Below are 57,539 nucleotides of genomic sequence, written 5' to 3'. Positions count from 1 at the left end.
TTCGACAGCGAATTGCGAAAGTACCCTGCCGTCAGCGCCCATTCCGGCGCAATCCAGCACTCAACGCCGATGCCCGGATTGAATTCCTCGAAATCCTTGTCGGGATGAATGTGATGCGAGCCGATCATCGCGTCGATCCATAGGCCGTTGCCGCACCAGTCACCGGCGCGGGCATCGGGCACCGCCGCAAGCATTGTGCAAGCCGCAAGCACGAGCCATGTCGCGCGTAACGCGCTGAGTCGGACCAACCATGAACGCATGTACTTTCCGCCATCGCATTTCGCGACGACGCCTTTTTCGAGACAGGTTTTTCGACCGGAACTCTACCTGAAGGCGCGTGTATCGTGTGGGACGTGATCCCGGCGCAACGCGCGTTGCGTCGCTTGGGCAACCGTCATTCGAGTGAAACACGATGAACAACCGACATGCATTGCACCGCGCGCGCGTCTGGGCAGCCTGCGGCGCCCTTCTCGCCTTGATGGCTTGCACACCATTGCAGGTCGTGACGCACCGGGTATCGCCGAGCGAGGCCAGCGTGCCGGCCGGGCGCTACGTGCTCGATCCGCATCACTGGAACGTGAGTTTCGATGTCGATCACTTCCACTATTCGCGCTTTGTCATCCGCTTCGACAAGGTCGCGGCCGAGCTGGACTGGAAAAGCGGCGGTATCGAGCAAAGCACAGTGTCCGCGACGATCGACGCCGCGAGCGTGAATACGAACGTCGCGCTGCTCGACCGGCTGGTGAAAGGCCCCGACATGTTCGACGCCGCGCGCTACCCGGAGATTCGCTTCGTGAGCACGCATTTCGTGCGCACCGGCGACGACAAGGGCACGCTGACCGGCGACCTGACCGTGCACGGCACGACCCGTCCGGTCACGCTGAACGTGACGTTCAACGGACACGCGCCCAACCCGCTGACGAAACAGGAAACGCTCGGTTTTTCCGCCGACGGGCATTTCAGCCGCGCGCAGTTCGGCCTGTCGAAGTGGTATCCGGCCGTCGGCGACGATGTGCACGTCGCCATTCAGGCCGAGTTCGTGAAAGCGCCTGCAGACGCGGCGCCCTGAGCGGAATCGATCGCGCGCGCGAAATCGCTCAGGCTGCGGTCCAGTCGAGCACGACCTTGCCGCTGTTGCCCGAGAGCATCGTGGCGAACGCGCGCTCGAAGTCGTCGACGGGATAGGTGTGCGTGAGAATCGGCGAGAGGTCGAGCCCGCTCTGCAACATCGCGACCATCTTGTACCAGGTCTCGAACATCTCACGTCCGTAGATGCCCTTGATTTCCAGTCCCTTGAAAATCACCTGGTTCCAGTCGATGGCGGTTTGCGCTGGCGGAATGCCGAGCAGCGCGACCTTGCCGCCGTGGTTCATCGCTTCGAGCAGCCCCGTGAACGCACTCGGCACGCCGGACATTTCCGTCCCGACGTCGAAGCCCTCGGTCATGCCGAGTTCGTTCATCACGTCGCGCAAATTTTCGTTCGCGACGTTCACGGCGCGCGTCGCACCCATCTTGCGCGCGAGTTCGAGCCGGTATTCGTTGACGTCTGTCACGACGACATTGCGCGCGCCAACGTGCCGGGCAATCGCGACGGCCATCACGCCGATCGGTCCGGCGCCGGTGATCAGCACGTCCTCGCCGACGAGATTGAACGACAGCGCCGTGTGTGTCGCGTTACCGAACGGATCGAAGATAGCGGCGAGGTCGTCGGAGATGTCGGCGGGAATCTTGAATGCGTTGAACGCGGGAATCACGAGATATTCCGCGAACGCGCCCTCCCGATTCACGCCCACACCGACCGTATTGCGGCACAGATGGCGGCGCCCTGCCCGGCAGTTGCGGCAAAATCCGCAGGTGATGTGCCCTTCGCCCGACACGCGGTCGCCTATTGAAAACCCACGCACCTCCTGCCCCATCTCGACGATTTCGCCGACGTACTCGTGCCCGACGTGCATCGGCACGGGAATCGTCTTTTGCGCCCACTCGTCCCACTTCCAGATATGGATGTCGGTGCCGCAAATGGCTGTCTTCCTGATGCGGATCAGGACGTCGTTATGGCCGACTTCCGGACGCTTCACGCGCGTCATCGTCAGGCCCGGCGCACGTTCGAGTTTGGCTAAAGCTTTCATGGGTGGCGATCCTCAGACGCGGTCGTTGCGCGGCTCGGTGATATGTCGTCGATGGTGAGGGTCGATGCGCGTTCATACGAGGCGAGTCGAGGCGAACTTTATGCGCATCAAGTTTTTGGGTGCTCGTCCGGAAGCCGCTCAGATCACACCGAGCGATCGTCCGACGCGCGCGAACGCGTCGATCGCGCGGTCGATCTGTTCGGGCGTGTGCGCGGCGCTCATCTGCGTGCGAATGCGCGCGCGCCCTTTCGGCACGACCGGATACGAAAAGCCGATCACGTAGACGCCTTCTTCGAGCAACGCGTCGGCCATCTTCGATGCAAGCTGCGCGTCGCCGAGCATGACGGGGATAATCGGATGGTCGCCGGGAACGAGCGTAAAGCCGAGCGCGCTCATCGCCGAACGAAACCGCGCGCCGTTCTCGCGGACACGCCGTCTGAGCGTATCGCCTTCCGCGCTCACGAGCAGTTCCAGCACTTTCAGCGATGCCGACGCGATGCTCGGCGCGAGCGTGTTAGAAAACAGATACGGCCGGCTGCGCTGGCGCAGCAATTCGATGATTTCCTTGTGCGCGGCCACGTATCCGCCCGACGCCCCGCCGAGCGCCTTGCCAAACGTGCCCGTGATGATGTCGACGCGATCGAGCACGCCGCAGTGTTCTGGCGTGCCGCGCCCGTTCGGGCCGATGAAGCCGACCGCGTGCGAATCGTCGACCATCACTAGCGCGCCGTAGCGGTCCGCGAGATCGCAGATGCCGGCAAGGTCCGCGATGATGCCGTCCATCGAGAAGACGCCGTCGGTCGCAATCAGCTTGAAGCGCGCGCCGGCCTGGTCGGCTTCCTGCAATTTCGCTTCGAGATCGGCCAGATCGTTGTTCCGGTAGCGCAGGCGCTTCGCCTTCGAAAGCCGCACGCCGTCGATGATGCTCGCGTGGTTCAGCTCGTCGCTGATGATTGCGTCCTCTTCGCCCAGCAGCGTCTCGAAAAGACCGCCGTTCGCATCGAAGCAGCTCGAATAGAGGATCGAGTCGTCGGTTAGCAGGAAATCGGCGAGCGCCTTTTCGAGCGTCTTGTGCACGCTTTGCGTTCCGCAAATGAAGCGCACCGACGCCATGCCAAAGCCGTCTGCATCGAGGCCCGCCTTGGCCGCGTCGATCAGACGCCGGTCGTCGGCGAGGCCGAGATAATTGTTCGCACAGAAGTTCAGCACTTCGTCGCCGTCGGCGAGCCGAATATCTGACGATTGCGGACTCGCGATCACCCGCTCGGTCTTGTAGAAACCCGCCGCGCGGATTTCATCGATCGTGTGCTGCACGTGAGACAGATAGCGCTCTTTCATCGTGGACTCGTGTGTGGTCGGTGGCTGGGCGGTTCGCCGCGTCGATAAACGCAGGGCCTCAAGCCTGTTATAGTCGATCCGTCCGACTGGACATATTCGATATTTCGAATAATTTTCCAATATACCGAACACTCTAAGGGATAGACGCTTCGATGGCAAGCTCGGGCACGAGGGAGAAAGCGGGCGCGCTGACGCCGCCAGCAGTGGCAGCGCCACCGCGCGTCGGCGAACAGATACAGCGGCTGCGCAACGAACGAAAATTGACGCTCGACGATTTGTCGCGCGCGGCGGGCGTATCCAAATCGATGTTGTCGGAAATCGAACGCGACAAGGCGAATCCCACCATCGCGGTGGCGTGGCGTCTGACGAACGCGCTTGGCATCAGTCTCGATCAGTTGTTCGCGCAACAGAAGCAGACGGAAGCGATTCGCGTCGCGGGTCCGCACGAGATTCCAACGTTGAGCGGCGACGAGGGCGCATACCAGTTGCGCGTGTGGGGGCCGATCGAGCTGGCCGGCAAATTCGAATGGTACGAACTGACGCTGCAGCCGGGCGGGGCGCTCGTCTCCAACGCGCACGAACCTGGCACGCGCGAACATCTCACGGTGCTCAACGGAACGGTCGAGGTGGACGCGTCGGGGGCGACGCGACGCGTGAAAGCAGCCGAGACCGCGCGCTATGCCGCCGACGAACCGCACGCGATCCGTAACGTCGGGCGGGCGGAGGCGAAAGCGCTTTTGGTCGTGATCCACGGTTAAGCGTCACGAATAGGGGCCTCGGGCGGGAGCGGCGAAAACTTGATGCGCATAAAGTTTTCGGGTCCATCGGCCCGCACGCGGCACGGCGCAAAAAAACGGGACACGCATTTAACGTGTCCCGCCTCTCAGGCCAAAGCTACGCGGCCAGACAACCCGTTACGAACCTTACGGGTTCTTCTTTACACTGTCCTTCAGGTCTTCGCGAGCATCGCCGACGCCTTTCTGCACCTTGCCGGCCGCTTGCTGCAAGTCGCCCTTGGCTTCCTGCGCCGGGTCATTGGTCACCTTGCCGACGACTTCGTTGACCTTGCCCTTCGCCTGCTTCAACACGCCATCCGTCTGATCCTTGTTCATCGTCGATCTCCTTGAAATGCATCGGGTTTTTGGCGCTTGGCGCAGTGCGCCCCGAAAGTCTCGCGCCTCGCCGGGAGCCGTCCCTGAGGACGTCGCCGAGCATGACTCTACGATGCGCTCCGTGGCCCGGCGCGCATAGCCGCGCATGTCTGATAAGCGCGTAGGCGGAATCGCACATACAGCCGGGGCGAGTAGAGCGACGCTAATCTCGTTGCTACAAATACTGTATGTATGTACAGTACACAAAGACGTGTAGAAGGGGAAGAAGATGGACTCGAACGGCGAAAATCTGAACAAAAAACAGTTTGCCCGGGCGGTGCGCGATCTTGAACGCATTACCCGCCAGATCGCGGCGCGCTACATCGAGCAGGGAGTGCCGCTCACGTGGCGACTGCTGCACGCGATCGAAGGGGAAGCGGTGGCGGACCTCGGATTCGCCGGCCGGCACGAAGCCGCCTTGCGCGAACTTTTCACGCGGCCGGACGAGTTCAAGTATCCGGAGACCGACGATGTCGTCGATTTCAGTTCATCGGATGCGTTGCCGGCGGTATTCGCGTTCGCCGTCGATGCCTACGAGCGCGCCGCGCAACACGGGAAGCCGAAGCTGGCACTGGCGGTGGGGCACTGAGACGAAGCGAACACGCGGCAACGCGTGTTCGGCGTTCAGGGCGCGAAGTCCGCGGCCATGTCGGCATCCGAGCGCGCCTCGAGCCGTCCGTCGCGACACGCCGCGCGAAACGCGTCGTAGTCTTTTTCGACCTGGTCCGCATACGCGCGGCCGTAGCGTACGAGCGCGTCCGCCATGCGCTGGCCGGAGCCGAGATACCCGGCGATTTCGAGCGCTCGCCCGCTCGCCTTCGCGTGCGCGCGGGCGAGCACCCATCCGCACAGTGCAGCGTAATCGCGAAACGCGTCCACGCCGAACGTCTCCAGTTCCGCCGAGATCTTCATGTCGCGCAACTGGCGCACATAGAGCGCGCGGCCAAGCGGCCCCGTCGACCAGCCGAGGAAAAGATCGGTTGCCGCCTGCATCAGCCGCTGGCCGTGAACGACGCGCCGGCCAGCATGGGACGGATCCGCAGGATCGTCCGGGGCACCTTTGAAAAACATCGATACGACCGACTTCGACGCTTCCTTCAACTGCAGGAAAAGCGGCTTTCCGTGCGGCTCGATGAGCAGGAGCACCATGCAACGCGTGCCGACACTGCCCACGCCGACCACCTTGAAAACCAGATCCTGAATCGTGAATTGCTTGAGCAGCGCCGCGCGTTCGACGGTCAACGACGAGAAGTATTCGCTCAGCACGGGCGCCAGAATGTCGTCGCGATGAGCGGTGAGGGACATCACGTCGTCGTCCGGATCGAACAGAGTGTTTTTTCCGCGGATATGGAAAATCGCCGGCGGGGCATCGCGGATCTGCCATTCGTTCTCCGTGCGGTCCGCGAGCTTTGGCAGCATCGTTTCGTGCGTGCGCCGCGTCGCGCGCTCGACGCCTCGCTTGATGCGACGGCGGGCATCGTCGGTCTGCACGGCGTCGTACATCCGGTCGAACGTGATGCGCTCGTACCAGAGATCGAGCACGCCCATGTCGGCGTACTCGCCCATGCGCGTGCGATAGCTTTCGGCCGCGCAAAATGCGAATTCGTCCGCGGCCGCGTCGCCGTGGCCGAGGTGCCGCCCCGCGATCGTGAAGCTCGCGACCAGCCGCTTCACGTCCCATTCCCACGGGCCGACCGCGGTTTCGTCGAAATCGTTCAGATCGAAGATCAGCGAGCGCTCGGGCGTCGCGAATCCACCGAAATTCGAAAGATGGCAATCGCCGCAGATTTGCATATGGATGCCGCTGTCGGGCGTGCCCGCCAGATCGTGCGCCTGGAGGATCGCGCTGCCGCGATAGAACGTGAATGGCGACACGAGCATACGGCCGTAACGCAGCGGCACGAGCGCCTCGACGCGCCCGGCGCTGCTTTGCTTCAACAGCTCGACGGGATCCCGATCGACATTGCCAATCGCATCGTGTGTGCTGCGTGGCGCCTGCTGACGTGCGGCCCGCCCGCGCGCCCTGCGTTCTTCACCCATCGGCAAATCGGACATGGCTCGCTCCTTTGTTTTGCTTATGTATTGGAAGGCAACCGTCGAATGGACAGTATCCGATTGGGTGCGGCGCACAAGGAAGAAATATCGTGCGCCATCTGGCACGCTTGACGAATAGAGACGGAACGCTGAAGCTTGGCGGAGCAACTAACGGTAATTCAATCGACCCCGGAAACGCATCCCGTGCCGAACAATCCGAACCCGACCGATTTCTTCGATCAGCAGCGCGACGACTGGCATACCGACCCGCAAATCGCCTTCGACGCATGGCTCGCGAAACAGGACTTCCGCGCATCGTCGGCGGATGTGTATCGCGCGCAATGGGGACTTTTTCTCGAATGGCTGAAGCTCAGGCGGACCACGTTGCGGACGGTGGAACGGCAGGTCATCGAGGAATTCGTCACGCAACTCGAGATCCGGCGGCCCCAGCGCGTGCGCTATTTGCGACTGATCGAACGCGTGCTCGACCACGTTCGCGAGATCGAGATGGCGTCGACGAACCCGGCGCGTTTCATCGCTCAGGATGGCGACGCACCGTGGCGCGACGCCCGCGAAAACGAGCCGACCGGCTTTCTCGCTCATGGCGAACGGGCGCGGCTGATCGCGCATCTTTTTGCGCCGCTCGGTGACTTGTCGAAGGGGCAGCGCTGGCGGGAGCGGCGGGATCGCGCGCTGGTCGCCGCATTTCTCGGCGGTGGCGTGAAGACCGGGGAAGCCGCTGCGTTGACGGTTAGTTGCTATGCATGGGGCCAGCCGTGGCTCACGATCGATGCCGAAAACCCCGCCTTCGTTCGTCAAACGCGTTTGGCGCCATTCGCCATCGCGCTATTTGACAACTGGATCAGCGAGCGCAAGACGGTGGGCATCGCGGGCAACCTCTTGTTCCCCGCCGCGCCCTCCGGCCGGCCGATGCACAAGGCGACGATGCTCCGCGCGATCGACGCGGTCATCGACGCGTCGGGGATCGCCGCGTCACGGACGGCGCGGGCCAGTCCACAGACGTTGCGCAATACGTTCGCGGCGGAATTGTTCGAGGGCGGCACGGACCCAGAACGCGTCGGTCAATGGCTCGGATTTCAGCAGCCGATCTCCTCGCATCGGCTGCACAGGGCCTGGCAAAACTGGATAGGTGAGGAAATACGGGAGCGTGATATCGCTCGTGCGCGGGAGCGCGGCGACGGGAAAAAGGCGTAGAGCCGCGCGCCATCGCGTTTGCGCGGCCGCTCCCGAAAACCCTCACCTTTCGCGTTTTGCCCGGTCGGTCAGGACGCTTCGGCACGCGCTGGCGCGCCGAAACCGGCCAACGCGGACAGTTTCGAGGACGACGCGCCGGACGTGTGCTCGCACTCCGGACAAGACAGTTCGAATTCGTCTTCGTGGCGCGCAAGCTCCGGCTCGCCGACCTCGCAAACCGGACAGCGAGCGGGAAGCTCGACGTGAGCGTCGGCGAGCGTACCGAGCGTCGCCAGTTCATCCATCGACAAGCGGCCCTGAGCGGCGAGCGCGCAAAGCGTGCCGCCGACTTCATCGGTCATGGCTTCCCGCGATTGCAAGACGTCACGCTCGCGGGCGAGCGCGTCGATTTCATCCGATTGCTTGCGCACCTGGATTTCCAGTCGGTCGGCACGACCTTTTGACGCGCTAAGTTGTTGAATGAACTCGAATTCTTTCTGGCTCGCGTCGCGCACTCCCGCTTGATAGGTCGCCGACATCGTGCGCAGCGAATCCAGTTCGACCAGCATCGGTTTGACGCGGCGTTCGGCCTCGCTGACCGCGTCCTTGATCTGTCGGGCGTAGTGTTCCGTGTTTTCGCGCAATTCGGTCTGCAATGCGTCGAGCCGGTCGCGCAACGCAGCGCTCGCCATCTGCTCCTGTTCGACGCGCTTCGAGAGCGACTCATTTTCGCGCTCAAGCCGCGCTATCAGCGTGTGCAGGCCGTCGTGCGCGTGCGTTTCCTGCCCGCGCAAGGTGCTCAGTTCGGCCTCGAGCGCGGCGATGCGGGAAGCTGCGGCTTCAGCTTTCGATTCGCTGCGCTGATAAGCCTCTTCGATCGCTGCGTGGCGCACGTCCGCATCGTGCAGACGGCTTTCGGTTGCTTCGACCATCGCCTCAATTTGCTGCTTCTCGACGGCGAGCGCAGCCCGCGCACAGTCCTGGGCTTCCGAGTAGAGCTGTCCGAGCAGTTCTCCGGCGCGTTCCTGTAGTGCTTCCGGGATCGCGCCGCTTTCGATGCGGACCCGCGACGCGGAACGGACCCTCGCCCAGAACGCTTCAATGTCCTTGGGGATATCGCTGGCGCTGCCGGTCTGCGTGAAGTCGCGGACTGAGGCAATGGACGGGCGGATTCCGAAGTCGAAGAACAGTCGCTCGCAGGTGTGAATAGAGAGTTCGCGCCGACGCGCACCATTTAGGCGCAAATCTTCGATTTCACGGCGTAATTTCTCGCGTTCTTCGATGTTCATCTGGATGCGTTCACGTTTCTGATGGAGCGATCCTAACGTTTTACGTAGTGTTCGTCACGGTTTCGGCTGCTGAAACGTTATACCCATCGGTGGTACAGCGCCGCCATACATTTTCCACGTTTTGCCATCGGGGAGAAGAGGCTTTCGTGAAACATAATCAAGTTTGGGTTCTAACCCCATGATTGTATGCGCAATTTCGTGATTTGCCAGCAACTTCTCCATGTTTCACGGATTTGCATCGTTTTTTCTGAGAAGCACAGCGCAGACTGCTTGAGAGTATTAGAAGTAAACACCCTTGAACCTTAGTTAAAACCGTTAACGCCAACGCAAACCCTTATGCGACAGGGCTTTGGGCGATGCAAGGTGAAGCTTTTCGGGACCCTCGGTGAGGATGTGCGGGACGCGCGGGTGAATGGGTTCAGGGATACATGTGAGGATATCCGGGACACATCGTGAGTGCGTTCGGGAGAGGCATTGAGCGCATCGGTGAGTTAGTACAGGAGCCGTCAGGGCGTTGGGCGCCGCCGCATAAGAGTCGACGCGGATCCCTTCGTTACCAAACGTGAGCTTCTTCGGGATGACCAAAGTTGGGTCCGGTCGGCTCTGTAATAGGACATTTTTACCGAAAGGTGAGACTTTACGGGCGGCCAGCGGCGGCCGTGGTGAGCTTAAACGGGACGCGACGGCCCTTTTCGGGCAGTTTCATGCCGGGTTCGCCGGTAAGGTGAGGAAATTCGGGAGCAGCACTGATACAAAGGTGCAGTCTAAAGTCGCCAAAACCAAAAAGCGGTCGTAAGAATCTATCAAACCGACCCACCCGGCGTCAAAGGTGAGCTTCTACGGGAGGGTTTGGCGCTTTCTTGCCCGTTCCTTTGCTTTCGAGCACGGATTCTCCCGGTGAGGATTTTCAGGAGACGCGCAGGGAGCGGTTTTTAATGCATTGCAAAACGTCTCTGAACGGAAACCCGGATATTTGAAAAAAAGACATATCAATCAATGCTCTACAGGCGAAAGCACGTGGGCTAATCTCGCAAAGGTGAGGCTTTTCGGGGAACACAACGGTGCATGAATACTCTCTACCTCCCGGGAGCCGAGGAATGAAGGTGAGGATCTACGGGAGCGCGTCGTGCGAGATTTCAAGACAGGTTTCGCGCATAAGCATCGGAAACATAGAGCTATTTTCGAACACTTGTCCGTGAGGTGAGCTTTTGCGGGAGTTCCCGTCGACAGCTTCCAGATCGCCCGAACCTACGTTCGTTAGCAAAGGTGAGGTTTTTCGGGATCCCATAAGCGCTCCGCGCCCACTAGCCCTATGCAGGAAGACGGCGCCGTTCGGCGTCTCGCTCAGGTAAAGGTGAGGGTTTGCGGGAGCCAAAAGCGCGACTGTCGTTCAGGTCGATGGGTGCTCTCCGTGGCTAAGACGAAATAATGGCGCGGATTCACTATGCGCGCCCCTGTTTGAGCCTGTGCGAGGGCCGCAACAGCAACACTGAGATCAAAAAAATTTTTCAGGTGAGGCTTTTCGGGAGAGGGATCGAGGGCGAGCTGAGAGGGTGAAATCGAGGGCAATCCGTTTACCCGCGTGGGCCTTGAGCATACGGGGAACGTGAGAATGGTGAGCGGTGAGCCTTTTCGGGAGCGCACCTCAGTGAGTCCACGCGGCAGGTGTCAGTTCACCGCAGGATGGTGAAAGCGCACCTCTAGACGGGCATCACCGCAATCAGTATCCTCATCGCAAAATCCATCTAGCCCGACGCATGGCAACCAAGCGCGCAAAGAAAACCGACGTAGTCAGCCCGAGTTCTGCGGAGTTGCGCAAGGCCGTCGAGGCAATCGCGATTCAACCGAAGAGCGGCAAAATTACGCTGCTCACGCGCAAGCTCTTCAACGTGCTTCTCGCGGTCGCGCAGCAGGCAGACGAATCGGGCGACACTTACCGCGCCTTATTGTCCGACATCGTCGCGAATTCCGCTTTCGATTCGAATGACACTGCGCTCGTGAAAGAGCATTTGCGGCGCATGGTGTCGGTTCAGGTCGAATGGAGTACCGGCACGTCGAGTCAAAAGCCCGGCCGCAAGTGGGGCATCTCCACGCTGATCGCCGATGCGGAAATTCTCGAAGATCCGGCGACGCGCCGCGTGTGGGTGGAGTTTTCGTTTGCGCCGAAAATCAAAAAGAAACTGCTGGATCCCGTTCAATATGCGCGCCTTAGCCTGCAGTTCCAGAGTCAATTGCGTAGCAGCGCCGGGTTGGCGTTGTACGAAATCTGCGTGCGCTATCTGACGAATCCAAGTCATCTTACGATGCGCGAGACGTGGGAATGGTGGCGGCCGATCCTGTCCGGTACGCCCGACACCGAAGCCGGAGACGAGGCGAAGCGTGAATACAAATACTTCAAGCGCGACTATCTGCGTCCCGCGATCGCCGAAGTGAACGCGGTCACGAATATCTTCGTCGAATTGATCGAACATCGCGAAGGGCGTCGGGTGGCCGAGATCCAGTTCCGTGTGACGGAGCGCAAGCAACCGATGCTCGCGCTCGACGAGCATCCGAACGTATTCGACAGCACGCTCGTCGATCGTATGGTCAAGATCGGCATCTCGCTGAAGGATGCGCAAACGCTCTACGCCGACAGCGAAGAAAATCGGATCCGTGCGGCGCTTCAGATGACCGAGCAGCGCATGCGGAGCACGTCGCTGCCACCGGTACGCAGTGCAGCTGCGCTCTTCAAGGATGCGTTGAAGAAGGGTTACGCGCCGCCGGTGGAGGCACTCCCGACCGCACCTGCCGCTGCCGCGCGTAACGGCGGTGCGCCTGCGGATGACCTGAAGGCTCGGCTGCTCAGTGAATATTCGGCCTATCGTCGCAAGGAGGCGCGCGCGCTCTACGACGAGCAAGGTGAGGAAGAACGGGAGCTCGCGCGTCGGACGTTCGAGGAAGATGTATTGCCCGAACTCGGGACCCATATGCGTGACGACTGGCGCAAGCGGGGCCTGGATTCGAAGCTGGTCGAAACGTCGTTCTTCGACTGGCTCGCGCGCAAGACGTGGGGAGAACCCACCGATGGAGATTTGCTGTCCTTCACGCTCAATCAGTCACGCGCCGCCTGACCGGCGGGCGTGATGTCTGAAATCTAAGTTTCTTTATTGCTTTGCTGCATCGGATTGCAGCATCCGCTCGATTTGCTCGAGCAGTTCATCGCGCTTTTGCTTCGACAAGCCGCGCAGCCGCAATTCGAGTCGGTCGTCCCCATAAGATTTCAGGTCTCCGACCGAGATGCCGTCGAGCTTGATCTCCAGTCGCTGCGCGTATCGCTGGCGTCCTGCCACTTTGGGCGCTTCCTGCGCCGTCGCACGTCCCTTCACGATGTCTGCGACCTGACGGGTGCTCAGATCGTCGGCGAGAATCTTGTTGATGAGCCGCAAGGTCGCGTCTGCGCCGCGCGCCGTGTGATACCGCGTCACCTGATACGCCATGTTCGAACCAAATCGGTCGGGTCTCGCGACCATTTCGTGCATCACGTTCTCAGGCAACTTCGCGATCGACAACGCAACCGCAATGGTGGATTCGTCGAGGCCGAGATGATCGGCGAGTTCGCGCTGACTCTGAAAATGCTGATCATCGAGAAACCGCTTCCAGACGATTGCGTTATCAAACACCGTCTGGGAATCCCGCTGCACATTCAGGTCGTAGCCGAGCTTGTAGCTCTCGATGCCAATTGGAAGGTCGACGACCACCGCCTTCACGGTTTCCCTATTCGCTTCTTTCAGCGCGCGGACACGTCGCCCGCCGTCGCTTACGAAGAACGTGCCAGGATTTTCATAATCAGGAATGACGTGAATGGCTTGCTGCTGGCCTTGCTTCGCAAGGTTCACGGCCAGTTCGGCGATCGATGCCTTCAGATAAAAATGACGCGGATTGAATGGACTTGGTTTGATCGCCTTTAAAGGCAGTTCAATGACTTGTCCTGCGGCATATCGGTTTGTGCGACGCCACGCCTTGAATTCGTCGGACTCTGGGGCCGCCGATGATTCTGTTTCCTGGTCTGGAGTGAACGCGCTCGAGCGACCGTTGGCGGCGGGCTGGTTCACGTGCTCGTTGCTCACGATGCCATCGATGGCATTCAGGCGGTCCAGAGCGGTTCTTTTTTCACTGCTCGTGGTGTCGGGTCTGGCTTTGAAGCCTTTGGCGAACTGGGACGGTTTCATTCAGGGACCTTTATGCGCATAAAGTCAGGGGAGCATCGCGAGAATTTCGTCAGCGCAGGCTCGAATTTCAGCGGCTGCAAGTCGCGAACCACGGTCAGTCATTTGAAGGACTGTTTGGCCAAGCGCCATAGCCTGCTTGTAGCACTCGCGCGTTGGAATCTGCGTTTTGAGGAGCGGGAAGCCGAGTTCCTCGAGTGCCACTTTGAGTTCCCGGGTCAACATTCGCTTCTCCTCCGTCTTGTTCAGCAGGAAGACCGCGCGCAAGTCCTCGTTCATCACTTGCGCCTGCTGAATAAGCTTGACCAAGCCGACGCTTGACCAATAGTCGGCGGGTGACGACGACGTGGGAATAACGGCAACAGTCGCGGCGAGAAGAACGACGCCCGAGACTTTTTCGGTGATCGACGGCGGGCAGTCGACCACGATGATGTCGTAGTCGCCTACGAATTTTTTGATCTCTCGATGGATCTGTCCGCCGGCTTCGGAAAGATTGACGACGGGGAACGGAATGCCGCCAGCGCCTTCGGACGAAGCGCTTGTCCAGTGGATCAAGGTATTTTGCCCGTCGGCATCCACCACCAGAACGCGCTTCTTCTTCTCATGAAAGGCCGCACCCAGGTGCATCGCTATCGTGCTCTTTCCGACCCCGCCCTTCTGTTGCGTGATCGCAATGATTTCCGCTGCCACGTCGTCCACTCCTGTTTTTTAAGGCAAGGGAATTTTACTTTGAATGTTTATAAATTTTAAGTAGAGAAATGATAAATCGGTGAGCATTGGCTATTCGGGAGAGTGCGCGAATGAGGATTGTTGTGAGACAGCGACAGATCCAGGTCGCACGCTGACCTGCGGAGAAATGGTGCGTTGGGAACGTTGAGTCCAGGATTCTGCGGCGCGTTAGGCAGAGAAACTTTATGCGCATAAAGTCGCGCCGTGCACGAGGTAAAGACGTATCCACCGCGCGGTCTCGGCACGAGGCGCAAACGAAGGACCGCATCGTCTTTAACCCAAAGTCGGCCGATAACCTCAATCGAAACACTCTGTTTGTGAAACGTCAGAGCACTTGGCCCTGCGCGACAGACATGAAGTGCTTCGCGCCTTGCGGGTCGGCCAAACAAAGCGCACTCGCACGACCCAGGTGCCACATCAGTCCCACAGCTGTTCATCCTTTTCCTAAGACAGTCTTGATCAATCTCAATTGGGATTTGTCTCAGGGTAATCCCGATCCTCTCTGCTTAAGATTCAGATCAACGCAGACAAACATCGACACTGCCTCCGAGCGGTAGAGCCGAAGACAAAAGGTGCGCGGCTGCGCTGTGGCGCGAATAACAAAGGCTTTAGGTGCCGCCACTAACCTTCCTTACCTCGCTGTTCAATTTACTTGGAATTGCCATGAAATCCCTCATCTCGCTCTGTCCTGCTTTGCAGCGCTCGGCACCATCGCACTCGCATCGACCGTCGCGCAAGCTGCCGACGGCACGATCAGCTTCACCGGCCAGGTATCCGATACAACGTGCTCGATCGACGCGCAAGCCAGCGGCGCGGTGAACAAGGCTGTTACGTTGCCGACCGTTTCGAAGCGCACGCTCGGTGCAAACGGCGCGACCGCAGGCACGTCGGCTGCAACCGATCTGACGTTCGCCCTGACCGGTTGCACCGCCGGCACGAAGGCACTCGCGCACTTTGAGAATGGTCCGACCGTTGATCAGACGACGGGTTACCTCACTAACCAGTCGACGAATTCCCCTGCCACGAACGTTGAAGTGCGTCTGCTGAACGCCTCGCTTCAGCCGATCAACATCGTCACCAGCGCCAACAACGATTTCACGACCGATGGCGTGGCCATCACCAGCGGCTCCGGAAACATGAAGTACTTCGCCCAGTACTTCGCCACGGGCGCAGCGACCGCCGGTGAAGTCAAGACTTCGGTTCAGTACACGATGCAATACCAGTAAGCGGTACCGACGGGTATCCGCCACCGCGGATACCCGCTTTTTTTTGCCAATTTTAGAGACAGGTTTTCGCGGAGATACATGATGAAGTCGCTTACTCGAATTGCATGTGCCTTGGGCGTCGCTGCTGCACTGTTTGCAGGCAGCGCAGCAGCAAGCGTCACCGTAGGCGGCACCCGCGTGGTGTATCCCCTTGAGAATCGCGAAGTCACGGTGAAGCTCGACAACGACCGTGCCGAACCCTCCCTCGTCCAGGTCTGGATGGACTCGGGTGACGTGAACGCTAAGCCCGACGAAGCCAGCGCGCCCTTCGTGCTGACGCCACCAATCTTTCGGATGGACGGCCACAAGGCGCAGACTCTGCGCATCATGTACACGGGCGATTCGCTGCCTCAGGATCGCGAGTCGGTCTTCTGGCTGAACGTGCTCGACGTGCCGCCGAAAGCCAAGGCTACGGACGAGAACACACTCCAGTTCGCTTTCCGCACGCGCATCAAAGTATTTGCACGTCCTAAGGATCTTCCGGGCACGCCTGCCGATGCAGCACAGACGCTGACATGGAAAATCGTGCCATCTCCGGATAACCATGGGTATGCCGTGGCCGCGACGAACCCGAGTGCCTATCACGTGTCGTTCAATGAAATCGATGTGGTAAGCGGCGACCAGACTTTCAGAAACGAAGCGGGCGGCATGGTCGGACCGAAGGGAAGTGCAGTGTTTCCTGTCAAGAATCTTGCCGCCGTTCCTGCCGGCGCCAAAGTGAAATTCACCACGATCAGCGACTACGGCGGCGCAACGCCGCACGAAGCGCCCCTCGGCGAATAAGTCAACGCTGCCGCCGGTTCCGGCGGCGCACTCCAAAGCGCCGACGCTTCTCTCGGCGCACCCAGCTGCGCGCTTACACCGCGGGCCGCACCAGGCGGCCCGCTGGGGCGACTCGCGCCTGATTTTGTCCGAATCATCGCAGGCTTGACCATGAAATCCCCCGCATCCCGCAACTTGAATCAGGACGACGTCGTTCTTCATCTCAAGCCGCTGGCCGCCATCGCGCTGGTAATGATGACGTGCGCAGCATTGCCCGAGGCGACTGCCGCCAATGTGAATGCAGACACGACCACGTCAGTTGCCACGGACGAAGTGCAGTTCGACGATACGTTTATTCGCACGCAAGCCGGTCAGGCAGTCGATGTCAGTCGTTTCACGCGCGGCAACGCAGTGACGCCGGGGGACGTACATGGTCGAACTTGTCGTCAACGGTGCGCGGGTGTCGAGGGAAGAAATCCGCTTCGCGTCGGACGCCGACAGCGCAAGCGCTCGCCCATGCCTGAGCCGCACGCTGCTGCAACGCATCGGCGTCGATCTGGGCAAAGCCGATGCGGCGGCCGGCCACGCGGTCGCAGCCGAAACGGAAGCGTGCGGCAACATCGGTAGCGTCGTTCCGGGAGCCAGCGTCGATTTCGACTTTGAGGAACAACGCCTCGACGTGAGCGTGCCGCAAGCCTACATGCGCAACTCGGCGCGCGGCTACGTGTCGCCGGACCTGTGGGACCAGGGCGTCAACGCGGGATTCCTCAGCTACAACGCCAATACGTTTCGCACCGGCGGCTCCGGATTCGACTCGACGCAGAGCTACCTCGGCCTCAACGCCGGAGTCAACCTCGGCCCGTGGCACTTCCGGCATCAGTCGTCGGTGACTTCGGCGGCTGGACGTTCGACCCAGTTGGACAACATCGCCACCTACGTGCAGCGCGACGTCGAAAGGCTGCGTGCGCAGGTGACGCTCGGCGACGCGTACACGACAGGCGAAATCTTCGACAGCGTCTCCTTCCGTGGCGCGCAGATCGCCACCGACGATCGCATGCTGCCCGAATCGCTGCGCGGCTACGCGCCGGTCGTGCGCGGCACGGCGGAATCGAATGCGCGCGTCACCATTCGTCAGAACGGCCAGGTTCTGCTCGAAACCAACGTCTCGCCAGGGCCGTTCGAAATCAGCGACCTCTATTCGACCGGCTACGGCGGCGATCTCGTAGTCACCGTGACGGAAGCCGACGGACGCATGAAGACATTTACCGTGCCGTTCGCGTCGGTGGCGCAACTGCTGCGCCCGGGCGTCACGCGCTTCAGCGCGACGGCGGGCGAGCTGCGCAACGAAAGGCTCGGCGACAAACCGGTCTTCGGCCAGTTCACGCTCCAGCGCGGCTTGACCAACACGGTCACCGCGTACGGCGGCGCCGTCGCTTCGACGGGCTACGGCGCGGTCAACCTCGGCGCCGCGCTGAACACGCGCGTCGGTGCGTTTTCGATGGACGTGACCGGATCGCAAACCGACGTTCCCGATCATCCGTCGATGCACGGCGCGAGCCTGCGCATCGGCTACAGCAAATCCTTCGCGCCGACCGAAACGAACGTCGCGGTCGCCGCGTACCGATTTTCATCCGAGGGCTTCCTTAACCTGAACGACGCAGCCGCAGTGCGCGATATCGCGAACCGCGCCGGTGACATCGATGCGCTCTTTCGCCAGCGCAATCGCGTGCAAGTCACGGTGAACCAGCGGCTCGGCGAGCACGGCACGGTATATCTGACGGGTTCCTCGCAGAACTACTGGAACCGCAGCGGCACCGACACGCTGTATCAGGCCGGTTACACGAACGGCTTCAAGTACGGCACCTACAGCGTGACGGCCGGGCGCACCCGCACGATGGACGGGCGTCTGTCGAACGAGTTCATGCTCAGCACGACCTTGCCGCTCGGCAGCTCGTCGCGCGCGCCGACGCTCACGACCAACATCACGCACAACTCCGACGGCGGCACGAACACGCAGGCGAACATCGGCGGCTCACTCGGGGAGTTCAACCAGTTCTCCTACAACGGCTACGGCAACTACAACGCGGGCGGCGCGGCCAGTTCGGGCACCGCCGGCGTGAGCAGCACGTACCGCGCGCCTTATGCGACGTTCAACGCGTCCGCGAGCGGCGGCAGCGGCGTGAACCAGTTGTCGGCGGGAGTGGCGGGCACCGTCGTGGCGCACCCGGGCGGCGTGACGTTCTCGCAGACGGTCGGCGATACGTTCGGCATCGTGCAGGCGCCAGCAGCCAGGGGCGCGAACGTGCTGAGCTCGCCGGGCACGAAAATCGATTCGCATGGCTACGCGGTGATTCCATACCTGACGCCGTACAGCATGAACGTCGTGGACCTCGACCCGAAGGACACATCGACGGATGTCGAATTCAAGTCGACGTCCGCGCAGGTCGCACCGCGCGCGGGGTCGGTCGTAATGCTGAGGTACAACACGGTGACCGGGCGCGCGGCCCTGATCCGCGCGCCGAAGCTGGGCGGCGGTGCGCTGCCGTTCGGCGCGAGCGTGGAGGACCAGCAGGGCCGCTCGATCGGCGTGGTCGGCCAGGACAGCCGGATCTTCGCGCGCGGACTCGAGGACAGCGGAGTGCTGAACGTGAAGTGGGGCGAGGGCGCGCAGGAGATGTGTCACATCAACTACACGCTGCCGAAGCAGATCGAAGGGGTGACGGGGTATCTGTCGGTCGAGTCGAAGTGCGTCGCGGGCGCTTTGCTGGAGGCGAAGACCGGCACTGACGCGAACGCGCTTGCAGCCACCAAAACCAACTGATGCTAAAGGAGGCAGGGAATGGACAAGTTTGATCGATTGAATGTCGCACGCTTATTGGTGCAGGCCTTGGTGGTGTTTTCGGTGCTTTTCGGCTGGTCTTGCGCAGCGCGCGCGGACTGCCCGGTCGCGGGCGGGATGCCGTTCTTCGCTTCCGGCTCGATTGCCGTGCCGGTGAACCTGCCGGTGGGGGCGGTCATTCCCGGAACGATAAAGTCGTTCAGGCTGACCGGGCAATGCGCGTCGGGGGCGTTGTACAACAAGGATATAGTCGCTTGCCCGACGTATTCAGCGGTCGCGGGTTTCTCCGGCGTATATTACTCGGGCGCGTCGGGGATAGGTATGCGGATCCGCAACAGTGCGGGCGTCCCGCTTGACAATAGTGACGGGTGCCAGACTCTATCGTCGCTGGGCAAGACTGACGGAACGGGCAAATTCGACGTCTCGGGAACATTCGAACTGGTAAAGACGGGAGACGTGACAGGTGGGACGTTAGGCCCCACCGGCGGCAGCGGGTATTACAACACCGGCGTGCTGAACACGGGAGTTGTTTTGAACAACGGTTACAGTTACATCTACTTCAACTCCGGCACTGTCGTGAAAGCGGTCACATGCTCAGTAACGGCCGCGACCGCCAATCAAACGGTCCCGATACCCAAGGCCATTAGCTCGACGCTTGCTGCAACCGGTGCCGTATCCAGCAAGACGCCGTTTTCGATCGCCCTGACGTGCCAATCCGGCGTCAAGGTCAACGTGACGTTCAGCGACGCGGCCGGGGCATCGGGCGTTAGCTCGGTGGTGAAGTCGACGGGAACGGCAACGGGTATCGGCATTCAATTGCTCGACGCCACGAGTGCCCCCATCGTGCTCGATCAGGCGCTCACAGTCGTCGACAGCACTACCGGCAACATGAGCATTCCATTTTTCGCGCAGTACTACCGGTTGAGCACTGGCACGGCGACGGGCACGGTACAGGCGGCCGCCACGTACACGATGAGCTATCAGTAACGCTGCGCATGGCGCCCGTCAGCGGTCATCCGCTTTCCTTCCTCGATGGCGATTGCGAGTCCCCTCGCGTCGCCAGTCTGCTCAGCGCTCGCACCCCTTGCTCCCGCCAACGCAATAGGCTCCGACGCAACCTCCGACCGAAATCGCCTATCCTAGGCGAACCGAACACGCCCGTGATCAGACGCCCCGGAGCGACCATGACCGTTCGAAATCTCGATGTCCTGTTTCGCCCGAAGTCGATTGCCGTCGTGGGGGCATCGTCGCGTCCGCGCAGCTTCGGCGCGATGGTGTGGTCGCGATTGTCGCAAAGCGGTTTCGGCGGGCCGGTCTGGCCGGTGAATCCGAAACACGAGCGGCTGGGCGAACACCCCGTTTTCTTCGACGTCCGCGACCTGCCCGAAGCGCCGAGCGTCGCCGTGCTGTGCACGCCGCCGCACACGTGGCCGCAGATCGTCGAGCGGCTCGGCGAACGCGGCACCAAAGCCGTCGTCATTGTCGGTGCGGCGGGCGGACGGCGGCACGCTGAGTCGTCCGCGGGCTGGCGTTCCCGCGACCGCGACGACTGGACCGCCCGCACGCTCGCCGCCGCGCGCCCGTTCCTGTTGCGCGTGGTCGGTCCGGCGAGCGTCGGCGTGATGACGCCGTCGCTCGGCGTGTGCCTCGGCGCGCCCGCCTGCGCGGTCAAGCCGGGCGGCGTCGCGTGGGTGTCGGGGTCGAATGCGTTGACGAACGGCGTCCTCGGCTGGGCGGACGCCCGCGGGCTGGGCTTTTCGCGCGTTATCGCACTCGGCGACGAAGCCGATGTCGACGCGGGCGACATCCTCGATTTCCTCGCGAGCGACCCGGCGACGCGCGCCGTGCTGCTCGCCATCGAATCGGTGCGGGCCGCGCGCAAGTTCATGTCGGCGGCCCGGGCGGCCGCGCGCAACAAGCCCGTTCTGGTACTGCGAACCTGCCAGGACGACCCGTTCGACGCCCTCTACGGCGCCGCGTTTCGCCGCGCGGGTCTGGTGCGGGTCGGCTCGCTCGACGACCTGCTCGACGAAATCGAAACGCTGGGCGTCGGCCGGGTCGCGGCGGCCGATGTGGCGACCGTCATCACGAGCGATCCCGGCGTCGGGGCGCTGGCCGCGGACGCATTCGATGCCGCCGGCGCGAGCCTCGCTCACTGGCCGGTGCCGGCGCGCGATGCGCTCGCGGCCGCGTTGCCGCACGCGCAGGCGGGCAACCCGCTCCTGCTCGGCGACGCCGCCGCGCCCGCCGATTTCGGCGTCGCGCTCGAAGCACTGGCGGCGCATCGCGAGACGGGCACGGCGTTCGTCGTCCACGCGCCGACCCATAGCGCGCCCGTCGCCGACGTGGCGCGCACGCTGATCGCCGCGCGGCAGCACGCGTACCGTGGCCTGCTCGCGTGCTTCTTCGGCTGCGTCGACGCGGCGACGCGCGACGAACTGCACGCAAACGGCATCCCGGTACATACGACGCCGCATCGCCTCGCACGCGGCTTCGCGCGTCTCGTCGACTACCGGCTGGGCCGCGAGTTGTTGATGCAGACGCCGGAGGGGTTGCCGGCCGTCGTCCCGGAAGACATCGAGGCGGCCCAGAACGAGGCGTGCGCCGCGCTCAAGAGCGGTATCGCGGAACTGGAGGGCGAGCGCGCGGCGCGGCTCCTCGCGCGCTACAGCATCGTGGTGAAGCCCGGGCCGCCGGGGCCGCGCAGTCCCGAGGCGGTCGAAGTCGAAGTGCGCCTGCTCAACCACCGCGTGTTCGGTCCGACCTTCGAGTTTCGCGCGGAGGGCGCGCTCGGCCTGCCCGATGCGCTGCATGAATTCGCGCTGCCGCCGCTCAATCCGGTGCTCGCACGCGATCTCGTGCTGCGTTCGCCGCGTGCGCGGGAACTGCCCGCGGAGACCTTGCTCGCGGCGCTGACATCGCTCTCGCAACTCGTCTGCGATGTCGAGCAGATCGTCGCATTGCGTCTTACGATGCACGTCACGCGCGAGTCGGTCGCCGTGCACGAGCCGCATCTGACGCTCGGCGCGCATCGCAAGCCGCTCGCGATCGTGCCGTATCCGCGCTGCCTCGAAGAGACGCTCGACTGGCGCGGCCTCAACCTGACCGTGCGGCCGATCCGCCCGGAAGACGAGGCGGCGCACCGCGCGTTCGTCGCGGCGAATACGGCCGAGGACCTGCGCCTGCGCTTTTTCGGCGCGGTGCGCAGCTTCGACCACACGCAGCTTGCGCGCATGACGCAGATCGACTACGACCGCGAGATGGCGCTGATCGCGTGCCGGCCGGATTCGACCGGCGCGACGGAGACGCTCGGCGTCGTCCGTGCGATCGCCGATCCGGATAACGAAACGGCCGAATTCGCGGTCGCGGCGCGTTCGGACATGAAAGGGCACGGGCTCGGCTCGCTGCTCTTGTCGCGGATCATCGACTATTCGCGCAGTCGCGGCACGCGCTGGCTCGTCGGCGAGGCGCTGCGCGAAAACACGCCGATGATTGAACTCGCGCGCCGCGCCGGATTCCAGGTCTCGGCGACGGAGGACCCGGGCGTCGTCGGATTCCGGATGCGTCTGTGCGACGCGAAAACCGATGTCGCGCGCGACGCGGCGCCGTAAACGAAAAATCGCCGCCCGAGGGCGGCGATTTTCTTCGCGGGCGGAAATGATCAAGCCGCGAGCTTCGCCAGCGCCTCGTCGATCTGGGCGCGCGAGAGCGTCAGTTCGTCGAGCCACGCCTCGGCGTAGGTGCTGCCGGTTTCGCGTTCGAGCCGCGCGATGGTCGCGGCGCAGCGCGTCGCGTCCTTCGGCGTTGCGATGAAGCCCTTCACCGACGCGCCCGACGTGAACGCCTCGTAGAGCGGCACGCGGATGTCGTCGGGCAGCGCGCGCGACGTCCACTGATACGGCTTGCCGTTGTGGGTGAGCTGCGGCGGGAGCGCGCGTTCCTTCTTCGCGGCCGGAATCAGCCCGTAAGTGCGCGCCGCGTCGCCGATCTGCTCGGGCGAGAAGAGCTCGTCCGGGCTGATGTCGAACTGCTGGATGAAGGTTTCGATCGACTGCATCGCGGCCGCACGGTCGTCGCGCTTTTTCTGCGCGCGCGCGACGATATCGCGCAGTTCGTCGGCTTCTTCGGGTGTGATCGTGAAGTTCGCCTGCTTTTGCTGGAGCTCGGTGAAGCGCTGGAATTCGGGGTCGGACAGGAGTTTCGCCATTGAGATTGCTTACGTCGGAGAATCGGGAAGCGGAGGACCGCCGGAACAGCCGCCCGCTTTTTTGAGAGGGCCGCCATTCTAACGCGTCAGCGACGCGCTTCAATCCGATTCCTGTCCCGGCGCGTCGCCAGCCATCGACAAACCCGCCGCCACGTCTTTCAGCATCGCGGTCACGTCCTCGATCGACGGCGCGACGTATTCGTCGATCCGCCTCAGGTACGGGCAGGTCAGCGCCGCGATCGCCTGACCGGACGGCCCGAGCAGCGGAAACGTAATGTCCGTCACACCTACCGTCTGCAGGCTGTCCTTGCGCGAGTAACCGTCCGCCTGAATCTGCGCGTAGGCCGCTTCCAGCACGTCCCGGTCGAGTACGTGTTCGCCCTTCACCCGCGTGTGTTCGGCCAGCATGTGCTCGCGCTGCTCCGCGCTCTGGAACGCGAGCATCACCCGCCCGGAACCCGTGTCGATCAAGCCGACGCGTGAGCCGAGCCGTACCGAAATACCCCACGTCCCCGGCCCGTCGACCTGCGCGATCACGAGCAGGTTGCCGCGGTCGTACACGGCGAGATGCACCGACTGCTCGGCGGTATCGGCGAAACGCTGCATCACGGGCAGCGCCTCGGAGATCAGGCGGTTCATCGGCGGATGACGGTGCGCGAGCGCGTACAGCTTCAGGCTCAGCGAAAAGCGGTCGCCGGCGGGCGAGCGCACGACGTATTGCCGCGCGACGAGCCGCTCCAGCATCCGGTACATCTCGCTCGCGTTGCGCCCGAGGAGCTTGGTGATTTCGGCGCGCGTCAGCCCGTCCTTCTGTTCCGAAAGCAGTTCGAGGATGTCGAGCCCCTTGTCCAGCGCGGGTGCGCGGTAGCGGTCGGCGTCATTGGTGTCGTCCACGTCCATTCTGGGTCGATTCATTTCGTGTTTGAGCCGCGCCGAGTGTAAGCCGTCCGCCGCGCGGCGGGCAGTCGCCGCGCGCTAGGGAAACTACCGACCGATGCTGCAGCGCACTTTCCTTGACTTCGGTCTGTCCATATATGAATAATACGTTCACTGGTGAATGAACGCATCGAGGCAAACCCGAAGTAATAACGGCTGACGTGACAAGGCCGACGCTGGACCCAGTCCATAGCAATCAAACGAGCACATCAGGAGACACGCACATGACGTTCATCAAGGGGCTGCCCACGGCCCGTCGTTTCGTTGCCGCGATCGTCGCGGCGAGCGCTGGCATGGCGGGCGCGGCGCATGCCGCCGACGCCGGCAAGGTCGGCCTCGGCCTGCCGCTGCTGACTTCGCCGTTCTGGCAGTCGTACAACAACTACCTGCCGGTCTACGCCAAGCAGATGGGTCTCGACATCCTCGCGCCCGTCAATTCGAACGGCGACCCTGCGCAGCAGATCACCGACATGAACAACCTGCTGAATCTCGGCGCGAAGGGCATCGTCGTCGGGCCGCTGGATTCGGCCGCGATCAGCCGCGCGCTGGAGGCGTCGTCGGCGAAAAGCGTGCCGGTGGTTGCCGTGGACGTTGCGCCGACGCAGGGCAAGGTCGCGATGGTCGTGCGCGCCGACAACCGCGCGTACGGCTCGAAAGCGTGCGACTACATCGGCGAGCACGTGAAGTCGGGCAAGGTCGTGCAGATCATGGGCGATCTCGCTTCGGTGAACGGCCGCGACCGCTCCGAGGCGTTCCGCGCGTGCCTGAAGAAATATCCGGGTCTGTCGCTGCTCGAAATTCCGGCGGCATGGAAGGGCGATGTCGCCGCGACCGCGCTCGACAGCCTGCTGACCGCGAACCCGGACGTGAAGGCGATCTACATGCAGGCGGGCGGCGTCTATCTCTCGCCGACGCTGCAGACGCTGCGCCGCAAGCAGATGCTCTTCAAGGCAGGCGATCCGAAGCACGTCGTGATCGTGAGCAACGACGGCATTCCGCAGGAATTCGACGCGATCCGCCGCGGTGAGATCGACGCGACGATTTCGCAGCCCGCCGACCTGTACGCAAAGTACGGCCTTTTCTATATCAAGGCGGCACTGGCGGGGCAGACCTTCCAGCCCGGCCCGACCGATCACGGCAGCACGATCGTGCAGCGCGCGCCCGGCATCCTCGAAGACCAGTTGCCCGCGCCGCTCGTGACGAAGGCGAACGTCGACGACAAGTCGCTCTGGGGAAATACCATCAAATGAACGTTCCAGTGGTGGAGGGGCGCAATCTGACGAAGCGCTTCGGCTCGACGGCTGCGCTGAACGACGTGAGCCTGCGCGTGCTGCCCGGCGAGTCGCACGCGCTCGTCGGACGCAACGGCGCGGGCAAGTCGACGCTGGTCTCGATGCTGACCGGCCTGCGCAAGCCCGACACCGGCGAGGTGCGCTTCAACGACGAGGCCGCTCCGCCGATCGCCGACCGCGACGCGTGGCGCGAGCGCGTCGCGTGCGTCTACCAGCACTCGACGATCATTCGCGAGCTTTCCGTCGCCGAGAACCTGTTCATCAACCGCCAGCCGGTCAAGGGCAGCGTGATCGACTGGCGGACGATGCGCCGCGACGCCCGCGCGCTCCTCGACCACTGGAAGATCGACGTGCGCGAGGACGCCCGCGCCGGCGATCTGACGGTGGAGGCGCGGCAACTCGTCGAGATCGCTCGGGCGCTGTCGTACGGCGCGCGCTTCATCATCCTCGACGAACCGACCGCGCAACTCGACGGCGATGAAATCAAGCGCCTGTTCCGGCGCATCGAGGAATTGCAGCGCGAAGGCGTTACGTTCCTGTTCATCTCGCACCATCTGCAGGAGGTGTACGAGATTTGCCAGGCGGTGACGGTGCTGCGCGACGCGCGGCATATCGTGAGCGCGCCGGTGTCCGCGCTGCCGCGCGAGAAGCTGATCGAGGCGATGACGGGCGAGCAGGGCGGTCTCGCCGTCGCGGATGCCGCCGCGCGTCCCGCATTGCCCGCCGACACGCCCGTCGCGCTTCACGTCGATGCGCTCTGCGGCGAGGACTACGAAAGCGTGTCGTTCAGCGTGAAGCGCGGCGAAGTGGTCGGGCTGACCGGCGCGACGTCGAGCGGCCGGACGAACGTCGCGGAGGCGATTGCGGGACTGAACGCCCAGCGCGCGGGCGCGATCCGCGTCGACGGCCGCGCGCTGCCGCCGGGCGACGTGCCCGCCGCGCTCGACGCGGGCGTCGGCTGTGTGCCGAAGGACCGGCATCGCGAGGGACTCGTGCTGTCGCAATCGGTGGCGGAAAACGCGTCGATGACAATTGCGCGCACGCTCGGGCGCTTCGGTGTCGCGTCGCCGGCGAAGAAGAACGCGTTCGGGCGCCGCATGATCGACGCGCTCGGCATCAAGACGCAGGGCCCGGAGCACGCGGTGTCGGGCCTGTCGGGCGGCAACCAGCAGAAAGTGGTGATGGCGCGCGCGCTCGCAACCGACCCGGACGTGCTCGTGCTGATCGACCCAACGGCGGGCGTCGACGTGAAATCCAAGGAAGCGCTGCTTGGCGTCGTCGATCGCGTGCGCGACGAAGGCAAGGCGGTGCTGGTGGTGTCGGGCGAACTGGACGATCTGCGTACGTGCGACCGCGTCCTCGTAATGTTTCGCGGCGCGGTTGCCGCCGAGTTTCCTGCCGGCTGGCAGGACCATGAACTGATTGCATCGGTCGAAGGAGTGAGTCTCCATGAAGAATAACGTCCCGAGTCCCGCGATGGCCGGCAGCGCGCCGGGCGCAGGCGTCGGCGTGCGAGAGCCGCGTTCGCGCATCGAACTCGCGCGGTTTCGCGACCTCGCGCTACTGCCCGCGCTCGCGTTGCTGCTCGCGATCGGCGCGTTCGTCAGCCCGAGCTTTCTCACCAAGGCGAATCTGATCAGCATTCTCGGCGCGTCGGCGGCGCTTGCGCTCGTCGTGCTGGCCGAATCGCTGATCGTGCTGACGGGCAAGTTCGATTTGTCGCTCGAATCCACGGTCGGCATCGCGCCTGCCGTGGGCGCGATGCTCGTGATGCCGGCGGCATCCGCGGGATTCGGGCTCGAATGGCCCGCGGCGGCCGGGTTGCTCGCGATCGTGGTGGTCGGCGCGGCGGTGGGCTTCGTCAACGGCTTTCTCGTCGTGCGGCTGCGGCTGAACGCGTTCATCGTGACGCTCGCGATGCTGATCGTGCTGCGCGGGATGCTCGTCGGCGCGACCAAGGGCGGCACGCTCTTCGACATGCCGCCGTCCTTTTTCACGCTCGCGACGACGCTCGTTGCCGGCCTGCCGGTGTCCGTGTGGCTCGCGGCAGTGGCGTTCGCGGTGGCGGCGTTCATGCTGCGCTATCACCGGCTGGGGCGAGCGCTGTATGCGATCGGCGGCAATCCGGAGGCGGCGCGCGCGGCGGGTATTCGTGTCGAGCGCATCACGTGGGGCGTGTTCGTTCTGGGCAGCGTGCTGGCGTCGGTCGGCGGGCTGATCGTGACGGGCTATGTCGGCGCGATCAATGCGAACCAGGGCAACGGAATGATCTTCACGGTGTTCGCGGCGGCGGTGATCGGCGGCATCTCGCTCGATGGCGGCAAGGGCACGATGCTTGGGGCGTTGTCCGGCGTGCTGCTGCTGGGTGTCGTGCAGAATTTGCTCACGCTGGCGCAGGTTCCGTCGTTCTGGATTCAGGCGATTTACGGCGCGATCATCCTGGGCTCGCTGATGGTGGCGCGGCTCGCGGGCGGCGAGGGGCAGAACTGAGATGACGTCGACGAACGAAACCGACCCGCGGCTGATTCTGCTGAGTTCCGAGGACAACTGCCTCATCGCGGGCGCGGGTCTCGCTACGGGCGAGACTGTACTGATCGATGGCGAAGGCGTCGTGCTTGCACAGGCTGTCGAACTCGCACACAAAATCGCGCGGCGCGCGCTGGTGGTCGATCAGAAAGTGCTGCGGTATGGAGCAGTCATCGGGCATGTCACGCACGACGTCGCTAAAGGGGAGTATTTGCATACTCACAATCTCGCTAGCGATTATTTGCCCACCTATACGCATGATGTCGGGAATACGTTTGTTCGGTAGGGGCTTTGGTGTGTTTTGGCCGCTTCCGTGGAACTTGCTTTCTTAGTGGTCTATTAGCTCTGCCCCTGTCCGGGGCGGGACTTACTTTCTTTGCTGCTGCAAAGAAAGTAAGCAAAGAAAGCAGCTTTTTTAGGCAGCAGTCACCGCACGTCAACGCACTAGCAATACCGAGTGGCGCAGCGCCTAAGTGTCGCCCTCAAAAGACCGAGGGGCTTGGTGCGCGGCACGCACTGTGTCATCGCGCAGTGAACGAGTTGGCACAGCAGTCATTCATCCGTTTTCGCTTCGCTGGACGAGAGGTGCTTTCGTCGTGCGGTTTAGGTTCGAGGTCGAGGTCGTAGTCCCCCGGTTTTCGGTTGTGCCCCTCGTCCGAGCGAAGCGCGGACGGACCGGAACGTAGCGCATACCGCTCTGTTGAAGTTTTAGAGGTGTCAGTGCGTGCCGCGCACCAAGCCGGGTGGATGTTTGAGGGCGACACTTAGGCGATGGGCCAGTCAGTATTGCCAGTGCGTTGCCGGTTTGTGACTGCTGCCAGAAAAGCTGCTTTCTTTGCTTACTTTCTTTGCAGCAGCAAAGAAAGTAAGTCCCGCCCCGGACAGGGGCAGAGCTAATAGACCGATGAGAAAACAAGTTCCATAGAAGCCCAGAAACATCAAACGGTGTTGAACAAACAAACCCCAAAACCGACCGCAAGGAGGTCCCCCGTGCATATCACCCAAGGCACCTTTTCTTTCCTGCCGGACCTGACGAACGAAGAAATCGGCAAACAGATCGACTATGCCCTGAGCCAGGGCTGGGCCTGCTCGGTCGAGTTCACCGACGATCCGCATCCGCGCAACACGTACTGGGAAATGTGGGGCTTGCCCATGTTCGACCTCCACGATGCCGCCGGCGTACTGCAGGAAGTCAACGCCTGCCGCACGACCCATCCGCAGCACTACATCAAGGTCAACGCATTCGATTCGGTGCGCGGCTTCGAGACCATGCGTCTCTCGTTCATCGTCAACCGCCCCGCCGTCGAACCGGGATTCAGGCTCGAACGCCAGGAAGGCCGCGGCCGCGTGCAGCACTACGCGATGCGAACCTACGCCACCGACCGCCCCGCCGGCGAACGCTACTCGGAGCGATGAACGATGTCCGCCGAAGCCATCCTCGACAGGTCGGAAGAGACCGCCGCAACAGCGCCGCACGTCGATCTCGTCGCACTGTTCCGCGACTCAGGCATCGGCGACGTGCTCGCGGAGCTCGATCGCGATCTCGTCGGCCTCGTGCCCGTGAAGACGCGCATCCGCGAGATTGCCGCCCATCTGCTCGTGGAGCGCGCGCGCGACACGCTCGGCCTCGCGAGCGGCGCGCCCACGCTGCACATGTGCTTCTCAGGCAACCCCGGCACCGGAAAGACGACCGTCGCGCTGCGCATGGCCGAAGTGCTGCACCGGCTCGGCTATATCCGGCGCAATCATCTCGTCTCGGTGACGCGCGACGATCTCGTCGGCCAGTACATTGGCCACACCGCGCCGAAAACGCGCGACGTGCTCAAGCGCGCGATGGGCGGCGTGCTTTTCATCGATGAAGCGTACTACCTGTATCGCCCGGAGAACGAGCGCGACTACGGACAGGAAGCCATCGAGATCCTGCTCCAGACGATGGAGAACCAGCGTGAGGATCTCGTCGTGATCCTCGCCGGCTACGAAGACCGCATGGACACGTTCTTCAGGAGCAATCCTGGCTTTCGCTCGCGCATCGCGCATCACATCACGTTTCCCGATTACGACGCCGCCGAGTTGCTGAAGATCGCCGAACGCATGCTCGACGCCATGCACTACCGGCTCGACGACAGCTCGCGCACCGCGTTCGAAGACTATCTCGCGCATCGCATCGCGCTGCCCAACTTCGCGAACGCGCGCTCGGTGCGCAATGCGCTCGACCGCGCGCGGCTGCGTCAGGCGAACCGCCTCTTCGCGGATGCGCTGCAAGGCGGCAAGCCGACCGGCAGCGAGGCATTGACACTCATCGCCGCAAGCGACATCCGCGCAAGCCGCGTGTTCGATACGCCGCCGCCCGACCCGATTCGATAGACCTCCAAGGAGAGTGCCATGCAGGACGGACGAACGACCCTTTCGAAATTCCTCATCGACACGCTCGACCGCAAGCCCGGTCCGCAGAGCCAGAGCGGCTTGTCGGCGCTCCTGATCGACGTCGCCGCGTCGATCAAGACCATCTCGGCCGCGCTCACGAAAGGAGCGCTCGGCGGCAACTACGGATCGGCGCAAAGCGTCAACACGCACGGCGAGGAGCAGAAGGTACTCGACCTCGCGACCAACGACATCTTCCTTCAGCACTGCGAGTGGGACGGCCTGCTCGCGGGCATGGTGTCCGAGGAAATGGAGGGCGTCTATGACATTCCGGAAGCCTATCCGCGCGGCGACTATCTGCTCGCATTCGATCCGCTCGACGGGTCGTCGAATATCGACATCAACGGCGTCGTCGGTTCGATTTTCTCGGTGCTGCGCGTGAATGGCGAGTCCGGTGAGGCAGGTTTCCTGCGCCCCGGCCGCGAACAGGTGGCGGCGGGTTACGCGATCTACGGCCCCTCGACGATGCTCGTCCTTTCCGTCGGCAACGGCACGCATGGGTTCACGCTGGAGCGCGATGTCGGCAACTTCGTGCTTACGCATTCCGATATCCGCATCCCCGAAGACTCGTGCGAGTTCGCGATCAACGCATCGAACGAACGCTTCTGGGAGCCACCCGTGCGCCGCTACGTGCAGGAATGCAAGGACGGCAGGAGCGGCTGCCGCGAGCGCGACTTCAACATGCGCTGGATCGCGTCGATGGTGGCCGAAGTGCATCGCATCCTGATGCGCGGCGGCGTGTTCATGTATCCGCGCGACTTCAAGACCCCCGCGATGCAGGGACGCCTGCGCCTGCTCTATGAAGCGAGCCCGATGAGCTTTCTCGTCGAGCAGGCGGGCGGCATGTCGATCACCGGGCGCGAACGCATTCTTGATGTGAAGCCGCGTGCGCTGCATGAACGCGTGCCGGTGATTCTCGGATCGAAGAACGAAGTGGCGCGCATCGGCCGCTACCACGGCGAATACGACCGCGGCGAGGACAAGCCTTATACGTCGCCGCTCTTCAACGAGCGGTCGCTGTTTCTGCCCGATCCGGTGTGAGACTGCATACGCGCAGATGAACCATTAAATAGGGAGACAAGCGCATGTCAGTCAAGCATCCGATCATCGCGGTGACCGGCTCCAGCGGCGCCGGCACGACCACGGTCATGAAAAGCTTCACGCACATCTTCAGGCGCGAGCGCATCAACGCGCAAATCGTCGAAGGCGATGCGTTCCATCGTTACGACCGCCTTGGCATGCGCGAGGCGATGAAGCAGAGCGAGCGCGACGGCCTCATCAACTTCAGCCACTTCGGGCCGGAGGCGAACCTGCTCGAAGAACTGGAGCAACTGTTCGCGAGCTACGGCGAGAGCGGAACCGGCAAGTTGCGGCGCTATATCCACGACGACGCCGAAGCCGCGCATTTCAAACAGGACGCAGGCACCTTCACGTCGTGGGAAGACATCGCGCAGGGCACAGACCTCATGTTCTATGAAGGCCTGCACGGCGCGGCCGTCACCGAGAAGGTCGATGTCGCGCGTCACGCCGACTTGCTCGTGGGCGTGGTGCCGATCATCAATCTCGAATGGATCCAGAAGCTGCATCGCGATCAGACGATGCGCGGCTATTCGCACGAAGCGGTCGTCGATACGATCCTGCGCCGCATGCCCGACTACGTGAACTACATCTGTCCGCAGTTCTCGCGCACGCATGTGAACTTCCAGCGCGTGCCCACCGTGGATACCTCGAATCCGTTCACCGCACGCGAGATTCCGCAGCCGGACGAGAGCTTCGTCGTGATCCGCTTCACGCGGCCGAAGGGCATCGACTTCCCGTATCTCCTCACCATGCTGCACGACTCGTTCATGTCGCGGCCGAACGTGATCGTCGTGCCGGGCGGCAAGATGGGACTCGCGATGCAGCTCATCTTCACACCGATGATCCTGCAGTTGCGCGACCGCTGCGCGCGCGCCTGAACCGATTTCTTCGACTCGTAGACAAGGAGGCATCCATGAATGCCGTGGCTGAAACACTCGACAGGCCAGAGACGCGCGCTGATACGCGATCGATGGCGAACGCGCTGCGCATGCTCGCCGTCGATGCGGTCCAGCAGGCGAACTCCGGGCATCCCGGCATGCCGATGGGCATGGCCGAGATCGCGGTCGCGCTGTGGGACCGGCATCTGAAACACAATCCGCAGAACCCTGACTGGGCCGATCGCGACCGTTTCGTGTTGTCGAACGGGCATGGGTCGATGCTGCTCTACGGCCTGTTGCATCTGACGGGCTATGACCTCTCCATCGACGAACTGAAGCGCTTTCGCCAGTTGCACAGCAAGACGCCGGGGCATCCTGAAGTGGGCGTGACGCCTGGCGTCGAGACGACCACAGGGCCGCTCGGACAGGGCTTCGCGAATGCGGTCGGCATGGCGCTCGCCGAGGCGCTCTTCGCACGCGAGTTCAACCGGCCGGGCCATGAGATCGTCGATCACCGGACCTATGCGTTCGTCGGCGATGGCTGCCTGATGGAGGGCATCTCGCACGAAGCGGCGTCGCTTGCGGGCACGCTCGGGCTCGGCAAGCTCGCCGTGCTCTACGATGACAACGGCATCTCGATCGACGGCCACGTCGCGCAATGGTTCGCCGACGACACGCCCGCGCGCTTCGCGGCATACGGATGGAACGTACTGCGCGACGTCGACGGTCACGATGCCGACGCCATCGATCGCGCGTTACGTGAGGCGCGCACATCTCGGAAACCGACGCTCATCTGCTGCAAGACCGTGATCGGCAAGGGTGCGCCGTCGATGGCGGGAACCCACGATGTGCATGGCGCGCCGCTCGGCGCAAAGGAGGCCGCAGCGACACGCGAGGCGCTGGACTGGCCGCATGCGCCGTTCGACATACCTTCATCGATACGGCATTCGTGGGACGCGCGCGAGAAAGGCGCAGCAGCCGAAGCCGACTGGACACAGCGCTTCGATACGTACCGTGCGCACTATCCCGAGGAAGCCGCCGAGTTCGAACGGCGCGCGCGCGGCGCGTTGCCGGCCCACTGGCGCGAAGCCGCGCTCGCGCTGGTCGGCGACGCAAACCGTGAGGCGCAGTCCATCGCGACACGCAAGGCATCGCAGAACACGATCGAAGGACTCGCGCGCGCGTTGCCCGAACTGCTCGGCGGGTCGGCGGATCTGACGGGCTCGAACCTCACGCGCTGGAAGGATGCGGTCTCCGTCAAGCCCGACGAAGCAGGCCCGCGCGGCAACTATATCCACTTCGGCGTGCGCGAGTTCGGCATGAGCGCGGTGCTCAACGGCGTCGCGCTGCATCGCGGTTACCTGCCGTTCGGCGGCACGTTCCTCACCTTCTCCGACTATTCGCGCAACGCGCTGCGCATGGCGGCGTTGATGAAGACGCGTACCGTCTTTGTCTTCACGCACGATTCGATCGGCCTCGGCGAAGACGGTCCGACGCATCAGTCCATCGAGCATGCCGCTACGCTCCGGCTGATTCCCGGCCTCGATGTCTGGCGTCCGTGCGACACGGTCGAGACGGCGCAAGCGTGGGTCAGCGCAGTGGATCGCGACCGGCCGTCGTGCCTGCTGCTGAGCCGTCAGAACCTGCCGTTCGTCGCGCGCAGCGATCAGCAGGTCGATGCGATCGAACGCGGCGGCTATGTGCTGCGCGACTGGCCGGACGCGTCGGGTCCGATCGACAGGTGCGTCGTGCTGATCGCGACCGGTTCCGAAGTGGCGCTCGCGCTCGGCGCCATCGAGCCGCTGCGCGAAGCGGGCATCCTCGCGCGCGTCGTCTCGATGCCGTCGACCAACGTCTTCGACCGGCAGGCGCTCGCATGGCGGGAACGGGTGCTGCCGCCGGGGGTGCCACGCGTTGCGGTGGAGGCAGGCGTCAGTGCGTTCTGGCGGCAATACGTGGGGCTGGAAGGGGGTGTCGTCGGCATCGATACCTTCGGCGAGTCCGCGCCCGCCTCCGCGCTCTTCGAGCACTTCGGGCTGACCATCGGCGCTGTCGTGGAGGAAGTGCAGCGTGTCGTAACGTCTTCAAGGAGCCTGTGATGGCCTTCATCGCCCTGCGTCAACTGCTGGATCATGCGGCCGAGCACGGCTACGGCGTGCCCGCGTTCAACGTCAACAACATGGAGCAGGTGCAGGCCATCATGCAGGCCGCGGAAGCCACGAAGAGCCCGGTCATCCTGCAGGCGTCGGCGGGCGCGCGCAAGTACGCGGGCGAGCCGTATCTGCGGCATCTCGTGCTCGCGGCCATCGAAGCGCATCCGGACTTGCCCGTCGTGCTGCATCAGGATCATGGCGCGAGTCCTTCGGTGTGCCAGCAGGCGATCCGCTCGGGCTTCACCTCGGTGATGATGGACGGGTCGCTCATGCCCGACCAGAAGACGCCCGCCGCGTACGACTACAACGTCGAGGTGAGCCGCCGCGTCGTGGAGGCGGCGCATTCGGTGGGCGTGTCGGTGGAGGGCGAGCTGGGTTGTCTCGGGTCGCTCGAAACGGGTACGGCGGGTGAGGAGGACGGCGTCGGCGCGGAAGGCAAGCTCTCCCGCGACGAACTCCTGACCGATCCCGAACAGGCGCAGGCGTTCGTGGAGGCAACCGGGGTCGATGCGCTCGCGATCGCGATTGGCACTTCGCACGGCGCGTACAAGTTCAGCCGTCAGCCGACCGGCGACATTCTCGCGATCGACCGCATCGTCGCGATACACGAGCGCATTCCGAACACGCATCTCGTGATGCATGGATCGTCGTCGGTGCCGCAGGAATGGCTCGCGACGATCCGCGAATTCGGCGGCGAGCTTTCGGAGACATACGGCGTGCCGGTCGAGGAGATTCAACGCGGCATCAGGCACGGCGTGCGCAAGGTGAACATCGATACCGACATCCGGCTCGCAATGAATGGCGCGATGCGGCGGGCGCTGGCGTCGGCGCGCTCGGAGTTCGATCCGCGACACGCGCTGAAGGCGGCGACCGCGGCGGCGCGCGATTTGTGCAAGGAGCGGTTCGAGGCGTTCGGCTGCGCGGGGCAGGCTGAGCGCATCAAGCCGATGCCGCTGGAAGCGATGGCGCGGAGGTATCAGTGAGCGGCACGTGACGGTACTGAACGAACGCGGCCCGCGTCGGACGAGCGGGCTGCGGGGCGCGCTCATGCTGGGGGCCGATTCGCGCCGCCATTTTCTTGCTCCGACCGTGCACCGGCGGACTAACCGATCTTTTGCATCGACTGAACTCGGCCGCACGCGGATATTCGCCGCAACGGCATCTTTCTCGTTTCTACTTCCTCGAACAGAAGCGCTAGCACAGATCCCGATCGCTACGACACAAAGAAAATAGATCGGTAAATTTCTGGTCCGCAATAGCGCTTAGGCCTGTTCCTAGAAATTCTTGTCCCAAGTTCTGTTTGAGAAGCTTCCTGTGTGGCGCATCGCCGGCGTGCGTTGAAATGCGCGTGCTATCGAAAAAGGCACGGCATCCCAATCATCTGTGCGTCGGGCAGTGAGCTACTCGCTGTCCATCGAAGCTTTTCTCAACTCTGACGAACTCGCGTGACCCAGCGAGGCGCGCCATCAAGGCGCTGCCCGTTTTTGCGTAACGCGTGCCGCTTCGTCAAGCGCCAACATCATTGGAATGAACAAGATTCACAAAACCGTTTAGAATCAGGCGACGCGCACGTGGGCCGTCGCTTCGGAACTGGCGAAGGGCAGGACGAAGGGAAGCGGGCGCAAGGCGTTGTCGAAGGGTGTGTTGGCGACGACGATCCTGGCGACGGCGGCCGGGATGGGCTCACTGATGATGCCGCAAGGCGCATCGGCCACCACCTCGGCGTACTTCAACGACGGTATAGACCTTGCGTGTCTCGCGCTCAATGATCCGGGCGGCGCGGCGACGGTATCGGGAACGGCCTCATGCGCCTCCGCGCTGGGCGCTGGCACGGCTTCGGCTGCAGGTCTTGGAGCGGCCTGAATTTCATCTCGAATGCAAACGGTGCGCTTATAAACGGCGGACTCGAGGTGTTCGGGACGGGGGTGGCTGCGGGAAGTCCGGCGGCGTACATCCACGGCGGCTTGAGCCTCTTCAGCGGACCGGGGACGACGGGCGCGGCGAACAAGATTGTGGGCGTGGCACCTGGAGCGCTCACAGCGGGCAGCACCGAAGCGGTGACCGGCGATCAGTAGAACACGACCAACACGAACGTGACGGCAAACACGACGGCGATCGCGGGTCTGGACACGCGTGTGACGACCAACACGATCGACATCGCAGCTGCTCAGTCGCAACTGAACGCACTGGATACTGCAGCCGTGAAGTACGACAGCGCATCGAAGGACACGATCACGCTGGCCGGTACGGCGGGCACAACGCTGACCAACCTGAAGGCGGGTTCGATCGCGGCGGCCAGCACGGACGCGGTAACGGGCGATCAACTGAACACGACCAACACGAACGTCACGGCGAACACTACGGCGATAGCGGGTCTGGACACGCGTGTGACGACCAACACGACCGACATCGCAACTGCTCAGTCGCAGTTGAACGCATTGGATGCCGCAGCCGTGAAGTACGACGGCGCGTCGAAGGACACGATCACGCTGGCCGGTACGAGCGGCACGATCATCTCGAACGTGAAAGCAGGTGTAGCAGACACCGATGCGGCCAACGTGGGTCAGTTGAAAGCGGCCGGATTGGTGGACGCAAGCGGTAATACGGTGTCGAGTGTGACGTATGACACGAGCGCGAAGGACACGATCACGCTGGCCGGTACGGCAGGCACAACGTTGACGAACCTGAAGGCCGGTTCGATCGCCGCGGGCAGCACCGATGCAGTCACCGGCGATCAACTGAACGCGACTAACGCGAACGTATCGGCGAACACGACGGCGATCGCAGGTCTGGACACGCGCGTGACGACCAACACGACGGACATCGCAACCGCGCAGTCGCAACTGACCGCACTCGACACCGCCGCCGTGAAGTACGCCAGCGCATCGAAGGACACGATCACACTGGCAGGCACGAGCGGCACGATCATCTCGAACGTGAAAGCGGGCGTGGCAGACACCGATGCGGCCAACGTCGGCCAGTTGAAGGCTTCGGGTCTGGTCGATGCAAACGGCAACGCCTTGTCCGGCGTGACTTACGATGCAAGCTCGAACCGCTCGACGGTAACCTTCGGTGGCGCAAATGGCACGCAGCTCAAGAACGTTGCCGCCGCAACCGACGACACGGACGCAGTGAACCTCGCCCAGTTGAAAGCCGCGGGCGTTGTCGATGCGAACGGCAATGCACTCGATGCGCTCACGTACGACGCCGGCTCCAGCAAAGACGTCATCACGCTGAAAGGCACGAACGGTACGCTCATCACGAACGTGAAGGCGGGTCGCCTCGCAGCCGACAGCACCGATGCAGTCAACGGAGCCCAGCTGTTCGCGCTCGCAGGCAACACGAGCGACGCCTACGTTGCGGACAACGGCGGCGGCGTGACGTACTCGCGGACCAACGACAACGGCCTTTCTCCCGACGATGCGCATGCTCAAGGCGTCGGATCGACGGCTATCGGTTACTCCGCGACGGCTTCAGCGAACGACGCCCTGGCACTCGGTCGCAATGCGCAGGCAACCTTTGCAAACAGCGTTGCGCTGGGAGCAGGTTCGGCGACGACTGTCGGCGCACAGGTGAACTACGCTGCATTCGGCCTCTCAGCGCCGCAATCGTCGGCGGGTGAGGTGAACGTCGGCAATCGCCAGATCACCGGCGTCGCCGCTGGCTCCGCCGATCAGGACGCGGTGAACGTCGCGCAGTTGAAAAGCGTCTCCTCGAAGGTTGACGGCCTGAGCGCCGCGGTTGCTCAAAGCGACAACAACTCGATCAAGTACGACGACGCCTCGCAGGCCAAGGTCACGCTCGGCGGCACCGACTCGACGCGCACGCCGGTGACGATCGCCAATGTCGCCAACGGCACGATCTCGGCCGACAGCACGGAAGCCGTCAACGGTTCGCAGTTGTACAGCCTGCAAAGCCAGATCGAGAGCAGCGTCGCGAACGCGGCGCAGACTGGGAGTGTTGTAGCGGCGGCCGGCGCCACGGCCGGTGAAGCGGCACAGGCATCCGGCACCCATGCGGTAGCTGTGGGCGCGAACACGTCGGCGTCGGGCGAAAACAGCGCGGCGCTCGGTGCGAACGCGACGGCCAGTGCGAACAACAGCACGGCTATCGGCACGGGCGCAACGGCGAGCCACGAGAACGCGGTCGCGATCGGTGCGAATTCGACCACGGACCGCGACAATTCGGTCTCGGTCGGTTCGGTTGGCAGCGAACGTCAGATCACGAACGTCGCTGCAGGCACGCAGGCCAACGACGCGGTCAACCTCTCGCAGATGCAGGGCGCGGTGGCGGGTGGTGTCGCGACGGCGAACGCCTACACGGATGCCCGCTTTAATGAGGCGAAGCGTGACAGCTACGCGGGAACTGCAGCGGCAATACCGATCGCCGGCTTGCCGCAGGCGACGCTGCCGGGTCGCGGCATGATGGCGGTCGCGGGCAGCACGTACCACGGGCAATTCGCGATGGCGATGGGCGTCTCGGCGCTGTCGGAGAGCGGCCGGATCGCCGTCAAGGTAACCGGTTCTACCAATGGTCACGGCGACTACAGCGTGACGGCTGGCGCAGGCCTCCACTGGTAATCGCCCGGCGATTGTGGCGCGGAGCGCAAGCTTCGCGGCACTGAAAGCAGACAGCCCCTCGCGGACGAAAGTCCGCAAGGGGCTTTTTCACTTCGAGCGCTCAACTTTTTTTCTTCGTTGCCCCCGGCGCGTGCCACGCCATCAGATCCTCCTCGACGCGATCCACCTCGCAACCCCAGTCGAGCGGCTGATCCTGATCGAAGCGCTTTCCCAATTGCCAGGCAATCTCCGCGCGCGCGAGTTGCACGCCCATGTAGAACGCGTGCCCGCCGTCACTCTCCACTTTCAACGATGGATAAAGCGCGAAAGGATCGGCCGCTGTCTGGTGACCGTCGCGGTTATAGACGTGAATGCCATCGTCGGCCACTTGCACGCGGAAGTTCGGATCGCGCACTTCCCGCGCCAGCGCGTCGATTTCGGCAGCGCTATAGGGAAACGGCCGCTTCGCATGCAGCGCCGACAGATCGCCCGAGATTCCCTTCGGCAGCACCTGCGCTTCGCGGGCCGCGTGCATCACGCGTCTCGCGACGTCGGCCTCGCGCACTGCGCGCCGCGCGTGCAGGCTGACCGACGTCGTCAGCACTGCCGCGACGCGCAACTCCGCCGCCATCCCGAGCAGCACCGCGTTGATGCCGCTCGTGTCCGCCTCGGTCAGTTCGGTGACATTGCCGATGCCCATCATGATCGCGACATCCGGATAGCGCTCGCGCAACGCGACATAACGCGCGATCGACGCCGCGAGACCGAACGGAATCGGATCGAGGATCGGGTCGGCGAGAAACGGACGGCCGCGCAGCGTCATCGCTTCGATGGCCGCGTCGAGCGAAGCCGGATCGCCCGGTTCGCGCGCGACGAGTATCGGCGTCGATGCCACTTCGTCCGCGACCCACAACGTATCGACGTTCAGGCTCATCAGATAATCGGCGCCCGCGCGGCCGCCGCGCACGAGTTCATCGGTGAGCATCGAATCGACGCTCACGCGATAACCCTCGTCCTTCAGCCTGCGCACCGCGTCTTCGAGAAGCGGAAAGGGCGTCTCCGGAAGGCAGCCGATGTCGATCACATCCGCGCCTTGCCGCGCATATTCACGCGCGCGTGCCGCGATGCCGTCGAGATCGAGCCGCGGCGCATCGACGATCTCCGCGAAAATTTCCGTCTCATAGCGCGAGAGGTCGAAGTGCTGCTTCTCGCGCCCGAAGAACTGTGGCAGGTCCTTGACCTCCTCGGGTCCGCGTTCGACGCGCACGCCGTAGTGCTGCGAGAGCGCGTCGAGATCGCCGCGGCAACGGCCGGGCACGATGATCCGGTTCGCCTCGACAGGCGCGCCGACGCGCCGCCGGATCATGTCGGCGGTCATGAGCCCCGCGACCTGCAGGCCGATCTCGCGCACTTCCCACGAGAACGGCGTCGGCTGCATGCCTTCCAGCACTTGATACAGGCTTTTTTCGGCAAGACGGCCAGTCAGGAAGACGATGTGTTCCATGCGAGCCCGAGGTTCGAGAGCCGTTGATCGAGCGCCGTCTTAAGGTCGTCGAGTGAGCGCGCGACGGTCGTGTGCTCGATGCGGGCGAGCCGCTCGACATTCTCGAATTCGATCGCGCGCGGCCGCACCTCGACCCACTCGTGCGGACTCTGCGTGATGACGCTCGGCGCGGTATCGCATGCGAAAACGATGCCCGGCACGCACTGCTTGCCGGCCTGCGCGTAGAGATTGGTCGGCAACGTGTCGGAGATGCCGAGCGCGCACTTGGCGACCGTGTTGCTGGTCGCGGGCGCGATCACGACGGTGTGATAGTCGCCCTGGTACAGCATTCCGACGGGCACGCTGCTCGCGCTGTTGTCGCGGAACACGCGGAAGTGCTCGCGCAGCTTCGGCACGGGCCAGCCGTAGAGCGGCAGCACTTCCTCGCCCGCCGACGACAGGAAGAGATCGACGCCCGGCAGTTTCAGCGCCAGGTCGATGGACTCCTCGATCATGTGACCGGAACCGGTCACGCACCACGCGAAGCGCGCGTCGGGCTTGAACTCGTCGAGCCTTCGAGCGGGCGTGTGTTCGGTCATGCGTCGGAAGCGGTCGATGGTCCGTCGTGTGACAGCCGGATATGCAGCCTGTGCATCTTCCGGTACAGCGTGTTACGGCTGATGCCGAGCACCTTCGCGACGTTGCTCACGTTCCAGCGATGCTCGTCGAGCAGCGAGAGCACCGTTTCACGCTCGCGCACCTGAATCGCGTTGAGGGCGGAGGTGTCGGCGTCGTCGGCGAGATGGGGTGCCGTTTGCGCGGGGATCGCGGGCGGCGCCAGAGAGCGCGTCACCACCGGCTGCGCGGCGTTGCCGTTGACGATGTCGGCGGGCAGATGCAAGCACCTGATCTCCGGCCCGTCGCACAACGCAATCGCCATCTGCAGCACATGGCGCAACTGGCGGATGTTGCCCGGCCACGCGTAGTTGAGCAGCACGTGCCGTGCTTCGGCGCTGAGCGACGGCGGGTCTTCGGTCTCGCTTTCGAGGATGTGATTGATGAGCGCGAGCGCATCGGCACGTTCGCGCAGCGGCGGCAGATTGATCTCGATCCCGTTCAGCCGGTAATAGAGATCCTCGCGGAACACGCCCGTCTGCACGAGTTCGAGCAGGTTGCGGTGGCTCGCGCTGATGAGCTGGAAATCGACCTTGACGGTGGTTTCCGCGCCGAGCGGCGTGACCTCGTGCTCCTCCAGCACGCGCAGGAGCCGCGCCTGCAGCGCCATCGGCATGTCGCCGATTTCGTCGAGGAAGAGCGTGCCGCCGTTCGCCTGCACGATCTTGCCGCGCCGTCCTTCGCGCTGCGCGCCGGTGAACGCGCCCGCGCGATAGCCGAACAGTTCGCTTTCGATCAGGTTCTCCGGCAGCGACGCGCAATTCACCGCGACGAACGTCCCGCCACTATTCGGGCTGATGCTGTGCAGCGCGTTGGCGAAGACTTCCTTGCCGGTGCCGGTCTGGCCGCGCAGGATGATCGGAATCTTGCGCTGGATCACGCGTGCCGCGAGCTGGATCTGCGAGGCCATGCGCGGATCGCCGAATTCGAGGTGCGCGAGCTTGTCGAGGCGTCCGGTCGTCTCGCGCGCGTCCTTTTTCAGCGCCTTCGCGCGCGATGCAGGCGAAAAGTCGCGAGAGATCGGGTCGTTCATCAGGATGCGCCGCGAGCTGTTCGCGGCGTCGCGCGGCGTCTGCGCGGTCAGGAAGAAGCGGCTGTTCGCCTTCGCGCTGTACACCGTCACCGGATGGAACGAGCCGCGGATGCTGCGCGCGATCATGTCCTCCAGCGACGCGTTGAACGCTTCCTCGATGCGCTTGCCGCACAACTCGGCAGGCGAGCGGAAGTCGAGCTGGAAGAGCGCACTGCGGCTTGCGGCGAGCACGACGCCGTCGTCGCTGACGGCGAGCTTGCCCGCGTGCAGCGTGCCGACGAACTCCGGACGGCTGTGAAAGTGGATCATGTTCGCGTGCCGGTAGCGCGCGTCGATCAGGCGATTTTCGATCATCTGCCGCGACATGCCGACGAGCACGAGCGAATGTTGCTGCAAGAGTTTCGAGCGGCTCGTGACGTCGAGCACGCCGACGATCGTGCCGCGATCGTCGAAGATTGGCGCGGCCGAGCAGGTGAGCGACGTGTAGCGCGGATAGAAGTGCTCGTGCTGGCACACCGCGATGCAGTCGCGTTCGATGAGGCAGGTGCCCATGCCGTTGGTGCCCGCTTCGCGTTCGCTCCAGAGGGCGCCGACGCGCAGCCCGTCGGCGGCGACCGCCTCGCCGAACGGCACCGACGACACCTGATGCACGATCACGCCGTCCGCATCGACGAGGACGACGGCGAGTTCCGGGTCCGCCAACTGCTGGTACAGCGTGGTCATTTCGAGCCTGGAGCACGCGATCAGGTCGCTCGCGGCCTCGCGGCGGTCGACCAGTTCCTGCTGCGTGAGTACAGGTGGCATCACGAAGCGTGCGGGATCTAGCCGGAACTCGTTCAGGCAGCGAATCCACGACTGCGCAACGGAGTCGCTCGCGGCACGCGCGGCGAGCGGGTTGTTGACGATGTTCAGTACTTCTCGGACATGTGTGTCGATGTCAGCGAGCGACGACATGGGGGCTTGTCTCCCTGGCGTCCGAACGTGCCGCGTTGTCCGCGGAATTCATTCGGCGCCTAGTATGTTGTGATTCCCCTTGCGCTGCGTTTCTGTCACGAGTTGCTCAAGAACTGAACGCATGCACACCGTGCGGTGCGGGCTGACAATGCCGTCAGCCGGGCCGGCCACCGCGAAATTATCGCAAAACTGTACATCCGATGGCGCGCTTGTTCAATAAGTAGTCGCGCAGAGGAACGTCATCTTGCCCGGTTTTTGCTTGCGATTCACCTGACTTGCACCGGAGACCTCGGGCAAACACCAACCCTTCGAGCCGCGCGCGCGGCGGAGCACATCAACATGGACCGTTTCGATGCGATTGCCCATTCCCGTTTCCCCGATACACCGGCGTTCGATGCCGCAACGCAACATGATCGCGACCAAACGCCGATGGACATCGTCTATATCGAGGGGCTGACGGGAAGCACGGTGATCGGCATCGACAGCAGCGAGCTGCACGAGCCGCAGCCCGTGCGCCTGAGCCTTGCGATCGGCGTGCCGGCGATCCGCGCATGCAGGACGGACCGCATCGAGGACACCATCAACTACGCCGCCGTGCGCGAGGCGCTGCAAGCGCTCTTCGCGTCGCACGGCGTGCGCCTTCTGGAAGCGCTCGCGGAGCGGATTGCGCAATTGCTGATCGCGGATTTCGGCGCGCACTGGGTGCGCGTGTCGCTTGCGAAGCCCGCCAAGTTCGATGATGTCGAGGCGGTCGGCGTGCTGATCGAGCGGCGCCGGCCGCGCGGAGAAGCGACCTATGCGTCGCTCGGCGAGGGGCTGATTCCGAACTAGACGCGCACGCTCATTTCAGCGCCGCCGCCTGCCCGATGCCGCAGGCGCGATACGCCTCTGCCTGCAGCGCGCGGAACTTCTTGGTCTGCGCCTTCGCGCGGTCGACGCGAAACTCCGCGCCGCCTTCGCCTCCGAGCGTCGCGTACTTGGAGAACGTCGACTGTTCGACGAAATCGTCGTAAGAAAGCTTGGCCGCGATGCGGTCGATCGCGCACGAGCATTTGTAGACGTTCACGAAGTCGTGACCGTTGTCGTCCATGCAGCCGAGTACGTACTCCACGCGCCCCTGTGTCGGATAATCGTGGCTCTGCGCCGTGGTGGCCGCCGCGGTGTTATCCGCCGCGAACGCGACCGGCGAAACGAGCGAGAGGCAGGCGAGAGCCAGCAGCGCGCGACGTCGTAAAGTCATGCGAAAAACCTCGGATCGTTGATCTTCGGAATCGCGCGGCCAGCAACCCGCCTGGCCGCGCGGATAACCGCCTGCGGGTCAGTTCGGCGCGAACGGGTGGGCCGCGGTGGCTTTCTTCGCCACGACGTCCTTCGCGCTCGGCTCGCCGGCCACGGCGCGCTGCAGGGCTTCGCGCGTCGCCTTGTAGTTGTACTCCTGAATCTTCTTGTCGTCTTCCGCCTGCCAGTGGATGAAGACGCCGACGCACACGAACAGGTCGTCGGCTTCGTCCGCCGGGATCGTGCCGTCCTCGACGCTGTCCGCCACGGCGAGCGCCACTGCGTGCTGCGCCGGGCCGAACATCTGCACCGCCTGCTTCGCGCCTTTGATCGTCACCTTGTTGAAAAGGATCGTGTTCGGTTTCGTGAGCAGATTCGGCGCGACGACGGCTAGCAGCGACGTGAAGCCGTCCTTGTTGTTGGTGAGCGCGTTGCAGAACGCGGTCTCGGCAGCGGAACCCCGCGGTCCGATAATCAAGTCGATGTGGGCGACCTCGTTGCCGTCGCCAACGAGCGACTCTCCTACCAGGACGCGATTGATCTTGGCCATGCTGTTCCTCCAGTGAATAGGTCTCGGATACTCGACTTGCAGACAACTCGCGACGCCCGTGGTCCGGCCGCGCAAGACTCAAGGTGGGCAGAACGTGGTGTACCTATCATGATCCGTGCCAATCGCATCCGCGCGTTGCGGCGACGCCGGTGCGCGCCGGGTCGAGGCATCCCGCGACGAAGAGCGTGGCGACCGTAAGATCGGCGCTCGTGCCCGGGTTGATGCCGCGCGCCTTGAGTCCAGCGTCCCAGGCGAGGAGTTGCTGCGTCGCGTCCTGCCGGGCTGCATGGGCCGCCGTGGCGCGCCATCGCGCGCGGTGACGCTTCGCTTCTCCCGTGACACTTTGCGCCACCGTCACACCCTGCTTGCGCACAATGTGCGAATCGGGCCAGCCTCCAAGGAAGCTCAGGAACACGTCGAGCGTGATCTCCTTCGGGGTATCGGCCGGTGCATTCGCGACCGCCGAGAGGCCCGTCTCGAAGACGTCGCGAAAGCCGTTCGCATACTGACGCGCAATGCTGTCGCGGTCGGCGGCGAGCGCCATCGCCGCGCGCAGATCGACGCTCGGCTCTGCGTGGACCGATTGCTCGGACGCATCGCCGAGGCCGCCCGGATTCGCCAGCGCGATCGCGCGATAGGCGGCGCGGGCGTCGTCGAGGGTAAGGCGCGCGAGCACGCGCTCCGTGGCGTCACGCCATTCGCGTCCGTTCATCGGCGGCGCAAGGTCGTCGAGCGCCGCTGCGAGCGGCGCGACGAGCAGCACGATGCCGAGATTCGTGTTGCAGCCTGCAACCTCCAGCGTGCGTGTCATGGCGTCGAGAATGCGCGTGCCGACGCGCGCGCCCGGCACGAACAGCGCGCCGGCCGCCGCCTGCGCGCTCGCGATGAACTGCGCGGCGGTCATCCCGTGTCCCGCGCTATCAACGCTCACGTTGCCCGGCTTCTGCGTCTCGACGTCCAGTTCGCACGCGCGCAGGAACGCGTCGCGTACGGCAGATTCAGCGGGGCGCATCGCCGCTCGCGAGCGCAACGGGCGCGCGCGAACCCGCGAGCTTGCGATCCAGCAGGTCGTCGGCGAGCGCGGCGGCGATGTCGAGCTTCGTCACCGATTGCAGCCCGCGCCACGCCGCGACGCCGTTCACTTCGAGCACCAGCGGGCTGGCCGGATCGTCGTTCGAGGGAATCAGGTCGACGCCCGCGTAATCGAGGCCGAGCGCCTCTGTCGCGCGGATGGCCGTCGCGGCGAGCGCGTCGGTCAGGAGCGCCGGTTCGCAGGCGGCGCCCTGCGCGAAGTTGTGAATCCAGCCTTGGCCGCCGACGCGCCGCATCGCCGCGACCGCCCGCCCGCCGATCACGAGCACGCGCCAGTCGAAGCCGGGCTGGCCGCCTTCGACATAACGCTGCAAATAGGCGACTTCGCTGAATGGCCGCAGCGACGGCAACGGCGCGAGCCGGCCGCGCGTAGTCGCGCCGAGCCGCCGCAGGCCCTTGCCCTGCGAGCCGAAGAGCGGCTTCATCACGACCTTGCGGCCGGCCGCCGCCTCGCGCATCAGGACGCGCTGCGCGAACGCGGCGGATTCGCCGGCCCAGGTGGCGGGCGTCGGCACGCCGTGGCGGTGGAGGAGAAAGCTCGTCATCGACTTGTCGACACTGCGCTCGATCGCACGCGCGTCGTTGTAGACCGGCACGCCGCTTTCGCGCAGCGCGTGCAGCACGCCGAGCCTGAGCGTCACCTGCTCGAACGTGCCGCCCGCGATGCCGCGCACGAACACCGCATCGGGCAGCGCGTGGCCGAAGCCGGGAATCGCGAGACCGTGCGGCGCCCAGGTCGTGTCGATGCGGCAGTCGGCCAGATCGACGCAGCGCGCCTCGGCGCCGCGCGCGCGAAACGCTTTCTTCAGGCGCGAGGTGTGCCAGCCGGTTTCGTCGGTCATGATCGCGACGCGCAATCCGTCGCTCATGGTTTTCCCCATTGCGAGCGCAGGAGCGCGTCGTCGATGCGTCCGCCGTGCCATGTCGCGCCGCTTTCGAGGCTGCTCACCCAGACTTCGGCGGGCGCGAAGAGCGCGGCGTCGATCTGATAGAAGTCGTAGTTGAACGACGTGAAGATTTCCGCGAACGGGCGCCCGTAATCGCGCGCGTTTTTCGACGGCAACTCTGTCGCGAGGCGCTCGGCCACCGCGTCGTGCTTCACGGTCAGGTGCACGCGGCCGCCGTAGAGAATCGCGTCGTTGGTGCGGCCCATCGCCTGGATGCCGTCGGGCGACGGCGGCGGCAGCGGCGCGGTGCCGCTCCCTTCGACGATCTCCGCGAGATCGACGCCGAGCACGTGCGTCTTGTGCAGCGCAACTTCCACGACGCGGGCCACGACCTGCACCGTGCCCGCGACAGAGTGTGTCGGCGTGACGACGATCGTCAGGTTTTCCGGCGCGAGCGCGCAGTCGCGCAACACCTTGTCGATCACGATCTGCGGCGGCAGGCGGTCCACTTCCATCACCAGCGCGCCGCGGTCGTGGCGGTCGCGATAGCCGAGTTCGTCGAAGAGCGGTTCCTTCACCGCGAGCGCGCGCGCCGGGCCCGAACCGAGCGAGAAGAACTTCTTGCCGCCCGTCTCCTCCTTGCTTGCCGAGAGGCTCCAGCCCGCGTACTGGCTGCCGAGACAGGCGAGCACGGGCGTCGAGGTGTGGACTTCGACGAGGCTCGGCCAGAACGGCTCGGCGTCGTCGCTCATGCGGCGCGCCACGCGCCCGAGGCCGCCCATGCAGATGCGCGCGATCAGGAGGCCCGCTTCGACGCCGCCGGGCGCGTCGACGCCCGCATCGACGATCGTCGAGCCGCCTTCGGTGCGCGTGACAGTTACGCCGAAGCGCGCGGCCTGGTCGACGAGACGAGCGACCAGCCGTTCGGCGAGCGCGTTCACGCTTAAGATCCGCGCGGGATCAATGGGTTGGGATGACGTCATGGAAAGACTCGCGGCAGGTTTCGATGCGTTGCAGGAAAAGCGCGTGCTGGCGTTCGAGTTCGCGGCGCACGGCATCGACGGAAGGCGCCGTGACGACGAGCGTGCAGACCGGCTGGCCCGCTTCGATGCGCGTGCCGGCGAGCGGCACGTCGTGGCACGCGGGATCGCCGGAACAGGCGTCGCTGAAAGCCGGCGACACGGTGAAGCCGAGCGGCGCGAAAACCACGCGCTGGCCCGCCCGGCGCGGCGGCGCGGGTGGTTCGGCGGGCAAGTGGCCGTCGAGGCACGCGTCGATGTGACAGCCGATCAGACCGCACGGCCAGACTGCGGGCCACACGGCGTCGTAGAGCGTCATCGTCGACGAGGGGCGCGCGTTGATTTCGAGCACGCGGATCGCGTCGCCGTCGAGCAGGAAGTCGATGCTGTTCAGCCCGGCGAGGTCCGTGCGCCAGACGATGGCGCGGATCGCTTGTTCCAGCGCTTTGACCGTGTCGCGCGGCAGATCGACTGGGCCGAGCGAACCGGCGTGCACGAACGGCAACGCGCCTGCCTCGACGCTCAGCTGTTCCGCGAAGCCGATCAGCGTCGCCTCGCGGCGCGCGCCGATGAAAAGCGCGGACATCGGCTGGCCGGGGGCGCGGCGCTGGAAGTAGACATCCGCACCCGAAGAAGCCGCCTCGATATGCACGCCGCCGCAGCCGTCCGCGCGCTTCGCGATCCATCCTTCGGGGTTCTCCGGGCGCGCGAATGAAACCTCAGGGTGCCCGATTCCCAACTCGTCCAGCAGCGCGAAAAACCGCCGGGGATCGCGCACCGCCGCCGTCGCCCCGGCGCCATTGCCGATCAGCCTCGGCAGCCGCGGCTGTCCGAAGAGCGCGTCCATATGCGGCTCCATGCCGCTCGTCGCGATGAAGCCGAGCATGCGCGGCAGGCGCGCCGTGCGCTCAAGCGCATCGACGAGCCGCGCGCGGTCGATCGAAAGCCCCTCGCCGCCGATGTCGAACCACGCGCTCGCATGCTCGCGCGTATCGCGGTCGCCGAACAGGTCGAGCGCGACCGGGTTCAGCCCCGCGCGCGCCGCCGCCTGCGCCAGCATCCGTGCCGACAGCCCCGCGACTGCGACGCACGGCGCGCGCGAGAAAGGCGTCGCCGCGTGCATCAGCCGAGGCCGGCGGCGATCGCGCGGGCTTCGTCGAAGGCTTCCGGAAAGCCGAGGTACACCGGCTTGTTGCTCGTGCGCATCCTGACAAAGAGCCGGTGCTCGACCTGATACTTGACGTTGCCGATCGCGAGCGCGCCGATGCCGATCGCGTCCGAACGCGCCGCGCCCGCGAGCGGCTTGCCGTCGTCCATCACGTTCACGCCCGCGATGCCTTCGGGCGGCACCGCGTTGACGTCGGCGGCGACCAGCAGGTTTTTCGCAAACGCGAGATCGGCCGTGCTCATCACCTGGACCCCCGCGACCGCGGTCGCGAACACGACTTCCGCGCGCGCCAGCTCCCTGTGCAGTTGCTCGCGGTTGCCCGTCGCGACGCCTGAGGTCGCGATGTCGAAGCGGCGGTTGATCTCGTCGCTGACCTGCGTCGCGCGCGACTGGCTCGAATGGCTCGCAATCGCGACGTCGGCGCCGAGCGACGCCGCCATCGCCGCAGCCACGCGCCCGACCGCGCCCGTGCCGCCGAGGATCAGCACGCGCCGGCCGCCCAGTTCGACATTGTGCTCCGCCTTCAGATGCCGCTCGACCAGCGCGACGAGCGCCGCCGCCGTCGTGTACGAGCCGCTCGGGTCGGCGAACACGGAGACTTCGAACGGCGGGACCATCGCCTGGCGCGCGCGGTCGAGCATGTCGGCGGCGAGCATCACGTCGCGCCCGCCGATGAAGATGCCCGTGCGCGACACGCCTTTCGGCCCGCGCGAGAAGATCGCGTCCTGCGTCAACTGGACGACGCTGTCCTCGTCGACGTTGCAGTACGGCACGACGATCTGGTAGCCGGCGTCGGCGGCCATGTTGACGTCGAACGGGCTCATCTGCGGCGTCGCCGTGAACATGTGCAGGATGAAGGGCCTTGGGGTGCTTTCGTTGGCTTCGGGCATGGGTCAACTCGCTTGGGTTTCAACGGCGGCAGGACGGGCAGAGCGGCACGCCCGGGCACGCCTTCTCACGTCACGCGGCGTCGATGCCGCATTTCTCTTGATTGGCCGTCCGCCAGTGCGCGCCGCGGTTGCGGCCGGTGGCGATCGAGCACGCAATGGAAGGCAGCGCGCGGCTCGCCTCGCGCGCCACGGCGAGCGCGCGTTCGGCCTGGCGCTCGCCGCGCAGGAACGCGAAGCCGGTCGGGCCCCACGAGGTCTGTCCGATGCCCGCTGTCTCGACCGCGGCGACCGCGTCCAGCACGCTCTCGACGGCCGGGCTCGAGAACACGCCGCCCTGCACGGGCGCGAAGTAATCGCCGATGGTCTGCTGCAATTCGCCGATGCCCTTCGCGAAGGCGTCGAAGTCGCTTTCGGCGATTCCCGGCAGGATGCGCATCAGGACGAGATGGCTCAGATGCGCCGCGAGCGCGCGCGGAAAGGCGCCGAGGGCGGCAAGGCCGCGTCGCTCCTCGTCGCCGTGCAGGCCTTCGCGCGAGGTATCGTCGACGAGCAGCACGCGCCAGGCTTCGGGAAACGGCTGGCGAAACAGGAGCGGCGGCACCCGCGCGCTGCCCGCCGTGAAGTTCGCGCCGTGTCCGCCATCGACCATCAGCCCGCCGTGGTCGAAGCCGTGGATGCCGATCCCCGAGCGCGCGCCGCGTTCGAGGAGGCGCGCGATCTGCGTCGTGGTCGCGCCGCGGCCGGCGAGCCGCACATAGGCCGTGCCGACCGCCAGCGCGAGCTGCGTGCCGGAGCCGAGACCCGTATGCGAGCGCGGCGATTCGTTCACTTCCACCGCCACCGGCGAGCCGCCGAACGCCGAGCGCAATTGCTCCAGATACCGCTCGATGCGCGCGCGCTGCGCTTCGCTCGTGGCGCCTTCGACCCGCATCGCTTCCGCATGCCGTGCCGTGATGCGCGTGCCGTGCGTATCGATCGTCAGGCCGACACTGCCGAACGCGCGTCCGAGCGAGGCATTCGGATCGATGAAGCCGAGATGCAGGCGCGCGGGGGCATCGACCGTCACGGCCGATGGCGGCGATAGGCGACCGGAAGGCATCTGCATCGCGAGTGTCCCAAGGTTGAGGTCGGCGTTCCAGACGGTGCTGGCTGGGCGTGTCGCGCATGGCAGCCGCGCGAGCCGAGCATCTTAGGCAAGAGCCGTACCAGCCGGAGCCAGGCGGGCCGGGGCGCCGGCGCGCGCAGGGACGGAGCGCACTGTGTCACGCATGCGCCACACTGTTCAACCGGACTTCAGCAAAGTGCTCAGGCGCCTGTCGCCGCGAAGACGCGGCAGAGGCTCAGGACTTCGCCGCGTCGTACTTGATATAGCGGAAGCGCTGGTCGTCGGCGGGGGTGCCTTCGAGCGGACCGCCTTCCTTGCCCGGCTGCCACTGAATGACATCCTCAATTTTCGTCGCGAGCGCGAAGTCCTTGTCGGTGATGCCCTTTGCCGTGTGCGTCATCAGCTTCACGACGACGAACGCATACGAGACGGTCAGGTCCGGGTGATGCCACGCCGCTTCCGCGAGATGACCCACGGTATTGACCACCATCAGCGTGCCTTTCCAGCCCTCCGTCTTGTACTTGCGCCTGAGCCAGCCGTCTTCCAGATACCAGTGCTGCAGCGCGCCGGTGAGCCGCTCCTTGATTTCTGCTTCGGTGTAGACCTTCTCGGCTTGAGTCATGGCGATGGCCTCCAGAGGCGATGTCGATGAACAAGAAGTGCGTGCGTCCAGTATGCGCCATCGTGGAAAAGGCGCCCGGGTGCTGCATTGCGTCATGGACGAAGGGCGCCGGAAGTGTGGCGCGCGGCGCGCTTCGTATCGCGGATTTGACACAGTATGTGTCGCGGGCCCGTCGCCGCGACGCCCGGCCGCCGCGGCCGACGCGCGTGCAGGCCACGTGCAGCCCGCGTGCGGCAGCACCGGAGCGGCAGCTGCGCATTCCGGCATGGAATATGCAATTGCCCCCGATACGCAATAAGCCCGGCAATGAACCGGGCTAGGCGAAGCTCGTTACCTGCATTCGAGAAGGCGCGCGGGAATGCAAGCCGGTAGCGTGGTCATCCCTGGGTCGGACGGCATCACCATTCTGGAGGAGACATGAACTTACGCACCCTGGTTCTTGGACTGGCGGTGGTCGCGACGACGAGTCTGAATTCGTATGTCGCTCAAGCAGACTCGCAGCTCGACACACTGATCAAGAACCCATCGAACTGGGCGGCACAGGCGGGCGATTATTCGAATCACCGCTACAGCCCGCTCAAGCAGGTCAACGAGCAGAATGTCGGCAAGCTACAGGTGGCCTGGACCATGTCGACCGGCGTGTTGCGCGGTCACGAAGGTTCGCCGCTCGTCATCGGCGACACGATGTACATCCATTCGCCGTTCCCCAACAAGGTCATCGCGATCAATCTGAAGGACCAGACCTTCATCTGGCAATACGAGCCGAAGCAGGACACGCAGGTCATCTCGGTGATGTGCTGCGACACGGTCAACCGGGGCCTCGCTTATGGCGACGGCAAGATCTTCCTGCAGCAGGCCGACACGAAACTCGTCGCGCTCGACGCGAAGACGGGCGAAGTGAAATGGACTGCGCAGAACGGCGATCCGAAAGCGGGTGAAACCAACACCAACGCGCCGCACGTCTTCGGCGACAAGGTGCTCACCGGCATCTCGGGCGGCGAGTTCGGCGTGCGCGGCCGGCTGATCGCGTACGACATCAAGACCGGCAAGGAAGCGTGGAAGGCCTACAGCACCGGCCCCGACAGCGAAATGCTGATGGACCCGCAGCAGACGATGACCTGGACCGACGGCAAGATGGCACCGATCGGCGCGGACTCATCGCTCAAGAGCTGGAAGGGCGACCAGTGGAAGACCGGGGGTGGCACGACCTGGGGCTGGTATGCATGGGACCCGAAGCTCAACCTTGTCTACTATGGCACCGGCAATCCGGGCACATGGAACCCGACGCAGCGTCCGGGCGACAACAAATGGTCGATGTCCATCTTCGCTCGCGACCTGAACACCGGCAAGGCGAAGTGGGTCTACCAGATGACGCCGCACGACGAATGGGACTATGACGGCGTGAACGAGATGATCCTCGCGGACCTTCCGATGGGCGGCAAGAAGGTTCCGTCGATCGTCCACTTCGACCGCAACGGCTTCGGCTACACGCTGAACCGCGAAACGGGCGAACTGCTCGTCGCGCAGAAGTACGACCCGGCGGTGAACTGGGCCGACAGCGTCGATCTGAAGAGCGGCCTGCCGGTGAGAAACGCGACGTATTCGACGCAAAAGGCCGGTCCGGACCACAACGTGAAGGGCATCTGCCCGGCGGCGCTTGGCTCGAAGGACCAGCAGCCCGCTTCGTTCGATCCGAACTCGGGGCTCTTCCTCGTGCCGACGAATCACGTCTGCATGGACTATGAGCCGTTCGAAGTCGAGTACGTGTCGGGTCAGCCGTTTGTCGGCGCGACGCTCTCGATGTTCCCGGGCCCGAACGAGAAGGGCGCGATGGGCAACTTCATCGCGTGGGATGCCAGCAAGGGCAAGATCGCCTGGTCCAAGCCGGAGAAGTTCTCGGTGTGGTCGGGCGCGCTGACGACGGCAGGCGGCATCGCCTTCTACGGCACGCTTGAGGGCTATATCAAGGCGGTCCGCATCAAGGACGGCAAGGAGCTGTGGAAGTTCAAGACCCCGTCAGGGATCATCGGCAACGTGTTCACGTATCAGTTCAACAGCAAGCAGTACATCGGCGTGTATTCGGGCATTGGCGGCTGGGCGGGCATCGGCATGGCAGCCGGCCTGCAGAAGTCGACCGAAGGCCTGGGCGCGGTTGGCGGCTATCGCGAACTGGCGAAGTACACGGCGCTCGGCGGCACGCTCTTCGTGTTCGCCATCCCGGGCGGCTGATCCGTTCCTGCCCGATCTCTGAGTCACATCAAGAGTTGAAAAACGCACGTCACGCCCCGCCTCGAAACATGAGGCGGCGGCTGGCGGCGTCCCGAAAGCAGTTGAAGTTCGTGTTTCACCTCGGCGAGAACGCCGGAAGAACAGTAACCATTGCATGCGACCCGGGTCAGGCGCTAAAGGCGCCAACACGGTTCGACAGGAGACAGACATATGAAAGGCCGATCACTTTTGCCGCTGGCGATAGCACTCTTTGCGTTGCCCCCTTCCTATGCCCAGACCGATGCCGGGCAAATGAAGCCGGTGGCGTACAAGGTCGTCGACGGCAACAAGGTCGACAGCAACACCCTGCAGGGCTGGAAGACGTGGCGGGCCCTTGCGTGCGAACGCTGTCATGGAGCGAAGCAGGAAGGCATGGTCGGCCCGTCGCTGATCGAGGCATTCAAGACGCTCGATACCAAGGAGTTTCACCGCACGGTATTCGGCGGACGTGTCGACAAGGGCATGCCCGACTTCAGTTCGAGCCAGATGATGCAGAAGAACTGGGAAAACCTGTACGCGTATCTGAAGGGACGCTCCGACGGCAAGATCAACCCGGGCGACTTGCAGGCCATCGATGCCAAATGACGTGCTTGCGTGCTACGTTGTGTCATCGTGTGCCCGAAGTCATAACCGGAGGTGTCGATGTCTGATTGCAAGGTAACCCGCGTCTTCGTTGCGCGGCTCGCCGCCGCGCTGCTCTCGGTGTGCGCCGCGCAAGGCGCATTCGCCCAGGAAGCCGCGCCGCTGCCCAACAACGACGGCGCCGACGGCGTGCTGCGTGTCTGTGCCGACCCGAACAACATGCCGCTGTCGAACAACAAGGGCGAGGGTTACGAGAACAAGATCGCTGCCCAGATGGCGAGCGACTTCGGCTACAAGGTCGAATACACGTATTTTCCGCAGCGCATGGGCTTCATCCGCAATACGCTGCGCGCCAAGGTGCCCGACAGCGAGCGCTTCAAGTGCGATCTCGTGATCGGCTTGCCGAAGGGCTATGACCTCGCGGCCACGACGCGCCCGTACCTGCATTCCACGTACGCGATGGTGTTCCCGAACCGGCCCGAGTTCGCGAGCATCCAGACGCCTTCCGATCTGCTGAAGCTGCCGCCCGAGCAACTGAAGAAGCTGCGGCTCGGCATCTTCTCGCAGACGCCCGCCGTCGACTGGCTGCTCGGCAACAACCTGATCGAGCAGGCGGTGTCGTACAAGGTGCAAAGCGGCGACCCGCAGGCGTTCCCCGGCGAAATGATCGAGCACGACCTGACGAAGGGCACCGTCGACGTCGTGTTCCTGTGGGGACCGATTGCCGGCTACTTCACGAAGCGCGCAGGCGATTCGGTGCGGCTCGTGCCATTCCCGCCGACGCCCGGCATCCGCTTCGATTACGAGATCTCGATGGGCGTGCGCTACGGCGAGAAGGCGTGGAAGGACAAGATCGACAACTGGATCGCCACGAACCAGCCGAAGATCGACCAGATCCTGACGGGCTACCAGGTGCCGCTCCTGCCCCTGCAACCGGTGTCGGCGCAATGAGAGGCTTGCCTGTGATGAAGATCGCAGTGAGCCTGCTTGCACTCGCGCTCGCGATGCAGGCGAACGCCGCCGACAAACCCGGCAGCGACATCGCGCCGGCCGAACAGCTGCTCTTCATGTCGCCGCACATGAAGAGCGTCGGCGCACAGACCGAGCTGGACTACGCGATGGACATGTCCGGCCCGCCCGCGAAGGTCAACGATACGGTGCGCGTGCTCGTCGTGAGCGCGGGCAACGCGAACGGCGATGCCCGCGTGTCCGATCGAACAGGGCCGGTGGAAGTGCCGGGCAACCTGCCGTGCAATCCGGTGATCCTGTACTTTCTCGAACACGACATCGCCGAGATGGAGCAGATGACGGGCGGCAAGCGCCGCTATTTCCAGCAGCGCGTGCGGCTTGCGCTCGCGGCCGGGCCGCCGATCACGCAGATAGTGAGCGACGCGGGCGGCAAGAAGGTGAAGGCGCAGAAGATCGTGATCCAGCCGTACCTGGACGATCCGAACGCCTCCCGCTTTCCGCAGTACACGGCCAAGCGCTACACGTTCATCGTCGCCGACGACGTGCCCGGCCACGTGATGACGATCCGCGCCGAAGTGCCGGGCCAGAACAACGATTTCGATCATCCGCTGCAAACGGAGACGCTGAACTTCCAGAGTGCGCAGCATGCGCTCGTGCCCGCGAAGCCCGGCGATCCCATTCCCCAGAAGCCGGCGAACGCACCGCGCGCGAGCCGTTGATTGTGGTTGCAGCCGGGCGCGCCGCCCGGCTTTCCTCGACGCATGGCCGCCCATCGTGAACTTCATCCGCTCGCTGACGTTGCGCCAGTTGCAGATCTTCGTGATTGCGTGCCGCTGCCCGAGCTTCGCGCGCGCGGCGGAGGAACTGCATCTCACGCAGCCCGCGGTGTCCATGCAGATCCGGCAGCTCGAAGAGGCGATCGGACTTCCGCTCTTCGAGCGCGTCGCGCGCAGGCTTTCGCTGACCGAAGCGGGCGAGCGGCTTTCGCATCACGCGAGCCGGATCCTCGGCGAGATCAAGGATGCCGAGGATGCGATGATGTCGCTCACGCAGGCCGACAGTGGATCCATCGCGGTGAGCATCGTGAGTTCCGCGACTTACTTCGCCCCCAAGCTTCTTGCGCTTTACTCGCAGCAGTATCCGAAGGTCGACGTGCGGTTTTCGGTCGGGAATCGCGAGACGCTTTTGCGCTGGCTCGCCGACAACGCCACCGACCTCGCGATCATGGGCCGCCCGCCGCCTGAACTCGGCACGACTGCCGAGCCGCTCGCGTATCACCCGCATGTGATCGTCGCGCCGCTCACGCATCGCTTGCGGCATGCGCGGCGCTTCGATCTTCAGGAGCTCGCGGAAGACACGTTCCTGCTGCGCGAACCTGGCTCGGGCACGCGCGCGGTCGCCGAGCACATGTTCCGCCAGCATCTGTTCGTGCCGGCGCGCAGCGTGACGCTCGGCAGCAACGAGACGATCAAGCAGGCCGTGATGGCGGGCATGGGCGTGAGCCTGATCTCGCTGCACACGCTCGCGCTCGAATTGCGCACTGGCGAGATTGCCGTGCTCGACGTGAACGGAACGCCGATCGAGCGCACGTGGCAACTGGTGCATTCGCGCTCGAAGCAGTTATCGCCCACGTGTCTCGCGTTCCGGCGGTTTCTGCTCGAGCATGCCGAGCCTTTTCTCGAAACCGAATATGCGCCGTTCGGGTTGCGGCGCGGCAAGCGTCCGCAGGGGGAGTTGATTGGCGGCGCGGCGGCGCAGGCGGATGCGGATGCGGGTTCGGTCCGGTAAGTTCTTCTCTGGCGCTCGGGTGGGGTTGGGGTTGGGGCTGGTTGTCGTTGAACGCCGTTCGGTTTTTGTGTACTTCGCTTTTTGTGGAACTTGCTTTCTTTGTGGTCTATTAGCTCTGCCCCTGTCCGGGGCGGGACTTACTTTCTTTGCTGCTGCAAAGAAAGTAAGCAAAGAAAGCAGCTTTTTCAG

General features: G+C 64.2%; 51 protein-coding genes (1 of these 51 running past the window's edge). 29 read left to right on the top strand and 22 right to left on the bottom strand.

Annotation, left to right across the window (positions count from 1 at the left end; translation table 11 throughout):
* Positions 1-260 carry the 5' portion of a hypothetical protein gene (locus tag AWB81_RS21385; RefSeq protein ID WP_374730502.1) on the bottom strand. The gene continues 262 nt to the left of window position 1, outside the view, so 260 of the gene's 522 nt are visible here — the first part of the coding sequence; it begins with the start codon at positions 258-260; its stop codon lies off the left edge, out of view.
* 152 nt (positions 261-412) lie between these two features.
* Here AWB81_RS21385 and AWB81_RS21380 point away from each other — a divergent pair, with 152 nt between their 5' ends.
* Positions 413-1,069: a YceI family protein gene (locus tag AWB81_RS21380; protein ID WP_062638553.1), complete on the top strand. Its 657-nt coding sequence runs from the start codon at positions 413-415 to the stop codon at positions 1,067-1,069.
* A 28-nt stretch (positions 1,070-1,097) separates the two neighbouring features.
* Here AWB81_RS21380 and tdh read toward each other — a convergent pair whose 3' ends face one another.
* Both tdh and AWB81_RS21370 read right to left on the bottom strand, forming a co-directional pair.
* Entirely contained in the window at positions 1,098-2,129 is a 1,032-nt protein-coding gene (gene tdh / locus AWB81_RS21375; protein WP_062638552.1) for an L-threonine 3-dehydrogenase, read from the bottom strand.
* A 138-nt stretch (positions 2,130-2,267) separates the two neighbouring features.
* The gene (locus AWB81_RS21370; RefSeq protein ID WP_062638551.1) at positions 2,268-3,467 is read right to left on the bottom strand and encodes a glycine C-acetyltransferase; all 1,200 of its coding nucleotides are present in this window, start codon (positions 3,465-3,467) and stop codon (positions 2,268-2,270) included.
* Positions 3,468-3,607: 140 nt separating this feature from the next.
* Between AWB81_RS21370 and AWB81_RS21365 the strand changes: the two genes are divergently transcribed.
* The gene (locus AWB81_RS21365) at positions 3,608-4,225 is read left to right on the top strand and encodes a helix-turn-helix domain-containing protein (RefSeq protein ID WP_374730504.1); all 618 of its coding nucleotides are present in this window, start codon (positions 3,608-3,610) and stop codon (positions 4,223-4,225) included.
* Positions 4,226-4,390: 165 nt separating this feature from the next.
* Here AWB81_RS21365 and AWB81_RS21360 read toward each other — a convergent pair whose 3' ends face one another.
* Positions 4,391-4,579 carry a CsbD family protein gene (locus AWB81_RS21360; protein ID WP_062638549.1) on the bottom strand — a complete coding sequence of 63 codons (189 nt, stop codon included), beginning with the start codon at positions 4,577-4,579 and terminating at the stop codon, positions 4,391-4,393.
* A gap of 268 nt (positions 4,580-4,847) precedes the next feature.
* Here AWB81_RS21360 and AWB81_RS21355 point away from each other — a divergent pair, with 268 nt between their 5' ends.
* A complete protein-coding gene (locus AWB81_RS21355; protein WP_062638548.1) occupies positions 4,848-5,207 on the top strand; it encodes a DUF2471 family protein in 360 nt (119 codons plus the stop codon).
* A gap of 35 nt (positions 5,208-5,242) precedes the next feature.
* Here AWB81_RS21355 and AWB81_RS21350 read toward each other — a convergent pair whose 3' ends face one another.
* Positions 5,243-6,673, bottom strand: a complete 1,431-nt coding sequence (locus AWB81_RS21350) for a DUF2252 domain-containing protein (protein WP_062638547.1) — start codon at positions 6,671-6,673, stop codon at positions 5,243-5,245.
* Positions 6,674-6,856: 183 nt separating this feature from the next.
* Here AWB81_RS21350 and AWB81_RS21345 point away from each other — a divergent pair, with 183 nt between their 5' ends.
* The gene (locus AWB81_RS21345; RefSeq protein ID WP_235025853.1) at positions 6,857-7,867 is read left to right on the top strand and encodes a tyrosine-type recombinase/integrase; all 1,011 of its coding nucleotides are present in this window, start codon (positions 6,857-6,859) and stop codon (positions 7,865-7,867) included.
* Between the two features lie 68 nt (positions 7,868-7,935).
* On the opposite strand, the gene AWB81_RS21340 is transcribed toward AWB81_RS21345, so the two are convergent.
* Positions 7,936-9,135 (bottom strand): DNA-binding protein, encoded by a 1,200-nt coding sequence (locus AWB81_RS21340; protein ID WP_062638546.1) that lies wholly within the window; start codon positions 9,133-9,135, stop codon positions 7,936-7,938.
* 1,757 nt (positions 9,136-10,892) lie between these two features.
* On the opposite strand from AWB81_RS21340, the gene AWB81_RS21335 reads away from it, so the two are divergent.
* Entirely contained in the window at positions 10,893-12,245 is a 1,353-nt protein-coding gene (locus tag AWB81_RS21335; RefSeq protein WP_062638545.1) for a replication initiation protein, read from the top strand.
* A 33-nt stretch (positions 12,246-12,278) separates the two neighbouring features.
* Here the strand turns inward: AWB81_RS21335 and AWB81_RS21330 are convergent, their stop codons facing one another.
* Complete coding sequence (locus AWB81_RS21330) at positions 12,279-13,343, bottom strand: ParB/RepB/Spo0J family partition protein (RefSeq protein ID WP_062638544.1); 1,065 nt, start codon at positions 13,341-13,343, stop codon at positions 12,279-12,281.
* Between the two features lie 24 nt (positions 13,344-13,367).
* Positions 13,368-14,030, bottom strand: a complete 663-nt coding sequence (gene parA, locus AWB81_RS21325) for a ParA family partition ATPase (RefSeq protein WP_062638543.1) — start codon at positions 14,028-14,030, stop codon at positions 13,368-13,370.
* Positions 14,031-14,737: 707 nt separating this feature from the next.
* Here parA and AWB81_RS21320 point away from each other — a divergent pair.
* From AWB81_RS21320 to AWB81_RS21300, 5 genes are all read left to right on the top strand, one after another.
* Positions 14,738-15,295: a fimbrial protein gene (locus AWB81_RS21320; protein WP_062638566.1), complete on the top strand. Its 558-nt coding sequence runs from the start codon at positions 14,738-14,740 to the stop codon at positions 15,293-15,295.
* A gap of 78 nt (positions 15,296-15,373) precedes the next feature.
* The gene (locus tag AWB81_RS21315; protein ID WP_062638542.1) at positions 15,374-16,117 is read left to right on the top strand and encodes a fimbrial biogenesis chaperone; all 744 of its coding nucleotides are present in this window, start codon (positions 15,374-15,376) and stop codon (positions 16,115-16,117) included.
* Positions 16,118-16,526: 409 nt separating this feature from the next.
* Entirely contained in the window at positions 16,527-18,917 is a 2,391-nt protein-coding gene (locus AWB81_RS21310; protein ID WP_062638541.1) for a fimbria/pilus outer membrane usher protein, read from the top strand.
* Between the two features lie 18 nt (positions 18,918-18,935).
* Positions 18,936-19,922, top strand: a complete 987-nt coding sequence (locus tag AWB81_RS21305; protein ID WP_062638540.1) for a fimbrial protein — start codon at positions 18,936-18,938, stop codon at positions 19,920-19,922.
* A gap of 197 nt (positions 19,923-20,119) precedes the next feature.
* Entirely contained in the window at positions 20,120-22,546 is a 2,427-nt protein-coding gene (locus AWB81_RS21300) for a bifunctional acetate--CoA ligase family protein/GNAT family N-acetyltransferase (protein WP_062638539.1), read from the top strand.
* A gap of 50 nt (positions 22,547-22,596) precedes the next feature.
* Here AWB81_RS21300 and AWB81_RS21295 read toward each other — a convergent pair whose 3' ends face one another.
* Positions 22,597-23,142, bottom strand: coding sequence for a hypothetical protein (locus tag AWB81_RS21295; RefSeq protein ID WP_062638538.1), 546 nt, complete (start codon positions 23,140-23,142; stop codon positions 22,597-22,599).
* 99 nt (positions 23,143-23,241) lie between these two features.
* The gene (locus AWB81_RS21290; RefSeq protein ID WP_062638537.1) at positions 23,242-24,042 is read right to left on the bottom strand and encodes an IclR family transcriptional regulator; all 801 of its coding nucleotides are present in this window, start codon (positions 24,040-24,042) and stop codon (positions 23,242-23,244) included.
* A 260-nt stretch (positions 24,043-24,302) separates the two neighbouring features.
* Between AWB81_RS21290 and AWB81_RS21285 the strand changes: the two genes are divergently transcribed.
* From AWB81_RS21285 to AWB81_RS21225, 13 genes are all read left to right on the top strand, one after another.
* Positions 24,303-25,328 (top strand): sugar ABC transporter substrate-binding protein, encoded by a 1,026-nt coding sequence (locus AWB81_RS21285; protein WP_062638536.1) that lies wholly within the window; start codon positions 24,303-24,305, stop codon positions 25,326-25,328.
* Positions 25,325-26,830 (top strand): sugar ABC transporter ATP-binding protein, encoded by a 1,506-nt coding sequence (locus tag AWB81_RS21280; RefSeq protein WP_062638535.1) that lies wholly within the window; start codon positions 25,325-25,327, stop codon positions 26,828-26,830. Before AWB81_RS21285 ends, AWB81_RS21280 begins: the two co-directional genes overlap by 4 nt.
* A complete protein-coding gene (locus AWB81_RS21275; protein WP_062638534.1) occupies positions 26,820-27,860 on the top strand; it encodes an ABC transporter permease in 1,041 nt (346 codons plus the stop codon). Before AWB81_RS21280 ends, AWB81_RS21275 begins: the two co-directional genes overlap by 11 nt.
* Position 27,861: 1 nt before the next feature.
* A complete protein-coding gene (locus tag AWB81_RS21270; RefSeq protein WP_062638533.1) occupies positions 27,862-28,182 on the top strand; it encodes a UxaA family hydrolase in 321 nt (106 codons plus the stop codon).
* Positions 28,183-28,886: 704 nt separating this feature from the next.
* A complete protein-coding gene (locus tag AWB81_RS21260) occupies positions 28,887-29,312 on the top strand; it encodes a ribulose bisphosphate carboxylase small subunit (RefSeq protein WP_062638532.1) in 426 nt (141 codons plus the stop codon).
* Positions 29,313-29,315: 3 nt separating this feature from the next.
* Positions 29,316-30,260: a CbbX protein gene (cbbX, locus tag AWB81_RS21255; protein ID WP_062638531.1), complete on the top strand. Its 945-nt coding sequence runs from the start codon at positions 29,316-29,318 to the stop codon at positions 30,258-30,260.
* 18 nt (positions 30,261-30,278) lie between these two features.
* Entirely contained in the window at positions 30,279-31,358 is a 1,080-nt protein-coding gene (locus tag AWB81_RS21250; protein ID WP_062638530.1) for a class 1 fructose-bisphosphatase, read from the top strand.
* Between the two features lie 44 nt (positions 31,359-31,402).
* Positions 31,403-32,275, top strand: a complete 873-nt coding sequence (locus AWB81_RS21245) for a phosphoribulokinase (protein WP_062638529.1) — start codon at positions 31,403-31,405, stop codon at positions 32,273-32,275.
* 35 nt (positions 32,276-32,310) lie between these two features.
* The gene (gene tkt, locus AWB81_RS21240) at positions 32,311-34,374 is read left to right on the top strand and encodes a transketolase (RefSeq protein ID WP_062638528.1); all 2,064 of its coding nucleotides are present in this window, start codon (positions 32,311-32,313) and stop codon (positions 34,372-34,374) included.
* Positions 34,374-35,411, top strand: coding sequence for a class II fructose-bisphosphate aldolase (gene fba, locus AWB81_RS21235; protein ID WP_062638527.1), 1,038 nt, complete (start codon positions 34,374-34,376; stop codon positions 35,409-35,411). Before tkt ends, fba begins: the two co-directional genes overlap by 1 nt.
* Before the next feature lie 607 nt (positions 35,412-36,018).
* The gene (locus tag AWB81_RS48785) at positions 36,019-36,291 is read left to right on the top strand and encodes a hypothetical protein (protein ID WP_374730503.1); all 273 of its coding nucleotides are present in this window, start codon (positions 36,019-36,021) and stop codon (positions 36,289-36,291) included.
* Positions 36,234-36,503, top strand: a complete 270-nt coding sequence (locus AWB81_RS21230; protein ID WP_062638526.1) for a hypothetical protein — start codon at positions 36,234-36,236, stop codon at positions 36,501-36,503. The genes AWB81_RS48785 and AWB81_RS21230 overlap by 58 nt, the downstream gene beginning before the upstream one ends.
* Positions 36,504-36,521: 18 nt before the next feature.
* Positions 36,522-39,008: a YadA family autotransporter adhesin gene (locus tag AWB81_RS21225; protein WP_062638525.1), complete on the top strand. Its 2,487-nt coding sequence runs from the start codon at positions 36,522-36,524 to the stop codon at positions 39,006-39,008.
* A gap of 100 nt (positions 39,009-39,108) precedes the next feature.
* Here AWB81_RS21225 and AWB81_RS21220 read toward each other — a convergent pair whose 3' ends face one another.
* Genes AWB81_RS21220 through AWB81_RS21210 form a run of 3 tightly spaced genes read right to left on the bottom strand, consistent with a single transcriptional unit; the run spans position 39,109 to position 43,132 of the window.
* Complete coding sequence (locus tag AWB81_RS21220) at positions 39,109-40,491, bottom strand: DUF6513 domain-containing protein (RefSeq protein ID WP_062638524.1); 1,383 nt, start codon at positions 40,489-40,491, stop codon at positions 39,109-39,111.
* Positions 40,470-41,069: a flavoprotein gene (locus tag AWB81_RS21215; RefSeq protein ID WP_062638523.1), complete on the bottom strand. Its 600-nt coding sequence runs from the start codon at positions 41,067-41,069 to the stop codon at positions 40,470-40,472. The genes AWB81_RS21220 and AWB81_RS21215 overlap by 22 nt, the downstream gene beginning before the upstream one ends.
* Positions 41,066-43,132 (bottom strand): sigma-54-dependent Fis family transcriptional regulator, encoded by a 2,067-nt coding sequence (locus AWB81_RS21210; RefSeq protein ID WP_062638522.1) that lies wholly within the window; start codon positions 43,130-43,132, stop codon positions 41,066-41,068. The genes AWB81_RS21215 and AWB81_RS21210 overlap by 4 nt, the downstream gene beginning before the upstream one ends.
* A gap of 339 nt (positions 43,133-43,471) precedes the next feature.
* On the opposite strand from AWB81_RS21210, the gene AWB81_RS21205 reads away from it, so the two are divergent.
* Entirely contained in the window at positions 43,472-43,963 is a 492-nt protein-coding gene (locus AWB81_RS21205) for a dihydroneopterin aldolase (protein WP_235025852.1), read from the top strand.
* 10 nt (positions 43,964-43,973) lie between these two features.
* Here AWB81_RS21205 and AWB81_RS21200 read toward each other — a convergent pair whose 3' ends face one another.
* The 9 genes from AWB81_RS21200 to AWB81_RS21160 all read right to left on the bottom strand — a co-directional run bounded on the left by AWB81_RS21200 (position 43,974) and on the right by AWB81_RS21160 (position 51,743).
* Positions 43,974-44,372 (bottom strand): hypothetical protein, encoded by a 399-nt coding sequence (locus AWB81_RS21200; protein WP_062638521.1) that lies wholly within the window; start codon positions 44,370-44,372, stop codon positions 43,974-43,976.
* Positions 44,373-44,450: 78 nt separating this feature from the next.
* Positions 44,451-44,960 (bottom strand): formaldehyde-activating enzyme, encoded by a 510-nt coding sequence (gene fae / locus AWB81_RS21195; RefSeq protein WP_062638520.1) that lies wholly within the window; start codon positions 44,958-44,960, stop codon positions 44,451-44,453.
* Positions 44,961-45,066: 106 nt separating this feature from the next.
* On the bottom strand, positions 45,067-45,972 hold the full coding sequence (locus AWB81_RS21190) for a triphosphoribosyl-dephospho-CoA synthase (RefSeq protein WP_062638519.1): 906 nt from the start codon (positions 45,970-45,972) through the stop codon (positions 45,067-45,069).
* A complete protein-coding gene (locus tag AWB81_RS21185) occupies positions 45,959-46,921 on the bottom strand; it encodes an ATP-grasp domain-containing protein (RefSeq protein WP_235025851.1) in 963 nt (320 codons plus the stop codon). Before AWB81_RS21185 ends, AWB81_RS21190 begins: the two co-directional genes overlap by 14 nt.
* Positions 46,918-47,922 (bottom strand): methenyltetrahydromethanopterin cyclohydrolase, encoded by a 1,005-nt coding sequence (gene mch / locus AWB81_RS21180; RefSeq protein ID WP_062638517.1) that lies wholly within the window; start codon positions 47,920-47,922, stop codon positions 46,918-46,920. Before mch ends, AWB81_RS21185 begins: the two co-directional genes overlap by 4 nt.
* Positions 47,900-49,081: an ATP-grasp domain-containing protein gene (locus tag AWB81_RS21175; protein WP_062638516.1), complete on the bottom strand. Its 1,182-nt coding sequence runs from the start codon at positions 49,079-49,081 to the stop codon at positions 47,900-47,902. The genes mch and AWB81_RS21175 overlap by 23 nt, the downstream gene beginning before the upstream one ends.
* A complete protein-coding gene (locus tag AWB81_RS21170; protein WP_062638515.1) occupies positions 49,081-50,016 on the bottom strand; it encodes an NAD(P)-dependent methylenetetrahydromethanopterin dehydrogenase in 936 nt (311 codons plus the stop codon). Before AWB81_RS21170 ends, AWB81_RS21175 begins: the two co-directional genes overlap by 1 nt.
* Before the next feature lie 70 nt (positions 50,017-50,086).
* Positions 50,087-51,121: a beta-ribofuranosylaminobenzene 5'-phosphate synthase family protein gene (locus AWB81_RS21165; protein ID WP_062638514.1), complete on the bottom strand. Its 1,035-nt coding sequence runs from the start codon at positions 51,119-51,121 to the stop codon at positions 50,087-50,089.
* Positions 51,122-51,356: 235 nt separating this feature from the next.
* A complete protein-coding gene (locus tag AWB81_RS21160) occupies positions 51,357-51,743 on the bottom strand; it encodes a 4a-hydroxytetrahydrobiopterin dehydratase (protein WP_062638513.1) in 387 nt (128 codons plus the stop codon).
* Between the two features lie 417 nt (positions 51,744-52,160).
* On the opposite strand from AWB81_RS21160, the gene AWB81_RS21150 reads away from it, so the two are divergent.
* The 5 genes from AWB81_RS21150 (at position 52,161) to AWB81_RS21130 (ending at position 57,350) form a co-directional block, all read left to right on the top strand.
* On the top strand, positions 52,161-53,972 hold the full coding sequence (locus tag AWB81_RS21150; RefSeq protein WP_062638511.1) for a methanol/ethanol family PQQ-dependent dehydrogenase: 1,812 nt from the start codon (positions 52,161-52,163) through the stop codon (positions 53,970-53,972).
* A gap of 210 nt (positions 53,973-54,182) precedes the next feature.
* Complete coding sequence (locus AWB81_RS21145) at positions 54,183-54,596, top strand: c-type cytochrome (protein WP_062638510.1); 414 nt, start codon at positions 54,183-54,185, stop codon at positions 54,594-54,596.
* Positions 54,597-54,653: 57 nt separating this feature from the next.
* Entirely contained in the window at positions 54,654-55,544 is an 891-nt protein-coding gene (locus AWB81_RS21140) for a substrate-binding domain-containing protein (protein ID WP_062638509.1), read from the top strand.
* A 14-nt stretch (positions 55,545-55,558) separates the two neighbouring features.
* Positions 55,559-56,281 carry a hypothetical protein gene (locus AWB81_RS21135; RefSeq protein WP_087135094.1) on the top strand — a complete coding sequence of 241 codons (723 nt, stop codon included), beginning with the start codon at positions 55,559-55,561 and terminating at the stop codon, positions 56,279-56,281.
* Positions 56,282-56,336: 55 nt separating this feature from the next.
* The gene (locus tag AWB81_RS21130; RefSeq protein WP_235025850.1) at positions 56,337-57,350 is read left to right on the top strand and encodes a LysR family transcriptional regulator; all 1,014 of its coding nucleotides are present in this window, start codon (positions 56,337-56,339) and stop codon (positions 57,348-57,350) included.
* The last annotated feature ends 189 nt before the right edge of the window (positions 57,351-57,539 follow it).

The sequence above is a fragment of the Caballeronia arationis genome, from assembly GCF_001544975.2.
GTDB lineage: Bacteria > Pseudomonadota > Gammaproteobacteria > Burkholderiales > Burkholderiaceae > Caballeronia > Caballeronia arationis.
This window is presented reverse-complemented; position numbering and strand designations above follow the sequence as displayed.

Excerpts from the sequence above, each read along its gene's own strand:
- AWB81_RS21380 (WP_062638553.1), top strand. The coding sequence starts at position 413 with ATGAACAACCGACATGCATTGCACCGCGCGCGCGTCTGGGCAGCCTGC.
- tdh (WP_062638552.1), bottom strand. The coding sequence starts at position 2,129 with ATGAAAGCTTTAGCCAAACTCGAACGTGCGCCGGGCCTGACGATGACG.
- AWB81_RS21370 (WP_062638551.1), bottom strand. The coding sequence starts at position 3,467 with ATGAAAGAGCGCTATCTGTCTCACGTGCAGCACACGATCGATGAAATC.
- AWB81_RS21360 (WP_062638549.1), bottom strand. The coding sequence starts at position 4,579 with ATGAACAAGGATCAGACGGATGGCGTGTTGAAGCAGGCGAAGGGCAAG.
- AWB81_RS21355 (WP_062638548.1), top strand. The coding sequence starts at position 4,848 with ATGGACTCGAACGGCGAAAATCTGAACAAAAAACAGTTTGCCCGGGCG.
- AWB81_RS21350 (WP_062638547.1), bottom strand. The coding sequence starts at position 6,673 with ATGTCCGATTTGCCGATGGGTGAAGAACGCAGGGCGCGCGGGCGGGCC.
- AWB81_RS21340 (WP_062638546.1), bottom strand. The coding sequence starts at position 9,135 with ATGAACATCGAAGAACGCGAGAAATTACGCCGTGAAATCGAAGATTTG.
- AWB81_RS21335 (WP_062638545.1), top strand. The coding sequence starts at position 10,893 with ATGGCAACCAAGCGCGCAAAGAAAACCGACGTAGTCAGCCCGAGTTCT.
- AWB81_RS21330 (WP_062638544.1), bottom strand. The coding sequence starts at position 13,343 with ATGAAACCGTCCCAGTTCGCCAAAGGCTTCAAAGCCAGACCCGACACC.
- AWB81_RS21315 (WP_062638542.1), top strand. The coding sequence starts at position 15,374 with ATGATGAAGTCGCTTACTCGAATTGCATGTGCCTTGGGCGTCGCTGCT.
- AWB81_RS21310 (WP_062638541.1), top strand. The coding sequence starts at position 16,527 with ATGGTCGAACTTGTCGTCAACGGTGCGCGGGTGTCGAGGGAAGAAATC.
- AWB81_RS21305 (WP_062638540.1), top strand. The coding sequence starts at position 18,936 with ATGGACAAGTTTGATCGATTGAATGTCGCACGCTTATTGGTGCAGGCC.
- AWB81_RS21300 (WP_062638539.1), top strand. The coding sequence starts at position 20,120 with ATGACCGTTCGAAATCTCGATGTCCTGTTTCGCCCGAAGTCGATTGCC.
- AWB81_RS21295 (WP_062638538.1), bottom strand. The coding sequence starts at position 23,142 with ATGGCGAAACTCCTGTCCGACCCCGAATTCCAGCGCTTCACCGAGCTC.
- AWB81_RS21290 (WP_062638537.1), bottom strand. The coding sequence starts at position 24,042 with ATGGACGTGGACGACACCAATGACGCCGACCGCTACCGCGCACCCGCG.
- AWB81_RS21285 (WP_062638536.1), top strand. The coding sequence starts at position 24,303 with ATGACGTTCATCAAGGGGCTGCCCACGGCCCGTCGTTTCGTTGCCGCG.
- AWB81_RS21280 (WP_062638535.1), top strand. The coding sequence starts at position 25,325 with ATGAACGTTCCAGTGGTGGAGGGGCGCAATCTGACGAAGCGCTTCGGC.
- AWB81_RS21275 (WP_062638534.1), top strand. The coding sequence starts at position 26,820 with ATGAAGAATAACGTCCCGAGTCCCGCGATGGCCGGCAGCGCGCCGGGC.
- AWB81_RS21270 (WP_062638533.1), top strand. The coding sequence starts at position 27,862 with ATGACGTCGACGAACGAAACCGACCCGCGGCTGATTCTGCTGAGTTCC.
- cbbX (WP_062638531.1), top strand. The coding sequence starts at position 29,316 with ATGTCCGCCGAAGCCATCCTCGACAGGTCGGAAGAGACCGCCGCAACA.
- AWB81_RS21250 (WP_062638530.1), top strand. The coding sequence starts at position 30,279 with ATGCAGGACGGACGAACGACCCTTTCGAAATTCCTCATCGACACGCTC.
- AWB81_RS21245 (WP_062638529.1), top strand. The coding sequence starts at position 31,403 with ATGTCAGTCAAGCATCCGATCATCGCGGTGACCGGCTCCAGCGGCGCC.
- tkt (WP_062638528.1), top strand. The coding sequence starts at position 32,311 with ATGAATGCCGTGGCTGAAACACTCGACAGGCCAGAGACGCGCGCTGAT.
- fba (WP_062638527.1), top strand. The coding sequence starts at position 34,374 with ATGGCCTTCATCGCCCTGCGTCAACTGCTGGATCATGCGGCCGAGCAC.
- AWB81_RS21230 (WP_062638526.1), top strand. The coding sequence starts at position 36,234 with ATGCGCCTCCGCGCTGGGCGCTGGCACGGCTTCGGCTGCAGGTCTTGG.
- AWB81_RS21220 (WP_062638524.1), bottom strand. The coding sequence starts at position 40,491 with ATGGAACACATCGTCTTCCTGACTGGCCGTCTTGCCGAAAAAAGCCTG.
- AWB81_RS21215 (WP_062638523.1), bottom strand. The coding sequence starts at position 41,069 with ATGACCGAACACACGCCCGCTCGAAGGCTCGACGAGTTCAAGCCCGAC.
- AWB81_RS21210 (WP_062638522.1), bottom strand. The coding sequence starts at position 43,132 with ATGTCGTCGCTCGCTGACATCGACACACATGTCCGAGAAGTACTGAAC.
- AWB81_RS21205 (WP_235025852.1), top strand. The coding sequence starts at position 43,472 with ATGGACCGTTTCGATGCGATTGCCCATTCCCGTTTCCCCGATACACCG.
- AWB81_RS21200 (WP_062638521.1), bottom strand. The coding sequence starts at position 44,372 with ATGACTTTACGACGTCGCGCGCTGCTGGCTCTCGCCTGCCTCTCGCTC.
- fae (WP_062638520.1), bottom strand. The coding sequence starts at position 44,960 with ATGGCCAAGATCAATCGCGTCCTGGTAGGAGAGTCGCTCGTTGGCGAC.
- AWB81_RS21190 (WP_062638519.1), bottom strand. The coding sequence starts at position 45,972 with ATGCGCCCCGCTGAATCTGCCGTACGCGACGCGTTCCTGCGCGCGTGC.
- AWB81_RS21185 (WP_235025851.1), bottom strand. The coding sequence starts at position 46,921 with ATGAGCGACGGATTGCGCGTCGCGATCATGACCGACGAAACCGGCTGG.
- mch (WP_062638517.1), bottom strand. The coding sequence starts at position 47,922 with ATGACGTCATCCCAACCCATTGATCCCGCGCGGATCTTAAGCGTGAAC.
- AWB81_RS21175 (WP_062638516.1), bottom strand. The coding sequence starts at position 49,081 with ATGCACGCGGCGACGCCTTTCTCGCGCGCGCCGTGCGTCGCAGTCGCG.
- AWB81_RS21170 (WP_062638515.1), bottom strand. The coding sequence starts at position 50,016 with ATGCCCGAAGCCAACGAAAGCACCCCAAGGCCCTTCATCCTGCACATG.
- AWB81_RS21165 (WP_062638514.1), bottom strand. The coding sequence starts at position 51,121 with ATGCAGATGCCTTCCGGTCGCCTATCGCCGCCATCGGCCGTGACGGTC.
- AWB81_RS21160 (WP_062638513.1), bottom strand. The coding sequence starts at position 51,743 with ATGACTCAAGCCGAGAAGGTCTACACCGAAGCAGAAATCAAGGAGCGG.
- AWB81_RS21150 (WP_062638511.1), top strand. The coding sequence starts at position 52,161 with ATGAACTTACGCACCCTGGTTCTTGGACTGGCGGTGGTCGCGACGACG.
- AWB81_RS21145 (WP_062638510.1), top strand. The coding sequence starts at position 54,183 with ATGAAAGGCCGATCACTTTTGCCGCTGGCGATAGCACTCTTTGCGTTG.
- AWB81_RS21140 (WP_062638509.1), top strand. The coding sequence starts at position 54,654 with ATGTCTGATTGCAAGGTAACCCGCGTCTTCGTTGCGCGGCTCGCCGCC.
- AWB81_RS21135 (WP_087135094.1), top strand. The coding sequence starts at position 55,559 with ATGAAGATCGCAGTGAGCCTGCTTGCACTCGCGCTCGCGATGCAGGCG.